The 56,877-nt window shown below is 57.4% G+C and carries 54 protein-coding genes and 1 other RNA gene (1 of these 55 only partly in view); 33 read left to right on the top strand and 22 right to left on the bottom strand.

Annotated features, from left to right (window positions below; genetic code table 11):
* On the bottom strand, positions 1–116 hold the 5' end (the start) of the coding sequence (locus RUM_RS11485) for a shikimate dehydrogenase family protein (RefSeq protein ID WP_015559258.1). 730 nt of this gene lie to the left of the window's left edge; 116 of the gene's 846 nt are visible here — the first part of the coding sequence; it begins with the start codon at positions 114–116; its stop codon lies beyond the left edge, outside the window.
* Positions 95–1,024 (bottom strand): ACP S-malonyltransferase, encoded by a 930-nt coding sequence (locus RUM_RS11480; RefSeq protein ID WP_015559257.1) that lies wholly within the window; start codon positions 1,022–1,024, stop codon positions 95–97. The genes RUM_RS11485 and RUM_RS11480 overlap by 22 nt, the downstream gene beginning before the upstream one ends.
* 252 nt (positions 1,025–1,276) lie before the next feature.
* On the opposite strand from RUM_RS11480, the gene RUM_RS11475 reads away from it, so the two are divergent.
* The 10 genes from RUM_RS11475 to acpP are packed head-to-tail and all read left to right on the top strand — an operon-like array spanning position 1,277 to position 9,439.
* Entirely contained in the window at positions 1,277–2,275 is a 999-nt protein-coding gene (locus RUM_RS11475) for a beta-ketoacyl-ACP synthase III (RefSeq protein ID WP_049775551.1), read from the top strand.
* A 13-nt stretch (positions 2,276–2,288) separates the two neighbouring features.
* Complete coding sequence (gene fabK / locus RUM_RS11470) at positions 2,289–3,239, top strand: enoyl-[acyl-carrier-protein] reductase FabK (protein ID WP_015559256.1); 951 nt, start codon at positions 2,289–2,291, stop codon at positions 3,237–3,239.
* A complete protein-coding gene (fabG, locus tag RUM_RS11465; RefSeq protein ID WP_015559255.1) occupies positions 3,236–3,973 on the top strand; it encodes a 3-oxoacyl-[acyl-carrier-protein] reductase in 738 nt (245 codons plus the stop codon). Before fabK ends, fabG begins: the two co-directional genes overlap by 4 nt.
* A gap of 13 nt (positions 3,974–3,986) precedes the next feature.
* Positions 3,987–5,216, top strand: a complete 1,230-nt coding sequence (gene fabF / locus RUM_RS11460; RefSeq protein WP_015559254.1) for a beta-ketoacyl-ACP synthase II — start codon at positions 3,987–3,989, stop codon at positions 5,214–5,216.
* 12 nt (positions 5,217–5,228) lie between these two features.
* Positions 5,229–5,684, top strand: a complete 456-nt coding sequence (accB, locus tag RUM_RS12930; RefSeq protein ID WP_015559253.1) for an acetyl-CoA carboxylase biotin carboxyl carrier protein — start codon at positions 5,229–5,231, stop codon at positions 5,682–5,684.
* 9 nt (positions 5,685–5,693) lie between these two features.
* Positions 5,694–6,143, top strand: coding sequence for a 3-hydroxyacyl-ACP dehydratase FabZ (gene fabZ / locus RUM_RS12925; RefSeq protein WP_015559252.1), 450 nt, complete (start codon positions 5,694–5,696; stop codon positions 6,141–6,143).
* A gap of 8 nt (positions 6,144–6,151) precedes the next feature.
* Positions 6,152–7,510 (top strand): acetyl-CoA carboxylase biotin carboxylase subunit, encoded by a 1,359-nt coding sequence (gene accC, locus RUM_RS11445; RefSeq protein WP_015559251.1) that lies wholly within the window; start codon positions 6,152–6,154, stop codon positions 7,508–7,510.
* Entirely contained in the window at positions 7,503–8,348 is an 846-nt protein-coding gene (gene accD, locus RUM_RS11440; RefSeq protein WP_015559250.1) for an acetyl-CoA carboxylase, carboxyltransferase subunit beta, read from the top strand. The genes accC and accD overlap by 8 nt, the downstream gene beginning before the upstream one ends.
* On the top strand, positions 8,345–9,148 hold the full coding sequence (locus RUM_RS11435; protein WP_015559249.1) for an acetyl-CoA carboxylase carboxyltransferase subunit alpha: 804 nt from the start codon (positions 8,345–8,347) through the stop codon (positions 9,146–9,148). Before accD ends, RUM_RS11435 begins: the two co-directional genes overlap by 4 nt.
* A gap of 57 nt (positions 9,149–9,205) precedes the next feature.
* Entirely contained in the window at positions 9,206–9,439 is a 234-nt protein-coding gene (gene acpP / locus RUM_RS11430) for an acyl carrier protein (protein WP_015559248.1), read from the top strand.
* Positions 9,440–9,534: 95 nt separating this feature from the next.
* Here the strand turns inward: acpP and argF are convergent, their stop codons facing one another.
* The 10 genes from argF to RUM_RS11380 form a co-directional block, all read right to left on the bottom strand.
* Entirely contained in the window at positions 9,535–10,440 is a 906-nt protein-coding gene (gene argF / locus RUM_RS11425) for an ornithine carbamoyltransferase (RefSeq protein ID WP_015559247.1), read from the bottom strand.
* Between the two features lie 13 nt (positions 10,441–10,453).
* Positions 10,454–10,915: an LURP-one-related family protein gene (locus RUM_RS11420; protein WP_015559246.1), complete on the bottom strand. Its 462-nt coding sequence runs from the start codon at positions 10,913–10,915 to the stop codon at positions 10,454–10,456.
* A 46-nt stretch (positions 10,916–10,961) separates the two neighbouring features.
* Positions 10,962–12,128 (bottom strand): acetylornithine/succinylornithine family transaminase, encoded by a 1,167-nt coding sequence (locus RUM_RS11415; RefSeq protein ID WP_015559245.1) that lies wholly within the window; start codon positions 12,126–12,128, stop codon positions 10,962–10,964.
* A gap of 122 nt (positions 12,129–12,250) precedes the next feature.
* Complete coding sequence (gene argB / locus RUM_RS11410) at positions 12,251–13,120, bottom strand: acetylglutamate kinase (protein WP_015559244.1); 870 nt, start codon at positions 13,118–13,120, stop codon at positions 12,251–12,253.
* Positions 13,121–13,161: 41 nt separating this feature from the next.
* Entirely contained in the window at positions 13,162–14,436 is a 1,275-nt protein-coding gene (argJ, locus tag RUM_RS11405) for a bifunctional glutamate N-acetyltransferase/amino-acid acetyltransferase ArgJ (RefSeq protein WP_015559243.1), read from the bottom strand.
* Positions 14,437–14,442: 6 nt separating this feature from the next.
* A complete protein-coding gene (argC, locus tag RUM_RS11400; protein ID WP_015559242.1) occupies positions 14,443–15,408 on the bottom strand; it encodes an N-acetyl-gamma-glutamyl-phosphate reductase in 966 nt (321 codons plus the stop codon).
* A gap of 3 nt (positions 15,409–15,411) precedes the next feature.
* Complete coding sequence (locus RUM_RS11395) at positions 15,412–15,618, bottom strand: hypothetical protein (protein WP_015559241.1); 207 nt, start codon at positions 15,616–15,618, stop codon at positions 15,412–15,414.
* Positions 15,615–17,000 carry an argininosuccinate lyase gene (argH, locus tag RUM_RS11390; protein ID WP_015559240.1) on the bottom strand — a complete coding sequence of 462 codons (1,386 nt, stop codon included), beginning with the start codon at positions 16,998–17,000 and terminating at the stop codon, positions 15,615–15,617. The genes RUM_RS11395 and argH overlap by 4 nt, the downstream gene beginning before the upstream one ends.
* 23 nt (positions 17,001–17,023) lie before the next feature.
* Positions 17,024–17,863, bottom strand: a complete 840-nt coding sequence (locus RUM_RS12250) for a hypothetical protein (protein ID WP_015559239.1) — start codon at positions 17,861–17,863, stop codon at positions 17,024–17,026.
* Positions 17,864–18,045: 182 nt separating this feature from the next.
* Positions 18,046–19,275 carry an argininosuccinate synthase gene (locus tag RUM_RS11380; protein ID WP_015559238.1) on the bottom strand — a complete coding sequence of 410 codons (1,230 nt, stop codon included), beginning with the start codon at positions 19,273–19,275 and terminating at the stop codon, positions 18,046–18,048.
* A gap of 315 nt (positions 19,276–19,590) precedes the next feature.
* Here RUM_RS11380 and RUM_RS11375 point away from each other — a divergent pair, with 315 nt between their 5' ends.
* Together RUM_RS11375 and fic are read left to right on the top strand one after the other, a co-directional pair.
* Positions 19,591–19,947: a nuclear transport factor 2 family protein gene (locus RUM_RS11375; RefSeq protein ID WP_015559237.1), complete on the top strand. Its 357-nt coding sequence runs from the start codon at positions 19,591–19,593 to the stop codon at positions 19,945–19,947.
* A gap of 32 nt (positions 19,948–19,979) precedes the next feature.
* Positions 19,980–20,585, top strand: coding sequence for a protein adenylyltransferase Fic (gene fic, locus RUM_RS11370; RefSeq protein WP_015559236.1), 606 nt, complete (start codon positions 19,980–19,982; stop codon positions 20,583–20,585).
* Between the two features lie 32 nt (positions 20,586–20,617).
* Here fic and spoVAC read toward each other — a convergent pair whose 3' ends face one another.
* Together spoVAC and gpr are read right to left on the bottom strand one after the other, a co-directional pair.
* On the bottom strand, positions 20,618–21,055 hold the full coding sequence (spoVAC, locus tag RUM_RS11365; RefSeq protein ID WP_015559235.1) for a stage V sporulation protein AC: 438 nt from the start codon (positions 21,053–21,055) through the stop codon (positions 20,618–20,620).
* 13 nt (positions 21,056–21,068) lie between these two features.
* The gene (gpr, locus tag RUM_RS11360; RefSeq protein ID WP_015559234.1) at positions 21,069–21,917 is read right to left on the bottom strand and encodes a GPR endopeptidase; all 849 of its coding nucleotides are present in this window, start codon (positions 21,915–21,917) and stop codon (positions 21,069–21,071) included.
* A 252-nt stretch (positions 21,918–22,169) separates the two neighbouring features.
* On the opposite strand from gpr, the gene rpsT reads away from it, so the two are divergent.
* From rpsT to RUM_RS11345, 3 genes are all read left to right on the top strand, one after another.
* Positions 22,170–22,421, top strand: coding sequence for a 30S ribosomal protein S20 (gene rpsT / locus RUM_RS11355; protein WP_015559233.1), 252 nt, complete (start codon positions 22,170–22,172; stop codon positions 22,419–22,421).
* A gap of 97 nt (positions 22,422–22,518) precedes the next feature.
* A complete protein-coding gene (locus RUM_RS11350) occupies positions 22,519–23,343 on the top strand; it encodes a putative ABC transporter permease (protein WP_015559232.1) in 825 nt (274 codons plus the stop codon).
* A 191-nt stretch (positions 23,344–23,534) separates the two neighbouring features.
* Entirely contained in the window at positions 23,535–26,018 is a 2,484-nt protein-coding gene (locus RUM_RS11345; protein ID WP_015559231.1) for a glycoside hydrolase family 94 protein, read from the top strand.
* 57 nt (positions 26,019–26,075) lie between these two features.
* On the opposite strand, the gene RUM_RS11340 is transcribed toward RUM_RS11345, so the two are convergent.
* The 6 genes from RUM_RS11340 to RUM_RS11315 all read right to left on the bottom strand — a co-directional run bounded on the left by RUM_RS11340 (position 26,076) and on the right by RUM_RS11315 (position 35,372).
* Positions 26,076–26,387 (bottom strand): hypothetical protein, encoded by a 312-nt coding sequence (locus tag RUM_RS11340; protein ID WP_015559230.1) that lies wholly within the window; start codon positions 26,385–26,387, stop codon positions 26,076–26,078.
* Positions 26,388–26,576: 189 nt separating this feature from the next.
* Positions 26,577–27,929, bottom strand: coding sequence for an AI-2E family transporter (locus tag RUM_RS11335; RefSeq protein ID WP_015559229.1), 1,353 nt, complete (start codon positions 27,927–27,929; stop codon positions 26,577–26,579).
* Between the two features lie 132 nt (positions 27,930–28,061).
* Complete coding sequence (locus tag RUM_RS11330; protein WP_015559228.1) at positions 28,062–29,501, bottom strand: leucine-rich repeat domain-containing protein; 1,440 nt, start codon at positions 29,499–29,501, stop codon at positions 28,062–28,064.
* A gap of 3 nt (positions 29,502–29,504) precedes the next feature.
* Positions 29,505–30,764 carry a leucine-rich repeat domain-containing protein gene (locus RUM_RS11325; protein WP_015559227.1) on the bottom strand — a complete coding sequence of 420 codons (1,260 nt, stop codon included), beginning with the start codon at positions 30,762–30,764 and terminating at the stop codon, positions 29,505–29,507.
* Positions 30,761–32,050, bottom strand: a complete 1,290-nt coding sequence (locus RUM_RS11320) for a leucine-rich repeat domain-containing protein (RefSeq protein ID WP_015559226.1) — start codon at positions 32,048–32,050, stop codon at positions 30,761–30,763. The genes RUM_RS11325 and RUM_RS11320 overlap by 4 nt, the downstream gene beginning before the upstream one ends.
* 925 nt (positions 32,051–32,975) lie before the next feature.
* A complete protein-coding gene (locus tag RUM_RS11315) occupies positions 32,976–35,372 on the bottom strand; it encodes a glycogen/starch/alpha-glucan phosphorylase (protein WP_015559225.1) in 2,397 nt (798 codons plus the stop codon).
* A 346-nt stretch (positions 35,373–35,718) separates the two neighbouring features.
* Between RUM_RS11315 and ylxM the strand changes: the two genes are divergently transcribed.
* The 7 genes from ylxM to RUM_RS11280 all read left to right on the top strand — a co-directional run bounded on the left by ylxM (position 35,719) and on the right by RUM_RS11280 (position 39,977).
* Positions 35,719–36,066 (top strand): YlxM family DNA-binding protein, encoded by a 348-nt coding sequence (gene ylxM, locus RUM_RS11310; protein WP_015559224.1) that lies wholly within the window; start codon positions 35,719–35,721, stop codon positions 36,064–36,066.
* A 37-nt stretch (positions 36,067–36,103) separates the two neighbouring features.
* Positions 36,104–37,486 carry a signal recognition particle protein gene (gene ffh / locus RUM_RS11305; protein WP_015559223.1) on the top strand — a complete coding sequence of 461 codons (1,383 nt, stop codon included), beginning with the start codon at positions 36,104–36,106 and terminating at the stop codon, positions 37,484–37,486.
* 64 nt (positions 37,487–37,550) lie between these two features.
* Positions 37,551–37,793 (top strand): 30S ribosomal protein S16, encoded by a 243-nt coding sequence (gene rpsP, locus RUM_RS11300; RefSeq protein ID WP_022357541.1) that lies wholly within the window; start codon positions 37,551–37,553, stop codon positions 37,791–37,793.
* Positions 37,794–37,896: 103 nt separating this feature from the next.
* Entirely contained in the window at positions 37,897–38,130 is a 234-nt protein-coding gene (locus RUM_RS11295) for a KH domain-containing protein (RefSeq protein ID WP_041326828.1), read from the top strand.
* An 82-nt stretch (positions 38,131–38,212) separates the two neighbouring features.
* Entirely contained in the window at positions 38,213–38,725 is a 513-nt protein-coding gene (gene rimM / locus RUM_RS11290; protein WP_015559220.1) for a ribosome maturation factor RimM, read from the top strand.
* Entirely contained in the window at positions 38,715–39,446 is a 732-nt protein-coding gene (gene trmD / locus RUM_RS11285; RefSeq protein WP_015559219.1) for a tRNA (guanosine(37)-N1)-methyltransferase TrmD, read from the top strand. The genes rimM and trmD overlap by 11 nt, the downstream gene beginning before the upstream one ends.
* A 258-nt stretch (positions 39,447–39,704) precedes the next feature.
* Positions 39,705–39,977: an HPr family phosphocarrier protein gene (locus tag RUM_RS11280; RefSeq protein ID WP_015559218.1), complete on the top strand. Its 273-nt coding sequence runs from the start codon at positions 39,705–39,707 to the stop codon at positions 39,975–39,977.
* A gap of 88 nt (positions 39,978–40,065) precedes the next feature.
* Here RUM_RS11280 and spoIVB read toward each other — a convergent pair whose 3' ends face one another.
* Complete coding sequence (gene spoIVB / locus RUM_RS11275; protein WP_015559217.1) at positions 40,066–41,268, bottom strand: SpoIVB peptidase; 1,203 nt, start codon at positions 41,266–41,268, stop codon at positions 40,066–40,068.
* A gap of 190 nt (positions 41,269–41,458) precedes the next feature.
* Between spoIVB and RUM_RS11270 the strand changes: the two genes are divergently transcribed.
* The 9 genes from RUM_RS11270 (at position 41,459) to gdhA (ending at position 52,504) form a co-directional block, all read left to right on the top strand.
* Positions 41,459–41,977 carry a hypothetical protein gene (locus tag RUM_RS11270; protein ID WP_015559216.1) on the top strand — a complete coding sequence of 173 codons (519 nt, stop codon included), beginning with the start codon at positions 41,459–41,461 and terminating at the stop codon, positions 41,975–41,977.
* A gap of 319 nt (positions 41,978–42,296) precedes the next feature.
* Positions 42,297–43,064, top strand: a complete 768-nt coding sequence (gene spo0A / locus RUM_RS11265) for a sporulation transcription factor Spo0A (RefSeq protein WP_015559215.1) — start codon at positions 42,297–42,299, stop codon at positions 43,062–43,064.
* 109 nt (positions 43,065–43,173) lie between these two features.
* The gene (locus tag RUM_RS11260) at positions 43,174–43,677 is read left to right on the top strand and encodes a flavin reductase (protein WP_015559214.1); all 504 of its coding nucleotides are present in this window, start codon (positions 43,174–43,176) and stop codon (positions 43,675–43,677) included.
* 146 nt (positions 43,678–43,823) lie between these two features.
* Entirely contained in the window at positions 43,824–45,767 is a 1,944-nt protein-coding gene (gene metG / locus RUM_RS11255) for a methionine--tRNA ligase (RefSeq protein ID WP_015559213.1), read from the top strand.
* Between the two features lie 13 nt (positions 45,768–45,780).
* Positions 45,781–46,668 carry a dockerin type I domain-containing protein gene (locus RUM_RS11250; RefSeq protein ID WP_015559212.1) on the top strand — a complete coding sequence of 296 codons (888 nt, stop codon included), beginning with the start codon at positions 45,781–45,783 and terminating at the stop codon, positions 46,666–46,668.
* A gap of 32 nt (positions 46,669–46,700) precedes the next feature.
* An RNA gene (gene rnpB, locus RUM_RS12280) (RNase P RNA component class A) lies at positions 46,701–47,045 on the top strand.
* Between the two features lie 242 nt (positions 47,046–47,287).
* Positions 47,288–49,939 carry a glycoside hydrolase family 11 protein gene (locus tag RUM_RS13300; RefSeq protein WP_015559211.1) on the top strand — a complete coding sequence of 884 codons (2,652 nt, stop codon included), beginning with the start codon at positions 47,288–47,290 and terminating at the stop codon, positions 49,937–49,939.
* A 146-nt stretch (positions 49,940–50,085) separates the two neighbouring features.
* Positions 50,086–50,946, top strand: coding sequence for a helix-turn-helix transcriptional regulator (locus RUM_RS11235; RefSeq protein WP_015559210.1), 861 nt, complete (start codon positions 50,086–50,088; stop codon positions 50,944–50,946).
* A gap of 205 nt (positions 50,947–51,151) precedes the next feature.
* Positions 51,152–52,504, top strand: a complete 1,353-nt coding sequence (gene gdhA / locus RUM_RS11230; protein WP_015559209.1) for an NADP-specific glutamate dehydrogenase — start codon at positions 51,152–51,154, stop codon at positions 52,502–52,504.
* Positions 52,505–52,558: 54 nt separating this feature from the next.
* Here the strand turns inward: gdhA and RUM_RS11225 are convergent, their stop codons facing one another.
* Positions 52,559–53,644 carry a M24 family metallopeptidase gene (locus tag RUM_RS11225; RefSeq protein ID WP_015559208.1) on the bottom strand — a complete coding sequence of 362 codons (1,086 nt, stop codon included), beginning with the start codon at positions 53,642–53,644 and terminating at the stop codon, positions 52,559–52,561.
* Between the two features lie 197 nt (positions 53,645–53,841).
* Between RUM_RS11225 and RUM_RS11220 the strand changes: the two genes are divergently transcribed.
* Both RUM_RS11220 and RUM_RS11215 read left to right on the top strand, forming a co-directional pair.
* Positions 53,842–55,950, top strand: a complete 2,109-nt coding sequence (locus RUM_RS11220; RefSeq protein ID WP_015559207.1) for a carbohydrate-binding domain-containing protein — start codon at positions 53,842–53,844, stop codon at positions 55,948–55,950.
* 84 nt (positions 55,951–56,034) lie between these two features.
* Complete coding sequence (locus RUM_RS11215) at positions 56,035–56,769, top strand: DUF8091 domain-containing protein (RefSeq protein ID WP_015559206.1); 735 nt, start codon at positions 56,035–56,037, stop codon at positions 56,767–56,769.
* The last annotated feature ends 108 nt before the right edge of the window (positions 56,770–56,877 follow it).

Below are 56,877 nucleotides of genomic sequence, written 5' to 3'. Positions count from 1 at the left end.
AGATCCAGCAGCCGGTAGGAGGCATCCTTCCCACCAAGGGCAAACAGCGCCTTGTGCAGGAAGGGGGACATGGAATGCCCCAGGGGATGCCCGATCAGTCCGTATGCTTCAGACATGTTACAGTTTCCTCCAGCGAATCCGGGTCGGTGACGGTGTGCATGTCCACGTCCTTCAGAGTCTGCTTCACAAAGGAGGTGAGCACCTTCTTGGGGCCAAGCTCAATGTAGGTATCAAACCCGGCGGCATGCAGGTTCTGCAATTCCTGGGCAAAGCGAACCGGGCTGACGCAGTGCTTTGCGCAGTACTGTGCCATATCCGTGCCCTCCGCCAGAGGTTCTCCGGTGAGATTGGTGTAGAAGGGGACGGTGGGAGGCGCAAAGGGGATGGCGGTAAAGGCTGCGGCAATGGCGTCCGCTGCCGGTTGCATCAGCTTGCTGTGGAAGGCAGCCGCCACCGCCAGGGGCACGGCTCTTGCCTTTTCCGCTGCGCATGCCTTTGCGGCAGCGTCCACTGCCTGCCGCTCGCCGGCGATGACGGTCTGTGCCGGGGAGTTGAAATTCACCGGTACCACATAGCCCGGGGTCTGGGCGCAGATTTCCCCGATGCGCTCCGCCGGCATCCGGAGAATGGCGTACATGCCGCTGTCCTGGGACTTTGCCGCTTCATCCATGGCTTGCGCCCGGATCTTCAGCGCCCGGAAACCGTTTTCCGCCGTCAGCATGCCGCAGGCGGTCATGGCAGCGTATTCCCCCAGAGAGTGGCCGCATACTCCTTCGCAGGCAATGCCCCGCGCCTTCAGCGCCTCCAGGCAGATCAGCTCCGTGGCGTAAATGGCAGGCTGTGCGTGGCAGGTTTCCGCCAGAACTGCATCCTCCCCCTCCAGGCACATTTTTTTCAGATCAAAGCCCAGAATGTCACTGCCCGCCTCGTAAATGGCGGACGCCTCCGGCAGCATGGCGGCAAGCGCCGCTCCCATGCCGGAAAACTGGCTGCCCTGGCCGGTGAAAAGTAATACGTTTTTCATAAGTAGATGCCTCCTGTGCATGCAGCGCATTGTAAAAACTGAACAATCATTCGCTTTATTTGGTGAGAAATCCCGTTGATTTTTACGAATTTGCATAAGCCAACTGAAATTTGCCCACCTGTCTTGCAATTGCGCTGAAAATGGATTAAAATAGTCTTGAAAATAGTTAATCAGGTAAAGTATTTTTGCTTGCCTGATGGAATTGCCTATAGTTACTATACCACAAACAGTAAGAAAACACAACAGGGAGGAGTGGTTTTTTTGACCGGAATCCGCATTGCCGGAACGGGACGGTATGTTCCCCCGCTGACTGTGGACAACAACGCATTTGCTGCATTTCTGGATACCAGCGACGAGTGGATCCGCAGCCGCACCGGCATCGTCACCCGGCACATTTCCGACGGGGAGCCAAGCTGGTACATGGGCTTGCAGGCTGCCCGGCAGGCACTGGAGGCAGCAGGGATCAGCGGCCAGCAGCTTGGACTGATCATCGACACCACCGTGACCCCGGATTATGTGACCCCTGCCACCGCCTGTGTGATCCAGCGGGAGCTGGGCGCCGTGAACGCCATGGCGTTTGATGTCAATTCCGCCTGCACCGGCTTTGTATGCGGGGTGGATATGGCGGCACGGTACCTTGCCACCGACCCGGAGCTGTCCTATGTGCTGGTGGTATCCAACGAGAACCTGTCCCGGATCACGGACTTTTCCGATCGCTCCTCCTGCATCCTCTTTGGAGACGGGGCAGGGGCATGTGTCCTGGAGAAAAAGCAGGGACTGTACAGCGCTTACATGATGGCGGACGGCACCGGAGTCACCAGTCTGTATGCCAACGCAAACCGACGGCTCAGCCTGTTCTCCAAGGGGGAGCATGCAGTGCCGGAGGAGACGGATCCCCAGGGGGATTTTCTGCGGCAGGAGGGCAGAGCCGTGTATCGCTTTGCCACGGAAGCCATGCCCCGGGCGGTACAGCAGGTGCTGGACAAGGCAGGCATGACGGCGGCGGAGATTGACCTGCTGATCCCACACCAGGCGAATCTGCGGATCATTGAAACCGCCGCAAAGAAGCTGCAATTTCCCATGGAGCGGATCATGGTGGATCTGGACAAATACGGCAACACCTCCAGCGCCTCCATCCCCATTGCTTTGGACGAGGCAGTCCGCAGCGGCAGGCTGAACCGGGGCGACCGGGTGTGCCTGGTAGGATTTGGCGCAGGACTCACCATGGGTGCGGTATTATTTGAGTATTAAGGAGGGTCAATCCATGAAAACCAGAATCACGGAGCTTTTGGGGGTACAGTATCCCCTGCTGCAGGGGGGCATGGCGTGGATCGCAGACAGTCAGCTGGCTGCGGCAGTGTCCAATGCCGGAGGCGTGGGTCTCATCGCCGGAGGAGCTGCCCCGGTGGATTATATCCGGGATCAGATCCGGAAGGCAAAGGAGCTGACGGATAAGCCCTTTGGCGTCAATATTATGCTTATGAGTCCCAATGCGGCAGACCTTGCCCAGATGGTCATTGACGAACAGGTGCCGCTGGTCACCACTGGTGCAGGCAGTCCCGGCAGATACATTCCCGCCTGGAAGGAAGCCGGTATCAAGGTGATCCCGGTGATCCCCACCGTGGCACTGGCAAAGCGTATGGAGCAGGCAGGAGCGGACGCAGTGATCGCAGAGGGCACCGAGTCCGGCGGTCACATCGGGGAGATCACCACCATGTGCCTGGTGCCCCAGGTGGTGGACGCTGTGCAGATCCCGGTGATCGCCGCCGGGGGTATTGCAGACGGCAGAGGCGTGGCAGCAGCCTTCATGCTGGGGGCGCAGGGGGTACAACTGGGGACCCGGTTCTTAGCGTCCACCGAGTGCAACATTCACGAAACCTATCAGAAGCTGGTGCTTTCCGCAAAGGATACGGACAGCATCGTCACCGGCAGATTCACCGGTCATCCCTGCCGGGGTATCAAGACCAAGTTCTCCCGGGGCCTGCTGAAATTTGAGCAGAACGGCGGCACCCCGGAGGAGTTCGAGCGCATGACCGTCGGGGCGCTGCGGAAGGCGGTGCAGGACGGCAACGTGGCGGAAGGCTCCTTCCTGTGCGGCGCCATTGCCGGCATGATCCATGAGGTCAAGCCCTGCAAGGAGATCGTAGAGGAGATTTTTGCACAGGCACAGCAACTGCTGGGGAGTACGGCAGTGGGCAGGGAGGTGGAAGCATGATCGCACTGGTAACAGGCGCATCCCAGGGCATCGGGGCAGCCATTGCCCTGCGGCTTGCAAAGGAAGGCTATACGGTGGCGGTGCATTCCTCCAACCGGCAGGAAAGCCGGCAGAAGGCGGAGCAGATCGCACAGCAGTGCCGGGAGCTGGGGGCGGAGGCTGCATGCTTTGCGGCGGACGTGTCCGACTATGCCCAGTGTGACGCGCTCATCAAGGATGTGAAGGCGGCATACGGCAGACTGGATGTGCTGGTGAACAACGCCGGTATCACCCGGGACAATCTGCTGCTGCGCATGAGCGAGGAGCAGTATGACGCAGTCATCGCCAGCAACCAGAAAAGCGTGTATATGCTGATGAAGCTGGCAGGGAGCATCATGCTCCGGCAGAAAAGCGGCAGGATCATCAACATGGCATCAGTAGCAGGGCTGTACGGAAATATGGGGCAGTGCAACTACAGCGCCTCCAAGGGGGCGGTGATCGCCATGACCAAGACGGCGGCAAAGGAGCTGGGAGCACGGGGCATTACGGTCAACGCCATTGCACCGGGCTTTATCGAGACACCCATGACCGACAGCATGACCGACCAGCAGAAGGAAGCCATTCTGTCCCGGATCACTCTGGGACGTGCCGGAACGCCGGAGGATGTGGCAGCGGCAGTGGCATTCCTTGCAGGAGAGGGCGGCAGCTATATCACCGGACAGGTGCTGGAAGTGTCCGGCGGCATTGTAATGTAAGAAAGGAGCAGCTATGCATAGAGTAGTGATTACCGGCATGGGGGCAGTGACTCCCTTTGGCACCGGGGTCAAGCCCCTGTGGGATGGGGTTGTGGAAAACCGGCTTGCCATTACCCCCATTGATACCTTTGACGCATCCCCCCTTAGTGTGCATTTCGCCGGACAGGTGCATGACTTTGACCCCGCCGGCTGTCTGGACAAGAAGGATGCCAGAACCATGGAGCGGTTTACCCAGTTTGCGGTGGTTTCCGCCCTGGAGGCGCTCCGGGACAGCGGCTATGACATTGCCGCCGCAGACCCCTACCGGGCAGGCTGCATTTTCGGCGTAGGCGTGGGGGGCATCGGTCTGACGGAGCAGGAATACAGCCACTTCCGGGACGGGGGCGTCAGCAAGATTTCCGCCCGGTATGTGCCCATGATGATCGCCAACATGGCGGCAGGCACCGTGGCTATGAAAACCGGCTTCAAAGGGGCGAATTTTGCCACCGTGACCGCCTGTGCATCCTCCACCCACGCCATCGGCGAGGCATTCCGGAAGATCAAGGACGGCTATCTGGACTGCTGTCTGTGCGGCGGCTCGGAAAGCGCACTGACTACCTTCACCCTGGCTGGCTTCCAGAATATGCGTGCTCTCACCAAGACAACGGAGCTGTCCAAGGCATCCATCCCCTTCGACAAGGAGCGCAGCGGCTTCGTCATCGGGGAGGGTGCCGGGGCGCTGATGCTGGAGTCCTACGAATCCGCCGTGGCACGGGGCGCAAAAATCTACGCAGAGGTATGCGGCTACGGGGCGACCTGTGATGCCTATCACCAGACCGCACCGGCACCGGACGGGGAAGCTGCCGCAGCAGCCATGCGGATGGCATATGAAGAAGGGGGACTGGGGGCAGAGGATATCGACTATATTAACGCCCACGGTACCTCCACCGGTCTGAACGATGCCAGCGAGACTGCCGCCATCAAGGCTGCCTTCGGGGAGCACGCATACAAGCTGAAGGTGAACTCCACCAAGTCCATGATCGGGCATCTTCTGGGAGGTGCCGGGGCGGTGGAAGCCATTGTGACCGCTAAATCCGTGGAAACCGGGCTGATCCACCGGACGGTGGGCTATACCACGCCGGATCCGGAATGCGACCTGGATTACTGCGGCAGCGGCAACGTGACCGGAACTGTCCGGGCGGCTCTGACCAACAATCTGGGCTTTGGCGGACACAACGCATGCCTGTGCATCCGGCAGGCGTAGGAGGATACAACTATGGAAAAACTATTCGGACAGTTTGATCCGGAGCTGCTGGAGCGGCTTGCCCGGATCCTGCGGGACAATGATCTGGGGGAGCTGACCCTGGAGGATGGGGACAAGAAGCTGACCATCAAGGGAAAAAAGCCTGCCCCCATGCCTGCCCCCATGGGTATGCCCCCGGTATACCCCCCGGCGGCTCCCCAGGAGGATGCCCCGACAGCACCGGCTGCGGTATCGGGCACCTGGGTGAAGGCACCCTTGGTGGGGACTTATTATGCAGCATCCTCTCCGGAAAGCGAGCCCTTTGTGACCGTTGGCAAGCGGGTGAAGAAGGGGGACGTGCTGATGATCATCGAGTCTATGAAGCTGATGAACGAGGTGCTCTGCGAGCAGGAGGGCACCGTGGCAGAGATTCTGGTACAGAACGGGGATGCGGTGGAATTTGACCAGCCCATCCTGCGGATAGAATAGGAGCGGCATATGGCAGTACTGATGGATCGGGCGCAGATCATGGAGCTGATCCCCCACCGGGATCCCTTCCTGCTGATCGATGAGATCAACGAAATGGAGCCGGGTGTGCGCTGTGTGGCAACCAAGCACATGACGCCGGAGGAATTCTGGTTCAAGGGGCATTTTCCCGGCATGCCGGTGACACCCGGCGTACTGCTGGTGGAAATGATGGCGCAGGCTGGTGCGGTTGCCATGCTGGCATTGCCCCGGAATAAGGGCAAGATCGGGATGTTCTCCGGCATCGACAAGGCGAAATTCCGCCGGCAGGTGGTGCCGGGGGATACCCTGCGGCTGGAGGTTTCCATTGTGAAGAATCTGGGGCGCATCGGCGTAGGCGAGGGTACGGCTTATGTGGGGGATGAGGTAGCAGCCTCCGCCCAGATCAAGTTCGTGCTGGTGCCCCCTGTGGAGCAGGAGTGAGGAGAGCCATGCTGAAAAAGGTTTTGATCGCCAACCGGGGCGAGATCGCAGTGCGGATCATCCGTGCCTGCCGGGAGCTGGGGATCCGCTGCGTGGCGGTGTATTCCACCGCCGACCGGCATGCGCTGCATGTGCAGCTGGCAGACCAGGCGGTGTGCATCGGCAAGCCTGCTGCCCGGGACAGCTACCTGAAGGCGGACGCTTTGCTGACTGCCGCCAGGATCACCGGCTGTGATGCGGTGCATCCGGGCTTCGGCTTTTTGTCCGAGGATGCGGATTTTGCCCGGCAGTGCCGGGAGGCAGGGCTGATTTTCGTGGGGCCCTCCCCGGAAGCCATTACCCTGCTGGGGGATAAGGCACGGGCAAAGCAGACCATGCAGGCGGCAGGGGTGCCGGTGATCCCCGGCTCTGACGGGATCGTGGCTGACCTGGCATCCGCCAAGGAGATTGCCGCAAAGATCGGCTATCCCCTGCTCATCAAGGCGTCCGCCGGAGGTGGTGGGCGGGGCATCCGTCCCGTGTACCGGGAGGAGGAGCTGGAAAGCCAGATGCGCACCGCCTCCGAGGAGGCAGCCTCCTGCTTTGGCTGTGCGGATGTGTACATGGAACGGCTGCTGCTGCATCCCAGACATGTGGAGGTGCAGATTCTGGCGGATTCCCAGGGCAATGTGGTGCATCTGGGGGAGCGGGACTGCAGTATGCAGCGGCGCAAGCAGAAGCTGATGGAGGAAAGCCCCTGTGCCATTCTTTCTCCCGCCCTGCGTCAGCAGATGGGGGATGCGGCAGTCCGGGCGGCAAAGCAGTGCGGCTTTACCAATGCGGGTACGGTGGAATTTCTCACCGACGGGAAGGAATTTTTCTTCATGGAGATGAATACCCGGATCCAGGTGGAGCATCCTGTAACCGAGGCGGTCACCGGCATTGACCTGGTGCAGGCACAGTTGCGGATCGCCGCCGGGGAGCCGCTGGGTTTTACCCAGTCCGACGTACAGATCCGGGGGCATGCCATTGAGTGCCGGATCCTGGCGGAAAATCCGGCGGAGAACTTCCGCCCCTGTCCCGGTGTGATCCAGGGGCTGTACATGCCGGGAGGGCCCGGCGTGCGGGTGGATTCCGCCATCTATCAGGGCTGTCAGATTCCGCCCTTTTACGATTCCATGCTGGCGAAGCTCATCGTCCATGCACCCACCCGTGCCCAGGCCATTGCCAAGATGAACTGGGCGCTGGCGGAATTTCTGGTGGACGGGGTGGATACCAACATCGACATGCAGTTGGAGCTGATCCGCAGTGATGCCTTCCGCAGCGGCACCTACGATACGGGCTATCTGGCAGAGCTGGAGAAGAAGGGTGGTGCAGGCAATGCTTGAGGAACTGTTTTCCCAGGTGCGGAGCCGCCTGTCCGATGAACCCAAGCGGCCGCCGGAGGAAACCTACAAGTGCCCCCGGTGCCGCACGGTAAGTCCCCTGTCCTCCTTTGAGGCTTCGGATCATGTATGCCCCCACTGCAGCTTCCATGACCGGCTCAATGCCCCGTCACGGATCATTCTCACGGCGGATCCCGGCTCCTTTGTCCAGGCGGATGCCCGTATGCGCAGCTGCAACCCCATCGGCTTTCCCGGCTATGAGAAAAAGCAGATGGTGCTTCGGGCGAATACCGGGCTGACGGACGCCATTATCACCGGAGACTGCCGGATCGGGGGAATCCCGGTGACGCTGGCGGTAATGGATCCCCGGTACATGATGGGCAGTATGGGCAGCGTGGTGGGGGAGAAGCTCACCCGTGCCTTTGAGCATGCCACCAAAGCGGGACTGCCCATCATCGTGTTCACCGCATCCGGCGGCGCACGGATGCAGGAGGGCATGGTGTCCCTGATGCAGATGGCGAAAACCTCCGGGGCAGTGGCACGGCACAGTGCCGCAGGGCTGCTGTACATCACCGTGCTGACGGATCCCACCACCGGCGGCGTGACCGCCTCCTTTGCCTCCCTGGGGGATATCATCCTGGCGGAGCCAAAGGTGCTTATCGGCTTTGCCGGCAGACGGGTCATTGAGAATACCATCCATCAGCGGCTGCCGGAGGGCTTTCAGCTGGCAGAGCATATGCTGGAACAGGGCTTTGTGGATGCTATTGTATCCCGGCGGAACATGCGCCAGACCCTGGAGCAGCTGCTGCGGCTTCACGGCTACGGGGAGGTGAAGGCATGAACGAACGGACAGCGTGGGAACGCTTACAGTTGATCCGCAACCCGGCACGGCCTACGGTGCGGGATTACATCCCCCGGATCTTCACGGAGTTTTTCGAGCTTCACGGAGATCGGCTTTTCGGGGACGACGGAGCGTTGCTGGGAGGCATCGGCAGGCTGGACGGCACGCCGGTGACGGTGCTGGCACAGGTGAAGGGCAGGAACCTTGCGGAAAACAAGGCAGCCAATTTCGCCATGCCCCACCCGGAGGGCTACCGGAAGGCGCTGCGGCTTGCCAAGCAGGCGGAGAAATTCCGCCGGCCGGTGATCTGCCTGATCGACACACCCGGCGCCTTCTGCGGCATCGATGCGGAAAACCGGGGACAGGGCGAGGCGATTGCCCGGAATCTGGCGGAATTTATGCAGCTTCGCACCCCGGTGGTTTCCGTGGTGCTGGGAGAAGGGGGCAGCGGTGGCGCCCTGGCGCTTGGGGTGTGCGATGCCCTTGGTATGCTGGAAAACGCCCTGTATTCCGTGATCTCCCCCCGTGGCTTTGCCAGCATCCTCTGGAAGGACGGCAGCCGGGAGAAGGAAGCCTGTGAGCTGCTGCACATGACAGCGGAGGATATGCTGACCCTGGGGGTGGCGGACGGGATCATTCCGGAGCCTGCCGGAGGGGCGCACAACGATATAGACAAAATATCGTCGGCGCTGCACGAATTTTTGTCCATAAAAATTCAAGAAAATTTGCGAAAAGATATTGACGTTTTGCTGGAAGAACGCTATACTAAGTTTAGAAAAATCGGCGCCTTCCGGGAATGACCGGAGCGTGGGTTCAATGCGCCCTGTGGCGTGAAATATATTTTTGGAGGAAATACTATGACATTCGATAAGCTGAAGGCGATTATTGTGGAGCAGTTTGACGTGGACGAGGCACTCGTTACACCGGAGGCTGACATGCAGGAGGATCTGGGCATCGATTCTCTGGACGTTGTGGATCTGATCGTAATCATTTCCGAGGAGTTCGACATTGAGATCCCGGACGAGGCTGTGGACAATATCAAGACCGTAGGCGACATCGTTGCTTACATCGACAGCCAGCAGGCTGAATAACGCCGCAAAGGGTACCGGATTTTCGGTACCCTTTCTGTTTCTGTACGCAAAAAGCCGCCCCGTATCAGCATACGGAGCGGCTTGCTTTGTTTGCTTTAGTCTGCCATCAGGCGAACCATGACCGCCTTCTGGGCGTGGAGCCGGTTTTCCGCCTCCTCAAAGATCTCCTTGGCGTGTTCCTCAAAGACCTTGGCAGTGATCTCCTCCTCCCGGTGTGCCGGCAGGCAGTGCATCACCATAGCGTCCGGCTTGGCAGCCGCCATGATCTCGTCGTTGATCTGGTACCCTGCAAAGGCAATGCGGCGCTTTGCGATCTCGCCCTCCTGCCCCATGGATGCCCACACATCCGTCAGCAGGATATCTGCGTCCTTGGCAGCCTCCAGGGGCACATCGGTAATGGAGAAGCCCGGATCCTTCTGTGCAAAGTCCATAACCATGGGATCCGGCCGGTAGCCCTCCGGGCAGGCAACGGAAACCTGCATACCAACCTTCAGACCCCCTACGATCAAGGAGTTTGCCATGTTGTTGCCGTCGCCGATGTAGCACATTTTCAAGCCGTCAAAGCTGCCCTTGAATTCCCGGATGGTCATCAGATCCGCCAGCACCTGGCAGGGGTGGGACAGGTCGGTGAGCCCGTTGATGATCGGGATGGAGCCGTACTCCGCCAGATCCTCCACCTCTTTCTGGGCGAAGGTGCGGATCATAATGCCGTCAATGTACCGGGACAGTACCCGTGCGGTATCCTCCACCGGCTCGCCTCTGCCGATCTGCAGATCGTCCGCCGACAGGAACAGAGCATGACCGCCCAGTTGGTACATACCGGTTTCAAAGGAAACTCTCGTCCGGGTGGATGCCTTCTGGAAGATCATACCCAGAGACTTGCCCTTGAGCATGGGGTGGGGAATGCCGTGCTTGAGCTCGTATTTCAGCTGATCCGCCAGGTTCAGAATGTCAATGATCTCCTCCTGGCTCATGTCCAGCATTTTCAGTAAGTGCTTCATAAGTAAACCTCCGTCATTTCTTGTACTTGTAAAAGGAAAAGTCGATGCACACCGCAAACAGTACCAGTGCGTCGTCAAATTCCTTGTCGTTGATCGTCATCTCAAACTGCACATCCCCCTTGGGCATGGGCTGGGAGAGGATGCTGCCAATGTTCACATCATCCTTTGTAAGCTCGAACCGCATCCGGTTCTGGCTCTTGAGCCAGTAGGTACCCATATTGCCCTGTCCTACGATGGAAGGATCCAGGAACCGGGACTTGCACTTGACCATAATATATGGCTTTCCGTCCAGCAATATGTCAAAGGAGGGATGCTTTTGAGAAAAATCGCTTGTCATGGTGTACATTTCGTAGCCGCTTGCGTCAAACAACTGCATTTTGCCGCCAAAGCCCTTTTTCTTAATGGTATAAATGATACGGCCCTTTTCGTCCTGTACGTTGTATTTGCTTCCCTTGGGTATGATGTAAAGAACCATATAAGCGTTTCCCTCCCCCGATGCAATGCATTGATGTTCGTCAGTCTTACTGGCTCAGGCACTCCTTGAGAATCGCAAGACCGCTGTCCAGCTCCCCGATGGTGATGTTCAGCGGCGGGAGCAGCCGCACCTTATCCTTCGCCGTCAGCACCAGCAGACCCCGCTGGAAGGCTGCCTGCTTCACGTCCGCCGCCTGTTTGGTTTTCAGCGTCAGCCCCAGCATCAGACCCAGACCGGTGATCTCCGTGACCTCCTGGCAGTCCCGGAGGGCGGCACGGATGTGAGCGCCCTTTGCCAGTACCTGTGCCAGGAAATCCGGCTTTGCCACCTGTTCCAGCACCGCAAGCCCGCCGGCGCAGACCACCGGATTGCCCCCGAAGGTGGAACCGTGCATGCCCTTGGTGAGCACGTCAGCGCATTTGCCGTTGGCAAGGCATGCACCGATGGGAAGACCGCCGCCCAACCCCTTGGCAAGCGTGGTGATGTCCGCCTTCTTGGCGTACTGCTCTCCTGCCAGGAAGGTGCCGGTTCTGCCCACGCCGGTCTGAACCTCGTCAGCGATCACCAGAATATCCCGCTTTGCGCAGAAATCGTAGAGCTGATCCACATACTTGCTGTCCAGGGGCACCACGCCCCCTTCGCCCTGGATGTATTCCAGCATCACGGCGCACACGTTGTTGTGCATCTTCTTGAGCAGATCGTCAATGTCGTTGGCTTCGGCGTACACAAAGCCCTCCGGGAAGGGGAAGAAGTAGTTGTGGAAGCAGTCCTGCCCGGTGGCGCTCAGGGTCGCCATGGTTCTGCCGTGGAAGGAGTTGCGCAGGGTGATGATCACATTTCTGCCTGCGCCGTATTTATCAAAGCTGTATTTTCTTGCCAGCTTAATGGCGCATTCGTTGGCTTCTGCGCCGGAATTGCCGAAGAACACCCGCTTATAGCCGGTGATCTGGCACAGCCGCTCTGCGAAATCCGCCTGTACTTTTGTGTAGTAGTAATTTGAAGTGTGCTGCATGCGGCGAACCTGGGCGCACACTGCGTCCGCCCAGGCAGGATCGCAGTACCCCAGGCTGTTGGTGCCGATGCCGCTGCCGAAATCCAGGTAGCGCTTGCCGTCCTCATCGGTACAGGTTCTGCCGCTGCCGGATTCCATCACCAGGGGCAGCCGGTCATAGGTCTGCATCACATGGCTGTCAAACTGTTCTATTGTATCCATTCGGATAATCTCCTTTGCTGTGGGGATTGCTTTTTGTGCAATTTACCCTGCATTCTTATTTTACCCCGACACAGGAAAAATTGCAATGCTTTAGTTTATGAACAAGTCAATACTTTTGCGTCTTATTTGAACTGGGTGCCGATGCCCTCGTTGGACAGCAGCTCAATGAGGATGGAGTGGGGGATCCGGCCGTCGATGATAACGGTCTTGTGTACGCCCCGGCGTACTGCCTCCACGCAGCAGTCGATCTTGGGGATCATGCCTCCGGAGATGATGCCCTGCCGCTTTAAGAAGGGCACCTCGCTGACGTTCACAAAGGGCATCAGCGTGGAGGGGTCGTCCTTGTCCCGCATCAGTCCTGCAATGTCCGTCATGAGGATCAGATTTTCCGCCTTCAGCTCTGCGGCGATCCGTGCTGCCGCCGTGTCCGCATTCACGTTGTAGGTCTGACCGGACTTGCTGCTTGCCACCGTGGCGATCACCGGCACATACCCACCGTTCAGCGCATCCAGAATGGGCTTGGTGTTCACGCTGACGATGTCACCCACATAGCCCAGATCCTGCTCGCTTTCTACCTTTTCCGCCATGAGCATCTGCCCGTCAATACCGCACAGACCCACTGCGCTGCCCTGATGCTCCGCCAGAAGGGCAACCAGCTCCTTGTTCACCTTGCCGGCAAGCACCATCTTCACCACGTCCACGGTTTCCTTGTCCGTGTACCGCAGCCCGCCGATGAACTTACTTTCAATGTTCAGCCGCCGGAGCATATCGTTGATTTCCGGGCCGCCCCCGTGTACCAGAACAACCTTGATGCCCACCAGGGACAACAGCACGATATCGCTCATGACCGCCTGCTTCAGCGCCTCGTTGGTCATGGCGTTGCCCCCGTACTTGACCACCACGATCTTGCCGTTGTATCGCTGGATATGGGGCAGGGCGTCGATCAGAATCTTTGACCGGACAGAATTCGGGATGTTTTCAGGAATTTCCATATGTATCACTCCAAGTTGTTTGATATTGCAGCCGTTCGGGCTTATGACCGATAGTCGCCGTTGATCTTTACATAGTCATAGGTCAGATCACAGCCCCAGCACACTGCACTGCACAGACCGCTGTTCAGATGGATGCAGATCCGGATCTCCTCCGGCTCCAGGATCCTTGCAGCCTCCTCCTCGGAGAAGTCCGGGATCACGCCCTTCCGGCATGCGGCGATTCTGCCGTTCTCGGATGCCACGTCAATGTCCAGCTTTTCCAGGTCAAAGTCCGCCTGGGCATACCCGGCGGCACAGGCGATTCTGCCCCAGTTGGCATCCCTGCCGAACATTGCGGTTTTCACCAGACTGGAGGTAATCACGCTCTTTGCCACGATCTCCGCCGTCTTTTCGTCCGGCGCACCCTCGCACAGGCAGGTGATGAGCTTGGTGGCGCCCTCTCCGTCCCGTGCCATCATCCGGGCAAGGTTCAGCAGGATCACATACAGCGCCTGCTTGAAGGTGTCGTAGTCTGCATTGGCGGTGCGGATGGGGGCATTGTCTGCCTTACCGTTTGCCAGCACGCAGACCATATCGTTGGTGGAGGTGTCCCCGTCCACGCTGACCCGGTTCAGCGTCAGCTTTACCACATCGGACAGAGCCTGCTGGAGCAGTGCCGGGGCAATGTCCGCATCCGTGGTCAGGAAGGTCAGGGTGGTTGCCATGTTGGGGTGGATCATGCCGCTGCCCTTGAGCATGCCCCCCAGCTTGCAGGGTTTTCCGCCCAGGGTGAAGGACACGGCGATCTCCTTGGGCATGGTGTCGGTGGTCATAATTGCCTCCACTGCGGCAGCATTTCCCTTGGGATTCAGCCCCTTGCACAGCTCCGGTACGGCTGCGGCAATGGGCTCGATGGGCAGCACCTGTCCGATGACCCCGGTGGATGCCACGATGATCTCGCTTTCCTCCAGCTTTAAGGCATCCGCCGCTAGCTGACACATTTTTGTTGCCTTCTCCACTCCGTCCGGGTTGCAGGTGTTGGCGTTGACGGAGTTGACGATCACCGCCTGGGCGGTGCCGTTTTTCAGATGCTCCCGGGTCACCAGAATGGGTGCGCCCTTGACCTTGTTGGTGGTGTAGACCGCTGCGGCAGCGCAGGGTACCTCTGCGTAGATCACTGCCAGGTCATGTTTCTTCTTCCCGGCGGTGGGGGAGGGAGCGTCCTCGCTGAGCGCCTTGTGGGCAAGACCGCACTGGATGCCGTTTGCCAGAAAGCCCTGTGCAGCGCAGACCCCTCCCTCCACAAATGTATAGCCGTCAAATTTCTGAAGCTTCATGGCTGCTTACTCCTTTTCATACACCGAGGTCAGACCGGTATCCTCCGGCGCCCCGATCATCAGATTCATACACTGGACTGCCGCACCGGATGCGCCCTTGCCCAGATTGTCCAGCCGTGCGCATAGCAGGATCCGGTCATGGTTGCCGCAGACGAATACCTCCAGGTCATTGGAGCCTGCAAGGGGATTTGCGGACATGAACCCATCCGGCAGCACGTCGCTGCCCTGGAGGGCGGTCACATGCACAAAGCGCTGGTTTGCATAGTGGGCGGCAAATGCGGCATGCACCTGCTCCGGGGTCACTGCCTTGGGCAGCAGCCGGGTCAGGATGGGCACGCACACGATCATGCCGTTGAAAAAGTCGCAGATGATGGGATTGAACATGGGGGGATAGGCAAGCCCGGAAATTTTCTGCATTTCCGGCATATGCTTGTGGGTCTGCCCCAGGGCATAGAGCCGGGGTGCGTCAAAGCAGTTGTCCCGGTTCGGATCCGTATACTGGGCAATTGCCTTTTTGCCGCCGCCGCTGTAGCCGGACAGGGCGTATGCGGTCACCGGGTAATCCGCCGGCAGGATCCCGGCCTGTACCAGGGGATACACCAGGGAAATGAAGCCGCTGGCATAGCAGCCGGGCACAGCCACTCTCTGGCTGGTGCGGATCCTTTCCCGGTGCGCTGGGCTCAGCTCCGGAAAGCCGTATGCCCAGTCCGGATTGGTCCGGTGGGCGGTGGATGCGTCAATGATCCGGGTATTGCTGCCCTCTGCCAGGGCTACCGCCTCCACAGCGGCAGCGTCCGGCAGGCACAGAAAGGTAATGTCCGACTGGTGGATCAGCCGCTTCCGCTCTGCGTTGTCCTTCCGCTTTTCCGGGTCGATCTTCAGCAGGGCAATGTCACTGCGGCCATCAAAGCGCTCCAGGATCTTCAGTCCCGTGGTGCCCTCCTGTCCGTCAATATAAACCTGAACCGGCATAAATCATTCTCCTTTGTGTTGATCCGGATCCCTGGGGCATTTCCATACGCTGATGGCAAGGGTTGCAACGAACACGGCGATCAGCCAGCCCCGGGATACCCAGATATTGTTGTTGTCAAACACGAACAGCAGCAGGATCTCTCCTGCCAGATATGCCAGTACCGCCAGGGTACACAGCAGCAGGATGAATTTCAGCTGTCTGCCCTTCATATGCCCCAAGCCTCCATCTGTGCCCGGGTCAGATCGATCTGCCGCCGGACGGATTCCGGTGCAGGACCGCCCTCGGAACGGCGCTCCCGGACGCAGGTGTCCAGACTGATGGCATGGTACACGTCCTCGCCGAACAGAGGGTGCATTTCCCGGTACTGCTCCAGGGGCAGGGTTTCCAGAGTCAGCCCCTGCCGGATGCATGCGGCAACCAGGGTGCCGGTAATCTTATAGGCATCCCGGAAGGGCAGCCCCTTCTTCACCAGATAGTCCGCACAATCGGTGGCGTTGATAAAGCCCCGGGCGGCGGCGGCACGCATATTGTCCTTCAGCACACGCATGGTGGCAAGCATGGGGGTAAAGGTTTTCAGGCACAGCTTCACGTTGTCGATGGCGTCGAAGATGGCCTCCTTGTCCTCCTGCATATCCTTGTTGTAGGCAAGGGGCAGCCCCTTCAGCATAGCCAGCAGGGTGGTCAGATCCCCCACCACTCTGCCGGTCTTGCCCCGGATCAGCTCGGTGATATCCGGATTCTTCTTCTGGGGCATGATGGAACTGCCGGTGGCGTAGGCATCGTCCAGCTCAATGAACTTGAATTCCCAGGAGCACCAGAGAATGATCTCCTCGGAGAACCGGGACAGGTGGGTCATCAGCAGCGCCAGGGCGTTTGCCAGCTCCACGCAACTGTCCCGGTCGGATACCCCGTCCAGACTGTTTGCCATGGGGGCGGTAAAGCCCAGCAGCTTTGCGGTCTGCTGCCGGTCGATGGGGTAGGTGGTGCCTGCCAGGGCGCAGCTGCCCAGGGGACAGTAGTTCATGCGCTTTTCCGTATCCAGCAGCCGGTCATAATCCCGCAGCAGCATCTGGGCATACGCCATCAGGTGATGCCCCAGGGTAATGGGCTGTGCCCGCTGCAGGTGGGTGTATCCGGGCATGATGGTGTCCAGGTGCTGCTGTGCCAGATCGCACAGGGTATGCAGCAGCTTTGCGGTCAGACTGCGGATCTCTCCCATTTCCTCCCGCAGATACAGCCGGATATCCAGTGCAACCTGGTCATTCCGGGAACGAGCGGTGTGGAGCCGCTTGCCCACATCCCCCAGCCGCTTGGTCAGCTCTGCCTCCACGAACATGTGGATATCCTCCGCCGTGGGATCCAGCTCCAGTTCCCCGGATTCCAGATCCGCCAGGATCCCCTGCAGCCCCTCTATGATCTGCCGGCTGTCCTCTTTAGAGATGATGCCGCAGTCCCCCAGCATGGTGGCGTGGGCGATGCTGCCGGTGATATCCTGCTTGTACATTCTGCCGTCAAAGGCGATGGAGGAATTGAAGGCGTTGACGGTTTCGTCAACCTCCTTGGAGAATCTTCCTGCCCATAATTTTGCCATAGCCCTCTTCCTTTCTCCGGGTATCAGTTTGCCAGGTCTGTATCGGATTTGGTGTAGCCGGTGAGATCCGGCATCACCAGCTTGCTTTCGTCACAGGTGCCGGTGAGGGTAGTGAATTCCATGCTGGAAATCTCCGTGCCTTCCATGCTGGTGCTGATGGACAGCAGATCCCCGGTGGCAAGGTCAAAAATATATGCCGCCTCGGATTGGTCAAGCTGATAGGTTTCCTTCACGCAGTCCTTGCCCTTTACGGTGACAAATTCCGCCTTGTCCAGGGTCAGATCCTCCGCATTGCCGGTAATCTGTCCCATGCCGCTTTCCTCCATGTACTCCTCCAGATCCAGTCCTTCGTCCTTGACGGAATACATCTTCTCCACCGGCAGCAGGGTGTAGCAGGCGTCCTTGTCCCAGTACATGATAATGGAATAGGTCTCGCCGCCCCCGGACATGGTGACCTCCGAGTACATGGCATTCTTTGCCTTGGAGTAGGTGGTGTAGATCTGATAGTCCAACTGGGTGCCCAGCATGGACATACGCATGGAGCAGTCCATGGTCAGAGCCTCGTCGGAATACCGCTCGGAAAATTTCTTGCAGTAGGAATCCCCATAGCTGGTGGGCAGCACTGCATCCTTGGGGTCTGCCTTTGCTTCGGTGGCAGCCTCTGTTGCCCCCTCTGTTGCAGCAGCCTCTGTAGTAGCCGCTGTTGACTCCGTTGCCCCCTGTGCGGATGCTTCTGTGGAAGCGGGGGTGGATGCTTCCGTGGTTGCAGCGGTGGAATCTGCGCTGCTGTCCTCGCCGCATGCGGTCATGCCCAGCGCCAGAGTCAGGGCAAGGATGCCGACAGCCAATCTGTTGTGTTTCATAAATAATATCCTCCTATATGTTTGTTAGGGCAGCACCCCACAAGCCCTGTGCGGTATTGCCTGTGGGTTCTGTTGCGGCAACATCCCACAGAAGCGTGTCTGTGGATTGTTGCCAAAACAGAAAAAACACAGGGGGCGACAGAGTCTGCCGCCCGTGCTGTGTATGTATCCTTCCGGGTAAATTACTTGTTGTTCCGCTTCTGATCCAGCTTTGCCTTGACCTTGATGGGCAGACCGAACAGGTTGATGAATCCGGCGCTGTCCTTCTGGTTGTATACATTGTCGGCGTCGAAGGTGGCAACCTCCTCATCGTACAGGGTGTAGGGAGAAGTAACGCCGGCGTTGATGATGTTGCCCTTGTACAGCTTCAGCTTTACGTCGCCGGTGACGGTTTCCTGGGTCTTGTCCACAAATGCGCTCAGCGCCTCACGCAGAGGTGTGAACCACTGACCGTTGTATACGATGTCAGCGAACTTGATGCCCAGGTACTGCTTCATCCGTGCGGTTTCCTTATCCAGGCAGATGGTCTCCAGCACCTCGTGTGCGTGGTAGAGGATGGCGCCGCCGGGGGTTTCGTACACGCCTCTGGACTTCATGCCCACCAGACGGTTCTCCACCAGGTCAGCCAGACCGATGCCGTTCTCGCCGCCCAGCTTGTTCAGTGCGGAGACCATACCCACACCGTCCAGCTCCTTGCCGTCCAGCATGGTGGGTACGCCCTTTTCAAAGTGGATGGTGATGTAGGTGGGCTTGTCGGGCGCCATTTCCGGAGAAACGCCCAGCTCCAGGAAGCCCGGCTTGTTGTACTGGGGCTCGTTTGCCGGATCCTCCAGATCCAGACCCTCGTGGGACAGATGCCACAGGTTCTTGTCCTTGGAGTAGTTGGTTTCCCGGTTGATCTTCAGGGGAATGTTGTGAGCCTCTGCGTAATCGATCTCCTCGTCCCGGGACTTGATGCTCCAGATTCTCCAGGGTGCGATGATCTCCATATCCGGTGCAAATGCCTTGATGGCAAGCTCAAACCGAACCTGGTCATTGCCCTTGCCGGTGCAGCCGTGGCAGATGGCGTCAGCCCCCTCCGCCAGTGCGATCTCAGCAATGCGCTTTGCGATAATGGGCCGTGCAAAGGAGGTGCCCAGCAGATAGCGGTTCTCGTAAACTGCCCCTGCCTTCACGGTGGGGTATACATAATCTTCGATGAATTCCTTCTTCAGATCTGCAACGATCAGCTTGGATGCGCCGGTCTTCTTTGCCTTTTCCTCCAGACCGTCCAGCTCGGTGCCCTGCCCTACGTCGCCGGATACTGCGATGACCTCGCAGTTGTTGTAGTTTTCCTTCAGCCACGGAATGATGATGGATGTGTCCAGACCGCCGGAGTATGCCAGTACGACCTTTTTGATTTCCTTTGCCATTGTTGAGAACCTCCTGTTTGATGTTCAATACTTGGTATAGCCTTATTATACACCCTTCTGTGGATTTGTCAAGGGGTTTCTGAATAATTATGCATATTTTCTCGTATAATTCTGGATATTATGCTGAATATACAGTATAATTATTCATTTCCGCCTTTGCACACATTCCACACAACATGCATATTACTATTATACACGCTTTTGGGGAAAAAGGCAATTGTTTTTTGTGCGGAGCGTGTGATATAATATAGCTTGTATAAAAGGACGGAACAAATACGGAACGGATATGGGAAATGGGATACAGGAGGAACAGGAATGGCGTATATTTATGAGCTTGAAGTGAGAATGTGGGAGGCGGCAAAGCACCGGGATCCGGAGGCGTTTCTGGAGGTGGTATCCCCGGATGCGGTGATGGTCTGTGGGGGACAGCGCTGCACTGGCGCAGAGTATGCCCGGATCATTCCGGAATTTGACTGCGCCTCCTTCATTCTGGAGCAGTTCGAGATCGTGAACCAGGACGTGGACAGTGTGCAGGTGCACTACGTTGTCCGCACCCAGGTCAGCGATCCGGCGAACCAGGAGCTTGCCGGGACGTTCCGGGTGACTACCACCTGGCGGAACATCGAGGGCAACTGGAAGGCTGTGTTCAATATGGATCATCGGATCGGATAAGGCAATGCCGTCGATCCGCAAGGGGGAATTATATGGCACTGGAAAATAAGCTGGGCATCACCGATTCTGCGGTGCTTGCCCGGGAAGAGGAACGGATCAGCAAGAAAAAAGCCGTGTGGCTGTTTGAAAGCGGTACTCTGGATGCCTTGCCGGTGGGTACCTTTGCGGCTTTGCAGGAGATTCATAGGCATCTGTTTGCGGATCTTTACCCCTTTGCAGGAAAGATCCGCACGGTCAATCTGGCAAAGGGAAACTTCCGCTTTGCACCTCTGCTGTATCTGGAAGCGGCACTGGACAGCATCGACAGGATGCCCCAGTCCACCTTTGACCAGATTGTCGAGAAGTATGTGGAGATGAACGTTGCCCACCCTTTTCGGGACGGAAACGGACGCAGCACCCGGATCTGGCTGGACTGGATGCTGAAACGGGGCATCGGTCAGGTGGTGGACTGGAGCCGGGTGGACAAGGAGGATTATCTGCTTGCCATGGAGCGCAGCCCCATTCGGGATACAGAGATCAAGGTGCTGCTGAAGGCTGCGCTGACGGCGGATGTATCCAGCCGTGAAGTCTACATGAAGGGCATTGACCACAGCTATTCCTATGAAGGATACACCACCTTCAAGACGGAGAATTTGTAAACCAAAGCAGCCGGGCAGATGCCCGGCTGCTTTTATCGGATGAAATAATAGAGGATGCCGTACAGCACCGAGGCGGTGCAGCCGTACAGGATCACCGGCCCGGCGATGGTGAACAGCTTTGCCCCCACCCCCAGCACGAAGCCCTCGGTTCTGGACTCCAGCGCCGGGGATACCATGGCGTTGGCGAAGCCCGTAATGGGCACCAGGGTGCCGGCACCGGCGAATTTTGCCAGCTTTTCGTACAAGCCCAGCCCGGTGAACAGGGCACTGAGGAAGATCAGGCAGATGGACGCCCAGGCGCTTGCCGCCTCCTTTTCTGCCCCCATGCGGGTGAACAGGTTCAGGAACACCTCTCCCAGGGTGCAGATGCCGCCCCCGATGAGAAAGGCGCTGGGAATGGTGATCCAGCTTTTGGTGGGGGGCGATGCCTGCTCCGCCATCTTCTGATAGGTCTGGGGTGTGAGTTTCATATGCATATCCTCCTTATGCCATCAGGCACTCCACATCCTCCATGCTCAGTTGGGGATGCAGCGCCAGATTGATGCCGCAGGCGATGAGCCCGGCGGCTCGCTGGGTCAGCTTGTCAATGTCCCGTGGGGTCACCATCATATTGGGGGCTTCCTGCTTCGGAGGCGCTCCGGTGAGGCTTTCCACAATGGTGCCCATATCCACCACCGTAGGAACCCCCACCGCCAGCACCGGGATCCCCAGGGTTCCGGCGGAAAGCTCTTTACGCTTATTCTGCACCCCGCTGCCGGGAGATATTCCTGCGTCGGAGATCTGGATGGTGGTGCCCAGCCGGTTCAGCTCGGAGCATGCAAGGGCGTCCACCGCAATGATGGCTGCCGGACACAGGCGCCCCTGCAGTGCTTGCACCAGCTCTGCGCTTTCGATGCCGGTCTGCCCCAGCACGCCCCCTGCCAGCACGCTGACCGGACGCAGCCCTGCCAGGAAGGGATCCTCCTCGCCCAGCTCGGTTTTCAGATGCCGGGTGGCAAGCACCTGGTTTGCCGCCTGTGGCCCCAGGGCATCCGGGGTGATCTGACTGTTTCCAAGCCCTACCACCAGCACATGCCCCGGTGGCAGGAACTGCCGCAGCTCCTTCGCAAGCTCCTGCGCCATATCCTCATACCGGTCGGAAAACCGGCTCAGCGCTCCTGCCTCCAGGGTGATGTATCTGCCCTTCTTTTTGCCGATGGGGGCGCCGTGCCTGTCCTCCTGGATGCGGATCTCGGTGATGGAAAAGGCGCTGCCCCGGGTGGTACGGGTGATGCCCTCCCGGATCTGTTCCGCATCCACCCCCTCCAGAGCAAGGTCTGTCCGGATGTTCATAAACGCTCCTTTCTCCGGGTTGTGCAGTTGCACAGAATTCAACACAAAAAATTGTGAGATTATTTTGAAATTGCCTATTGCAATTTGCGCCCCGGAATGATAAAATAAGATTTAGCTTATATGGCTGAGTCATTACAGCCATGCCAAAGACAGCGGCCGTGTCAACGCCGAAAGGTGGGTACTGTCTTTACTGTATGCGGTTTCCGTGTGGTTATACACAGCGTGAGCCGCAGGTTCAAGGAGGTGGAAAGAATGGCAAATATCAAGTCCGCAATGAAGAGAGTCAAGGTAAACAAGGTCAAGGCTGCTGCAAACAAGGCACGCAAGTCCGAGCTGAAGACAGTTCTGAAGAAGGCGAACCTGGCTGTTGAATCCGGTGCAAACAAGGAAGAGGCAATCAAGGCAGCAATCAAGCGGGTGGATCAGGCATGTGCAAAGGGTCTGCTGCACAAGAACAACGCAGCACGCAAGAAGGCACAGCTGGCAAAGAAGCTCAACGGCTGATCCCCGGCACCTTATGAGATATCCGGCGCAGAGTAATTAACCCATACTCTGCGCCCTTTCTTTTTCTGATGCTTGTCGAACTGGAGGAGATTTTGTCATGCTGACCATGTATGAGGCTGTACTTTGCTTTTTTATTTACGCCATCCTGGGCTGGTGCGTGGAGGTGATCTACGCCACCGTCAATTCCGGCAAATTCGTCAACCGGGGCTTTCTCAACGGTCCCTACTGCCCCATTTACGGCTTTGGGGTGCTGATCGTAGTGCTGTGCCTGTCCCCCGTGTCCGGCAGTCTGATCCCCCTGTTTTTCGGCTCCGTCGTGCTGACCACGATGCTGGAGCTGGTGACCGGCTTTCTGCTGGAAAAGATTTTCCACGCCCATTGGTGGGATTACTCCAATGAGCACTTTCAGCTTGGCGGCTATATCTGCGCCAAATTCTCCCTGCTGTGGGGCATTGCCTGCGTGCTTGTGATGCGGGTGGTGCATCCGGCGGTGATGGGTCTGGTACATTGGCTGCCCCACTGGCTGGGGCTGACCCTGCTGTGGGTCTTTTCCGGGGCATTTGCGGCGGATCTTGCCATTACCGTAGCCGGGATCCTGCACATCCGCAGCAACATGCGTGTCATGAGCCGGATCGCAAGAGAGCTGCACAATATTTCCGACGCAGTGGGGGAGAACCTGTCCGACGGAGTCATGGGTGCCATGGAGCGGACGGAAAAATCCAAGCAGGAGCTGGCGCTGCGCCGGGAGCTGACCGGGGTGGAGCTGGACGAGCTGAAGGAAAAGGCGGCACAGCTTACCGACCGGTACCGGACTATCATGGAGGAGCGCACATTCTGGACACGGCGTATGCGCCGGGCATTCCCCCAGTTGGGAGAGCAGCTGCGGGAGCGGATGAAGGAGCGGCTGCGTCGGGCAAAGTAAGGGCGACACGCAAAAGCCCTGTGGTATGCTGCCGAAGGCACTGGTGCTTTGTGGAACTTTCACGAGAGAACCGGGAAATTTTCTACGCGGATACCCTTGTGCTTTGTCCGGGTTTATGGTATACTAATGATATCTACCGTGCAGGAAATGTGCGGCTTTTGACAAAACTAGTACAGAAGGAGTATTGATCGATGAAATTTGGATTTTTTGACGATGCCAACAAAGAATACGTCATCACTTCCCCCAGAACCCCCTACCCCTGGATCAACTACCTGGGCACACAGGAGTTCTTCTCTCTGATCTCCAACACTGCCGGCGGCTACAGCTTCTACAAGGACGCCCGTCTGCGCCGGATCACCCGTTACCGCTACAACAATGTCCCCATCGATATGGGCGGCAGATATTTCTACATCAACGACAACGGCACCATCTGGAACCCGGGCTGGTCTCCGGCGAAGACCGAGCTGGACAGCTACGAGTGCCGCCACGGTATGGGCTACACCATCATCACCGGCAAGAAGAACGACCTGAAGGCACAGGCTACCTTCTTCGTTCCCCAGAACTATGCCGGCGAGGTGCAGCAACTGGTGCTGACCAATGAGGGCAGCGCATCCAAGACCTTCAAGCTGTTCTCCTTTGCAGAATGGTGCCTGTGGGATGCACAGGACGACTGCACCAATTTCCAGAGAAACTTCTCCACCGGCCGTGTAGAGGTAGTTGGCTCCACCATCTACCACAAGACCGAATACAGAGACAGACGTGACCACTTTGCATTCTACACCGTCAACGATACCATCGACGGCTACGATACCGACCGGGACGCATTCATCGGTCTGTACAACGGCTTCCACAATCCCCAGGCTGTCATTGACGGCAAGGCAACCGACTCCTTCGCAGACGGCTGGTCTCCCATCGCTTCCCACTACAAGGAGATCACCCTGGCACCCGGCGAAAGCAAGACCCTGGTATTCATCCTGGGCTATGTGGAAATGCCCGTTGACCAGAAGTTCGAGGCGGACGGCAAGACCATCAACAAGGTGAAGGCACTCCAGATGATGGAGCAGTACAACACCCCGGAGAAGGTTGCAGCAGGTCTGGCTGAGCTGAAGGCTGCCTGGGATTCTCTGCTGGGCATCCTGAACGTGGATACCCCCGACGACAAGGTAAACCGGATGGTGAACATCTGGAACCAGTATCAGTGCATGGTGACCTTTAACCTGTCCCGTTCCGCATCCTACTTTGAGAGCGGCATCGGCAGAGGCATGGGCTTCCGTGACTCCAACCAGGATATTCTGGGCTTTGTACACCAGATCCCGGATCGTGCAAGACAGAGAATCATTGACATCGCTTCCACCCAGCTGCCCGACGGCGGCTGCTACCACCAGTATCAGCCTCTGACCAAGAAGGGCAACTCCGACATCGGCGGCGACTTCTCTGACGATCCCCTGTGGATGATCCTGTCCGTTTCCGCATACATCAAGGAAACCGGCGACTGGGGCATTCTGGACGAAATGGTGCCCTATGACAATGACGACTCCAAGGCAAAGCCCATGCTGGATCACCTGAAGGTTTCCTTCTACAAGGTAGTCAACAACCTTGGCCCCCACGGTCTGCCTCTGGCAATGCGTGCGGACTGGAACGACTGCATCAACCTGTCCTGCTATTCCGACACACCGGGCGAGAGCTTCCAGACCTACACCAACCCCAAGTTTGCAGCAGAGGGCGGCTACTCCAAGGTGGCTGAGTCCGTGATGGTTGCCACCCTGTTCACCTACACCGGCCCCAACTACGTTGCCATTCTGAAGCATCTGGGCAAGGAGGACGAGGCTGCCGCTGCACAGGCTGAGATCGACAAGATGAAGCAGAACGTCATGGCGCATGCCTTTGACGGGGACTGGTTCCTGCGTGCATACGACTCCACCGGTGCCAAGATGGGCTCCAAGGAGTGCGAGGAGGGCAAGATCTTCATCGAGCCCCAGGGCTTCGCAGTCATGTCCGAGATCGGCAAGGATCAGGGTGCTGACATCAAGACCCTGGACGCCATCGACAAGTATCTGAACACCGACTTCGGTCTGGTGCTGAACAATCCGGCATACACCAGGTACTACATCCAGTACGGTGAGATTTCCACCTATCCGGGTGGCTACAAGGAGAACGCCGGCATCTTCACCCACAACAATGCATGGATCATCTGCGCAGAGGCTTACGCCGGCAGAGGGGACAAGGCATTTGAGTACTACAGCAAGATCGCTCCTGCATTCACCGAGGAGACCTCCGACATCCATAAGACCGAGCCCTACGTTTACGGTCAGATGATCGGCGGCAAGGATGCCGGTGCAGACATCGGCAAGCCCGGCAACCACTTCGGTCAGGGCAAGAACTCCTGGCTCACCGGTACTGCTGCATGGAACATGGTTGCCATCTCCCAGTACATCCTGGGCATCAGCCCGGATTGGGACGGTCTGAAGATCGATCCTTCCGTTCCCCATGCATGGGACGGCATGACCGCAACCCGTCAGTTCCGGGGCGCTACCTATGACATCACCGTCAAGAACCCGGATCATGTTTGCAAGGGCGTGAAGTCCGTCACCGTAGACGGCAATGCCATCGAAGGCAACGTGCTGCCCGCATTCGGCGACGGCAAGCACCACGCAGTAGAAGTCATCATGGGCTGATCCTGCACAGCGATAACATAGAAAAACGGTATCCGGTGTTCCGGATACCGTTTTTTGTTAGGGGTTTGTGATCATGTCCTTGGCGTCCTTGACCGCATCCCCGGCGCCGGTAACAATGTCCTTTCCGGTGCTTTCCAGATCGTCCACCACGCTGTCAAAGCCGTCCCCGGTGGAGGTGGCAGCAGGCTGGGTCTCGGTGGCGGTGGTAGCGGCTTCTGTGACAGCCTCCGTGGTGACCGTCTGGGTGGTTGCGGGCTGGGTTGTGCCCTCGGTGGCAGCGCCGGAGGACGACTTGTTGTCATTGCCGCAGCCGGTAAAGCCCACAGCAGTCAGAACCAGCGCCGCTGAAAGTGCAGCGATTTTTTTCATGGGTTCTCTCTCCTCATACAAGGGCAACACCGCACAAGGTCATGCGCCGCCGCCAGCCATGGCGCTGTGCGGTGTTGCCCGGACTCTATTGCAGAAGCTTCTACAATATGAGTTATTGTTGCACGGAGTGCGTGGAATATGTATGCATTGCAAAAAAAGCGTCCGCATATTGCATGCGGACGCAAATTTTTATTCTGTTTTTTGGGGAAGCTCCGTGGTTTCCGGCACCTCCGACAGGGGCATTTCCACCACCGCCTGTTCCTCGTCAAACTCATCCGGATCGAAAAAGCTGGGTGCATTGGGATCCAGCTCCGGCTTGATGCCCAGCTTGTCCAGGGTCTCCGGCGGCAGCTTGCTGAACCGGAGCCGCTCGTCGATCAGCTCCTTGCATAGGTTATACAGCACTGCAAAGGTGGGAACGCCCAGCAGCAATCCTACCAGACCGAACAGGCCGCCTCCCAGCAGGCAGGCGAACAGGGACCAGAAGGCAGGCAGCCCGATGGAGCCTCCCACGATCTTGGGATCCAGGATATTGCAGTCAAACTGCTGCAAAACCACGATGAAAATCACGAAATACAGTGCCTTGACCGGATCGTGCATCAGCACCAGCAGAGTGCTGGGAATGGCACCGATGAAGGGGCCGAAGAAGGGGATCACGTTGGTGACACCTACGATCACGGCGATCAGGGCAGGGTAGGGGGTGCGCAGGATCACCACGCCGATGAAGCACAGCATACCGATGATGATGGAGTCCAGGATCTTTCCCAGAATGGCACTGCTGAAGGTGCGGTTTGCGCCGTTGAGCCGGTGGAGGATCCAATCCGCCCGGTTGGGCTTCAGCAGCACATACAGTATTTTGCCCCCCTGGCGCATGAACCGCTCCTTGCCGATGAGCAGGTAAAAGCAGATAATCAGACCCACGCACAGGTTGTACACCAGGTTGAACGCCCCCATGATGCCGGAGGCAAGGTAGCCCACCCAGACGCTGGCGTTGTTGAGAATGCCGCTGTTTGCCCAGTTTTCCAGCGGCTCTGCCAGGTAGTTGGATACCAGGCTGTACAGGGCGCTGAGCCGGCTGTTGTTCTGTACCTTCTGGTTGACGGTATCGGTGAACTCCCCCAGATCGTTGGGAAGCTCCCCGGCGATGGCGGTGATACTGCCGGCAACCTCCGGCACCACCAGCACGAACAGCAGCACGATCAGGCATACCACGGCGATCACGGTCACAAAGGTGCTGATGATCCGGGCGGTTTTTTTCCCCTTGGAGGAATTTTTGAAGCGGCGGTTCAAGGGCTTTGCCAGATGCTTTTCCAGCATCACCACCGCCGGATTCAGCAGATAGGCGAAGAGCAGCCCGGTGAACACCGGGGCGATGGCTCTGAACACATCCTCAAAAAAACTCTGCACCTTGTCGAAATTCAGCAGCAGGAAGTAAAAGATAATGGCGCATGCCAGCACCAGAAAGGCTGCCAGTCCCCGGGGAAACAGGTCATAGCGAAGGGATGGCGTATTGGAACTGCGCCGCTTTTTCGTTGTTTTCATAATGCCCCCCAAATAGCAATGCCGCACAAAACAGGGGCAATACCGTACAAAGATTGTGCAGTAGATGCTGTGCAAAGCCACCAGGTAGGCTTTGTGCGGTGTTGCCCAGGGTATGTCTTGTGCGGTATTGGATCAATCGTCGTTTGAATTCTTCTCCAGGATGCTCTGATAGTTGGGATCGGTCTCCTGAGGCTCCGGCTGAGCTGCCTCCGGTGCGTCAGCCGTCTGTGCTGCGGCAAGCTGCTTTTTCTTGCGGATTCCAAGAATCATCAGCACCAGGGCGATCAGCAGAATGCCCCCGATGACGCAGCTGACCAGCACCCAGTTTACCACAAAGTCCGTGGTAGCCGCCTTGATGCCGTTTTCCGAGGCATAGGTGTACGCCGCAGACTTGGAGGAACAGGTCAGGGTGTAGCCGTTGAGCAGGATTTCGTTGCCCTGCTCGTCCGCCGTATAGCCAAAGGCCTTGTCGCCGATCTGTACCACCGTATCCGGCACGAACATGCCTGTCAGCTTATCGCAGCAGAAAAAGGCGTACTCCCCCACGGTGGTAACAGTTTTGGGGATCTCAAAGCTGGCCAGGGAGGTACAGTCGGAGAACATGCTGGCTGGAATGGAGGAGATCCGTTTTGGCAGCCGGATGCTGTTGAGGGAGGAGCAGCCGGAGAATGCGCCGTCCTGGATCTCCAGCACCGAGTCCGGGATCTCCACAGAGGTCAGATAGCCGTTGCCGGAAAAGGCATAATAGCAGATGGTGGTGATGGTATCCGGCACCGTAAAGGTATTTGCCTGGTTGGTCGTCAAATACAAATACAGCTGGGTCTTGGTGGAGGACAGGAGCATACCGTCCCGGAAGATGAATGCAGGGTTGTCCGCTGCGATCTCGATGTTCTCCAGGCTGCTGCATCCCACAAAGGACAGGTGCCCGATGGACATGGTAGCCGCCGGGATCCGCAGGGTTTTCAGATCGCTGCATGCCACAAACGCCAGATTTCCGATCTCCTTGGTCTGTGCCGGAATGGTCAGCTCCGTCAGCCGCATGCAGTACTGGAAGGCATAGCTGCCGATGTAGGTGATCCCATCCGGCAGCTCCAGGCTGGCAAGATCCGTGCAATAAGCAAAGGCGAAGTCCCCCACATCGGTGACGGTCTCCGGAATGCGCACCTGTTCCAGCTTGGAGCAGTTGCAGAACAGGGCGGTGGGCAGTGCCTCCAGCTCGGAGGGCAGAAGCACACTGGTCAGACTGGAGCAGTTGTAGAATGCCGCCTCCCCGATGGTTTCGATGGAATCCGGCAGCACGATCTCTGTCAGGGCGGTGCAGTTGCTGAACGCCTCGTTCCCGATTTCCGTTACCGCAAAGCCGTTGATCTCCGCCGGTACATGCAGGGTGGCGGTATTGATGTCGCAGGCGGTGACGGAAACCTTGCCGTCCCCCAGCTTGGTATAGGTCAGCACCTCGTCGCTAAAGCTGTCCTCTGCGGCATCCTCTGCCCAGGAACCCAGACCCGGCAGTGCACACAGGGTCAGCATTCCGGCGCAGGCAGCGGCAAGCAGTCGTTTGAATCGATTCATCTGTTACTCCTTCTCCGGTGCGTCCGGCGTTTCCTGTTCCTTGGGGGTATCCGTTGCGGCTTCCGGGGCATCGTTTTGTTTGTCGCCCCGCAGCCGGATCGCCAGGATCACAGCCCCTGCCAGTAGTAGCACGCCGCCGGCGATCACCAGAGCCAAGCCGGTTTTTGCGCCCTGCTTTTCATAGTGGATGTCGTTTTCCTTGGCATAGCTTGCAGCGGCGGTACCCACCCGGGTGTGGATGGTGAAGCCGTCAACCTTGGCAGTGGTTTTGGTTTCCGTATCCAGGGTAAAGCCCAGTGCGTAGTTCCCGATGGTGGATACAGAGCCGGGAATGGTAATATCCTTCAGCTCCGGGCAGTTCACAAAGCAGTAATCTCCCAGCTCCGTCAGAGAATCCGGCAACTGAACCTGTTTGAGGGCGGTGCAGCCTCCGAAGGTGGTTCCGGGCAGGGCGGTGACCCCCTCCGGGATGGTGATCTGCTCCAGGGCGGTGCAGATGTAGAAGGCATCCTTGCCGATCTCTGTCGCCTTGTTCAGATCCAGGCTTACCAGATTCTTGGCACCCGTAAACGCCCAATTGGCAATGGCGGTGGTGCTGTCCGGCAGGGTGTAGCTGTCCCCGGCGTGCTGATCCGGATATTTGATGAGCCGGGTCATATCCTCATTGAACAGGACGCCCTCCAGGTCGCAGTAGATCTGGTTTTCCGGATCCACCCGGATCTCCGTCAGCTCCTCACAGCCCTCAAACGCATACTCTCCCAGAGAGGTCAGAGAGGCGGGCAGGGTCACGGTGGTGAGCTTGAGACAGGCGAGAAACGCCTGGTCCCCGATGCTCTGCATGGATTCCGGCAGATTGATGGACTCCAGATCGGCACAGTAGTAGAATGCCTGGTAGCCGATCTTGGTCAGGCTCTTGGGCAGGGCAATGCTTTTCAGAGTGGTACAGCCGAAAAATGCCCCGTCCCCGATGAGGGTCACAGAATCCGGCAGGGTCACGGTTTCAATGGCACCGCAGCTATTGAATGCGCTCTCCTCCACGGAAGTGACCGGCTTGCCCCCTAAGGTATCGGGCACAGTCACGTTCACCGCATCCGAGGAGCATCCCACAACGGCGGCTCCTGCATCCTCCAGCTGGTAGGACAGGGTAAAGCCGTCCCCCTCATAGGTTTCGGCGGTGTGCGTTTCATCCGCACTGCACGGTACAGCCAGTGCAGCCAGCAGCATGCCGGACAGGGCGGCACAGATCAGCTTTGTTCCTTTCATGCCTGCTCCTCCTTGTCGTCGTCCTTTTCCGGTTCAGCCGGTGCAGATGCCCCGGGCAGGGAAGCATCCGAAGCGGCATGCTTTCTCTTGGAGAGCACCACGCCCACCACGGTCAGCGCCACGATGGCAACGCCGATGAGCGCCAGGATCACTGCCTTGATGACGGTGAAGACCCGGGCATCCTCCTGGCTGATGGTGTGATTGTTCACGGGCACCCCCTCGATATTGGGGCGGGTGGTGGCATCTCCAGTGGTCTGCTCCTTGGAGATCTGTACAAAGGTGAAATGGTTGTCATTTTCAGAGTCGATGCTGTACCGGGCAGCGGCGGAGCCTGCGGTGGAATAAATGGTGAAGTCCGGGTTGGCAACGAACTGGTTGTTTTCGTCCAGGTCATATCCAAGGGCGGAGAAGCCGATCTCCGTAACGGTTTCCGGTACGGTGATGCTCTCCAGGGAGGTGCCGGCGAACGCCGCCTGCTCGATGGTGGTGCATGCGGTGGGGATCTTGAAGGCGGTCATGCCCTTGCAGCCGGCAAAGGCGCCGGCACAGATGGTCTGAATGGTGTCGGGAATGTTGAACTCTGTAATGGCAGTGTCATAGGCAAAGCAGAAGTCCTCGATCTTGGTCATGGTGCTGGGCAGGGTCACGGAGGTCAGAGCGGTACAGCCTGCAAACGCCCACACGCCGATCTGCTTGACGCTGTCGGGAATGGTGACGGTTTTCAGGGATTTGCACTCGGCAAAGGCACTGTTGCCAATGTCGTATACCTTGTCCGGCACGGTGAATTCCGTGGGATTTTTGCCGATGGGATACTGAACCAGATAGGTCTGATCCTCCGCATAGAGGATCCCGTCCACTGCTTCGTAGTATTCATTGTCCGGATCTACGATATATTCGGTGACGCCGGTGCAGCCGAAGAAGGTGTACAGACCGGTGCCGATGACGGTCTTGGGAATGGTGATGGTTTTGGCGGTGGTGTTGTCCATGAAGGTATTGTCCCCCAGTGCCACCACCTCATAGCCGTCAATGGTTTCCGGGATCACCAGGTTCTCCTCCGTGGAGGTGCAGCTTTCCAGGCAGGCAGCCTGCTGGCTGGCATCCTCCTTCCCGGTCAGCAGACTGTAGGTATAGTCGCCGCTGGTGAAGGTCTCCACCTGACCGGAGGCATCCGAGCCGGTGTAAAAGGCATCCGTCTCTGCAAAGGCGGTGTATGTGTATGCGCTCATGGGCATGGCAGCCAGCAGCGCTGCGCCTGCCAGGGCGGCAATGGTTTGTTTGAGTTTCATAGTCCGTTCCTTTCTTTCGGCAGCACATGCAGCACTGCTTTTTATACAGCCGCAGACAGGAAAACCGGCGGTTTTTCCTGCTGTACAGCCAAATTTTCGTCCGAGCGGTATTGTCTATAGTATAGCACAAATCCCTGTTGAATGCAACAGCTTTTGTGTGCAGGGTGTGAAAGTTGCGGAAAAAACGGGCAAAAAAATGAGGACAGAAAATCTGTCCTCGAGCCGTATAAAAATGGAGTGTTATGATTGCCGCAGGCTTTGCCCGATCTGATCCCCTCTCAAAAAATCAAATCATCTCAAGCTCCGGCGCAACGAACAGGCGGCTGTTTCCAATGCAGCGCCTTATTGACAGCTTGCTGTGGTACGCATAGCCTCGGATTGCAGGATCAGAAAAATGCGGTGTAGTTCAAATATTACAGGCTTTTCATATTTGTCCGCATTTTTCGGGGAGTAATCCTGACGGTTCAGGCTCCACAGTCATTGCACTATGCAACACAAGCATGTAGAAAAACGTGATGTTGCGAAGACAATCAGGTTGTACTTCCGGGTACGGAAGACAGCACAATGAATACTGTACATTCTGCTGTTCGTCAGTTGCAGAATACAATAAGTATTATAACGGAATAATAGTACAATTTCAATTGAGAATATTGCATTGTTTTGGTAGTTTATTGCCCAGCTAAACAGGATTGAACTCTGTCAAAAAACGCCGTGCAGAGAGACACCCTGCACGACGTTTTGGGATTGTATGAAAGGCAACGCCGCACAAAGCCCGCCTGTCGGCTATGCGAAGCATCTGCTGACGAATTTTCCGTCATATCACACAGAAACTCCTTGCAATACACCAGTATTCCTGCGTCGTTTCTATGCAATCTGACGAAAAATCTGTTGGCACATCTACCACACATTCTTTGTGCGGTGTTGCTTAAAGTCCCCAGATTTCCTTTGCGTATTCGTTGACCGCCCGGTCTGCGGAGAATACGCCGGCATTGGCGATATTCGCCAGGGACATCTGGGTCCACTTCCGGGTATCCTGGTACAGCTGGGAGGAACGCTGCTGTGCGGCACGGTAGCTGTCGAAGTCCGCCAGTACCATATACGGATCCGAGTTTTTCAGGGAATCCGCCACGTCGTTGAATACGCAGCCGTTGATGCCCTTGTACATCCGGTTGATGCAGGCACGGATCACTTCATTGTTGTTGTAGTAATCCTCCGGCCGGTAGCCGGCTGCCTTCAGCGCATTGACCTCCTCGGTCTTCATGCCGAAGATGATGATGTTCTCGTCGCCCACCACATCCCGGATCTCCACGTTTGCTCCGTCCAGGGTGCCCATGGTAATGGCGCCGTTGAGCATCAGCTTCATGTTGCCGGTGCCGGATGCCTCCGTGCCTGCCAGGGAGATCTGCTCGGAAATATCGCTGGCGGGCATCAGCAGCTCGGACAGGGTCACCCGGTAATCCTCCAGGAAGTACACGGACAGCTTCTTGGAGATCTTGGGGTTCTTGCGGATCTCCTCGGAAATGGCCCAGATCATTTTGATGATCTGCTTTGCCAGGTAGTAGCCCGGTGCAGCCTTTGCCGCAAAGATATAGGTCTTGGGGGTAAAGTCCATATCCGGATTTTCCAGCAGCATATTGTAGTCCGCCAGAATGTTCATTACGTTCAGGTGCTGCCGCTTGTATTCGTGGAGCCGCTTTACCTGTACGTCAAAGATGGTGTCCGGATCGATGGCGAACTTGCTGTTCTGCATCACATACTTGCAGAACCGCTCCTTGTTCTCCCGCTTGATCTTCCGCAACTGCTCCAGAACAGCGTCATCGTTGGCGAACACGCTGAGCTTTTTCAGCTCGCTGCCGTCCTTCAGGAAGCCGGAGCCGATCTTTTCACGCAGCAGGGCGGTGAGTCCCGGGTTGGACTGGTACAGCCACCGGCGGTATGCGATGCCGTTGGTCACATTCTTGAACTTCATGGGAGAGTCAGCGTACTCATCCTTGAATACGGACTGCTTGATGATCTCGGAGTGGAGCTTGGAAACCCCGTTGACGCTGTGGGATGCTACCACGCACAGGGTCGCCATATGGATCTGATTGTCCTTGATGATGGACATGCTGGTGGTCTTGGCGCTGTCGCCGCCGTTCCGCTCCATCAACTGTGCGCAGTACCGGTTGTTGATCTCCACGATGATGGAGAAGATCCGGGGAATGATGCGGCGCACCAGGTTCACGTCCCACTTTTCCAGGGCTTCCGCCATGACGGTGTGGTTGGTGTAGGCGAAGGTGTTGGTAACAATGTGCCATGCCTTTTCCCAGGTATAGCCGCAGTCGTCCAGCAGGATCCGCATCAGCTCCGGGATCGCCAGGGTGGGGTGGGTGTCGTTGATGTGGATGGCAACCTTTTCGTGGAAGTTATCCAGGGTGCCGTATACGCTCATGTGGTTGTTGACGATATCCCCCACGGATGCAGCGCACAGGAAGTACTGCTGCCGCAGACGCAGGGACTTGCCCTCCAGATGGTTGTCGTTGGGGTACAGCACCTTGGAGATGGCGTTGGCAACGGAGTTGCCGGCAAGCGCCTTTTCGTAATCCCCCTTGTTGAAGCTTGCCATATCAAAGTTGGGCGCCTTTGCCGTCCAGAGCCGCAGCACGGAAACGCCCTCGCTGCCGTAGCCGGATACATACATATCATAGGGGATGGCACAGACGGTGCTGTAGTTCACATGGGAAATGTAGTGGTACTGCTTATCCCAGTATTCCTGTAAATCCCCCTCGAAGTGTACATCGATGGAAAGCTCCGGCCGGGGATCCAGCCATACGGAGCCGCCGGGCAGCCAGTTATCCGGCAGCTCGGTCTGCCAGCCGTTTTCCAGGTGCTGCTTGAAGATGCCGTACTCGTAGCAGATGGAGTAGCCCATTGCCGGGTACGCCTGGGTTGCCAGAGCGTCCATGTAGCAGGCAGCCAGTCTGCCCAGACCGCCGTTGCCAAGCCCTGCGTCCGGCTCGTATTCATAGATCTTGTCCAGGTTGATGTCGTACTCGCCCAGGATCTTGCTGATATCCTCCACCAGCTCCAGATTGTACAGGCTGGTCTTCAAGGATCTGCCCATCAGAAACTCCATGGACAGGTAGTAGATCTGCTTGCGGCCGTTGGAGTGACATTTATTAATAAAGGACTGGCGCTTTTCCCGCAGGATCTCCACGATCATGGCGGACAGCGCCTGATATACCTGCTTGTCGGATGCTTCGCTGGGTGTAACGTTGAACTGTGTCCGGAGCCGGCTCAGCAGCTCCTGCTTGAGATAGTTCGGGTCTTTGTAGTTGGTCATGTGTTGCTCCGTTCTCCGGCGCCTGAAATCAGATCATTGTGGGCAGCACACCCCCTGCGCCGGCAGTCGGGGCGGCTGTGGAATCCACGCTGTTCTTATTATACGCTTATCAGCATGGCTTTGCAATAGGATATTTATACAAAATTTGCAGCGTTAAAATGTGCGCACGGGCGTTTTCGACAGAAAATTATGTACATAATGCACAAACGAGGCAAAATTCAAACGATTCAGCTGTCTATTTCGACGGAGTTGCTTTGGCGGGATTGACAAAAGCCCGGAAATCCGGTATACTGTGTAAAGGAAAACAGCTTTACACCCATGTCACAGAAAGGGGGCGGCGCTGCACATGGCAAAGGATCTGCGGTTTGCGCTGCTGCTGGACTGCTACGGCTCCCTGCTGACGGAACGGCAGGCGGCATACATGGAGCTTTACTACTGTGAGGATCTTTCCCTGGGGGAGATCGCAGAGGACGCCGGGGTTTCCCGGCAGGCAGTGCGGGACGCTGTGAAGCGTGGCGAGGCGCTGCTGACGGAGTATGAAGCAAAGCTGGGCTTTGCCGCACAGCATACCGCCTGTGTGGAAAAGCTGGAGGAATTACAGCACCGGATCGGCACCCTGGGCGGACGCATCCCCCCGGAGCAGCTTTCGGCGCTTGCAGATTGTGCGGCACAGTGCCGGGCACTGATCGAATAAACGAATCAATACACTTAGAAAGAAATGAGGCGGGACTATGGCATTTGAAGGTCTGTCCGAAAAGCTCAACCACGTCTTTAAAAAGCTCAAATCCCGCGGCAAGCTGTCGGAGAGCGACGTCAAGGACGCCATGCGGGAGGTCCGGATGGCGCTGCTGGAGGCGGACGTCAGCTATAAGGTCGTCAAGGATTTTGTGGCAAAGGTATCCCAGCGCTGCGTGGGGGAGGAGGTTCTCTCCAGTCTGACCCCGGCACAGCAGGTGGTCAAGATCGTCAACGATGAGCTGATCGCTCTGATGGGCAACGACAATGCCCGGATCAATATGCCCTCCAAGCCTCCCTGCGTCATTATGATGTGCGGCTTGCAGGGCTCCGGTAAAACCACCCACGCTGCAAAGCTTGCAAAATATTTAAAGCGGGAAGGGCATCGCCCCCTGCTGGTTGCCTGCGATATCTACCGTCCGGCGGCGATCAACCAGTTGATGGTAGTGGGAGAAAAGGCTGGGGTCAAGGTCTTTGAAATGGGACAGATCGACCCGGTGGTGATCTCCACCCAGGCCATGCGCTATGCCAAGGATTACGGTCACGATGTGGTCATTCTCGATACCGCCGGCCGGCTCCACATTGACGAAAAGCTCATGGATGAGCTGAAGCAGATCAAGGCAAAGGTGGAACCCAACGAGATCATGCTCGTGGTGGACGCTATGACCGGTCAGGACGCAGTCAACGTGGCAAAGGCATTTGACGAGGCGCTGGGCATCGACAGCGTGCTCATGTCCAAGCTGGATTCCGATACAAGAGGCGGTGCGGCGCTGTCCGTGCTGGCTGTGACCGGCAAGCCCATCAAATTCGTGGGTATGGGCGAAAAGCTGGACGAGTTCGAGCGTTTCCATCCGGAGCGTATGGCTTCCCGGATCCTGGGCATGGGGGATGTGCTGACCCTGGTGGAAAAAGCGGAAGCGGTAATGAGCAAGAGCGATGCGGAGAAGCTGACCAAAAAGCTCCAGGAGCATTCCTTTGATATGAACGACCTGTTGGATCAGCTCAAGCAGATCCGGAAGATGGGCTCTCTCAAGAGCATTATTTCCATGCTCCCCGGCGTGGGGGATAAGGTCAAGGATATGGATGTGGACGAAAAGCAGTTCAGCCGCATCGAAGCCATGATCACCTCCATGACTAAGAAGGAGCGTGCAAAGCCCTCCATCATCAACCCCCAGCGCAAGCGGCGGATCGCCGCCGGCAGCGGCACCAAGGTGGAGGATGTGAACCGGCTGCTCAAGCAGTTTGAGCAGATGCAGCAGTTTATGAAGCAAATGGGGGGCGGCGGTAAGACCAAGATGTTTGCCCGCCGGGCAAGAAAGCAGCTTGCCGGCATGAATTTCGACAAGATGGGCAATCCGGGCGGAAAGCTGCCCTTTTAAGAACAGCTTCAAATGCGGTTCCCCGCTTTGATAGATAGTTCACGCAGACGGAGGTGAAATGAACATGGCAGTAAAGATCAGACTGAGAAGAATGGGCGCAAAGAAGGCTCCCTTCTACCGTGTGGTTGTTGCAGATTCCAGATACCCCAGAGACGGCAGATTCATCGAAGAGCTGGGCTATTATGATCCCACCAAGGAGCCGTCCGTTGTAAAGATCGACGGCGACAAGGCAAAGGAATGGATGGCAAACGGCGCACAGCCCACCGACACTGTAAAGGCACTCCTGAAGAAGGAAGGCATCCTTTAATTCCCGCTGGCAGCACGGGCAAGGGCTCTGGCTCTTGCTTGGGGTGTGCCGGTAATTGCTTTGAGTTAGGAGAGGGGGCGGCGTACCGCTCCCGATTATGTATATGAAAGAATTGCTTTACACGGTTGCAGCAGGACTGGTAGCAGATCCTGCTTCCATTTCCATTACCCAGGACGAGCCGGATGCAGAGGGCGTGATCGTACTGCACCTGCATGTGGCTGCGGAGGATATGGGCAGAGTCATCGGCAAGCAGGGCAGGATCGCCAAGGCGATCCGCACCATCATGCGTGCCGGCGCCGCAAGAGAAAACCTGAAGGTTGCGGTGGAAATCGACTGAGCAGATCAAATGCGGCGGCTTTGTGCCGCCGTTTGTATTATGGCAACGTCCGGCAGCGTGCTGTCGGTGTGGGGAGGAACCTATGCAGAAGAATTTATTGGAAATCGGCAAGGTGGTGAATATCCACGGACTCCGGGGGGATGTGAAGATCCAGCCCTGGTGCGACAGCGCCGGATTTCTGTGCGAATTTGATACCCTGTACCGGGCAGACGGCACCCCCATGTCCGTGGTATCCGCCCGGGCGCATAAGGGAATGGCGGTGGTGCGCTTTGCAGGCATCGATACCCCGGAGCAGGCGGAAGCCTTACGGAATACGGTGTTGTATATGAATCGGGCGGACGTGGAGCTGGATGCGGACACCTACTTCATCCGGGATCTGATCGGCTTGCAGGTGCTGGATGCGGACACCGGGGCTGTGTACGGAAGGCTGGAGGAGGTGCTGGAGACCGGCGCCAACGATGTGTATACCATTCGCACCCCGGAGGGAAAGCAGTTGCTGTTCCCTGCCATCGGGGACGTGGTGGTGGAAACGGATCTGGAGCAGGGGATCATGCGGATCCGGCCGCTGGAGGGGCTGTTTGACGATGCGGATTGATATTGCCACCCTGTTCCCGGAGCTGTGCGAGGCGGTGCTGTCCGAAAGCATCCTGGGCAGAGCCAGAGCATCCGGCGCCATTGAGATCCACTGTCACCAGATCCGGGACTTTGCCGGCAACAAGCACAACCGGGTGGACGATGTGCCCTACGGCGGCGGCATGGGCATGGTGATGCAGGCAAAGCCCATCTACGATTGCTACCAGGCAGTGTGCGCACAGCTACCCCGGAAGCCGCATACCATATATATGTCCCCCAAGGGTACAGTGTTCAGCCAGCAAAAAGCCATCTCTCTTTGCGAATATCCGTATATTTTCCTGCTGTGCGGGCATTATGAGGGTGTGGATCAGCGAGTGCTGGACAAGATCGTGGACGAGGAGATCTCCATCGGGGACTATGTGCTCACCGGTGGAGAGCTGCCTGCATTGGTGGTGGCGGACGCCATTGCCCGGATGTGTCCCGGCGTGCTGCCCAGCGAGGAGTGCTTCCAGGAGGAGAGCCACTACGGGGGACTGCTGGAATATCCCCACTACACCCGGCCCGAGGTCTGGGAGGGGGAGGCGGTGCCGCCGGTGCTCCTGTCCGGGCATCACAAGCACATTGCGGACTGGCGTTTTGCACAAAGTCTTGCAGTGACGGAGCAGCGGCGGCCGGATCTGTACCAGGCGTACATGGAGGCGCATCCCCCGGCACCCCCGAAGCAGAAACGGAAAAGGAAATAGGCTTTTGTGCGCATTGTATAGTTTCTGTTGTTGAAAACTATGCGAGGTGTTGAAAGTTTTCCACAGTGAAAACTTCGTGATAATGAACAAAATCCGCCCCTGCCACCTTCGGCGGCATTTGGCAAAGCGTAGAATTTTCGCTGAAAATGCATATTTCATGTATAATAGGCGTTGACTAAGGAATCCCTAGCCTGTATAATGGTAATCAGTGATCAAGAAATACATGCCATCCAAATAAGAGAATAGGAGAGTTTTGAGATGTACGTGAAAGATGTAATGGTGCAGAATCAGGTTGGTCTGCATGCAAGACCGGCTACCTTCTTCATTCAGAAGGCCAATGAATTCAAGTCCTCAATCTGGATCGAAAAGGAGGAGCGCCGTGTAAACGCAAAGAGCCTTCTCGGTATTCTTTCTTTGGGCATCGTCGGCGGTACTGCCATCCGTATCATTGCAGACGGCGCAGACGAGCAGGTTGCCGTTGATTCCCTGGTAGAGCTGGTTGAAAGCGGCTTCAGCGACGAGAACAGATAAGGTAACACCTGCACAGAGCTTGTAGGCGCTATCCGGACATGACACAACAGTAAGGGGCGTTACATTGGGTAACGCCCCTTTTGCTGCATCAGCCCCCGGTGTCCGCACTGTATTCGTACATATTTTCCGCAAAGATCCCGTAGCCCCGGGTGGGGTCGCTGACAAACACATGGGTCACCGCCCCGATGAGCCGTCCCTCCTGGAGGATGGGACTGCCGCTCATGCCCTGGACAATGCCCCCGGTGGCGTCCAGCAGCGCCGGATCCGTAATGTGGATCACCATATTTTTCGTGCCGGTACTGCCCCAGTCCGCCTTTTCGATTTCAATGGCATACTCCTTTGGCTCCCTGCCGCTGATAGTGGTGCGGATCACCGCTTCTCCCGTATGCACATCCTGCTTCAGTCCCAGAGGCACTGCCTCCGCCGGCTTCCGCTGCGTCTCCAGGGTGCCGAATACGCCGCATCGGTTGTTCAGATACAGACTCCCCATGGCTTTGCCCGGGGTGAAGCAGCCACGCAGCTCCCCGGCGGCTCCGGCACTGCCTTTGGTGACGCTCTGGATGTTGACACCCACCACCTCGCCGCTGGACAGGGGAATGATCTCCCCGGTATCCACGTCGCACACCGGATGTCCCAGACCGGCGAATCTGCCGCTGTTTGGCATATAATAGGTCACGGTGCCGATGCCGGCAGTGCTGTCCCGCACCCAAAGCCCTGCCTTGTAACAGGCATCTGCCTGGCTGTACAGGGGCGTCAGGGACAGGGTGCGGATGTCGCCTCCCCGGTTGATCCGGATCTGTACCGGCTCACCCTGTGCCTCCCCGATGGCTTGCTGGAGGGCAGCGTTGCCGTTGATGGGGGTATCGTTCACGGACAGCACCATATCCCCCACCTGGATCCCGGCACGTTCCGCCGGACATTCTCCCTCCGGGTTCACCTTACCCATGCCCACCACCATGACCCCGTCCATCAGCAGCTTGATGCCGAAGGGATCTCCCCCCGGCACCACCAGGGGCGTATCCACCGCTGTGACCTCCACGGTCTTGATGGGCAGGAACCCGAACAGCCGCAGGCTGACGCTGCCCCGCATGGGTACGGTTTCTGCCGCATAGGCAGGGGCGTCGCCCTCCGCTGCGGATTCAATGGGCAGGGCGGTATGGAGTGCAAGCTCCGTTCCTTTTGTCACATAAAAGCTGTCCGGCAGGGCATAGTGATAGTAGCCGGCGGTGCCTGCCAGCGCCAGCGTCGCAGCTGCTCCCAGGGAGAACAGGCGCGAAAATAATTTCAGCATTTGGCATCATCCTTTCTGACGGCGTCCGGCGGCGCTGTATCCCTTGCATGCAGAGCCGGCGGAATGCCACACTGCTACTATTGACCGTCTGCACGGGTTTATAAGCGTTGTTTTTACTGCATATTTTCTGACAAAGTTTGAATTGCTGCGCTGTTTCGGCGCTGCATCCCTCTGGGAGGAGAGTTCTGCTATGAAAAAAGACCGGATCTTACAGGTTTTACAGATTTTTTTGAAGCTCGCCCTGGTGGTGACCACTCTGATCTACCCCTTGTTTATGGATCTGCTGACTGCCCTGGGCTGGACGGTGAATGCCCATAGCTACGGGGCGAAATTCCGGATCCTGGCGGCGGTGGTGGCGGTTGGCGCATTGCTTATGACCGCCGGGGTGATCCTTGCCCTGTGCAAAAAGGACATTGCCGCCCTGGTGACCGGCTCCGTGGGCTTCTTCCCCCTGATGGGGGCGGTGAGCATTGCCACCTCCATTGCAGAAGCGGCCGGCTGGGCACCCCAGAGCGAGGCGCATCTGGGACGGTTCGCCTATCAGATCTGGGCGGATCGGATGCTCCCCACCATTGCCCCCTACTGCCTGCTGGTGGCAGTGGCTCTGCTGCACTACTTCTCCTATGAGGCATCCGCCGCACGCCGGGAGAAAAAGCGGCAGAAGGAGGAATTTGAAAACCGCCCTGCCCCGAAAATTGTAGAGGATTGAGGCGGCACCGCACAAGGATTGTGCAGCAGATGCTGTGCAAAGCCGACAGGCGGGCTTTGTGCGGTGTTGTCTGAAAAAATCCGGGCTTTCCCCGATATTCTGCGGCGTTGCCGCCGGGCTGTCGCAGAATATGTACTCCGTTTTTTCTGGAATCACCACGAGAAGTGTCGAAAACGTTTATATTTTAAGAAATAAACAGACTAGAAATAATCAATTCATGAAATGCTCTAAAATACTACATTTTTCGGCAATATAAACTCTTGCACCTTGTCAGCATGTGTGTTAATATATGTGAGTAGAAAAAATAGGAGGTAGAACAATGGTTAATAAGGTAAAGGTTTTGATTGGTGACGACAGTGTCGAATACGGCATTGCCTGCGCCAGTACCCTTCGGGGACAGGGCATGTACGTCATGACCCGACCCAAGGACGGAACCGCCCTGCTGGAGACGATCAAAAGCGATGCCCCCGACGTGGTTGTGATGGACGCCATCCTGCCCCACATGGACGCAATAGAACTCATGAAGAAGGTTCAGGCGTCCGGCGGCAAGCGCCCCCAATTCATCGTCACAAGCGCATACGACAATCCCTTCATCGAAAAGCAGGTGATGCAAGGCGGTGCGGCATATTTCATGCTCAAGCCCTTTGAGATCTCTGCACTGGGAGAGCGGATCACCTCTCTGACTCAGGGAGGCATGACGGGACGCAATGCGCCGGGGACGGAGAATATGGAGATCGTGGTGACGGACGTGATCCACCAGCTTGGCGTTCCCGCCCACATCAAAGGGTATCACTACCTGCGTGAGGCGATCCTGTCCTCGATTGAGGATCCGGAACTGCTGGAAAGCGTCACCAAGCTGCTGTATCCCACGGTGGCAAAGCGGTTTGACACCACCTCGTCCCGGGTGGAGCGTGCCATCCGCCACGCCATCGAGATTGCCTGGGACCGGGGCAACCTGGACACGCTGAATGCGTTCTTCGGCTACACGGTGAACACCTGTAAGGGCAAGCCGACCAATTCGGAGTTTATCGCTCTGATCACCGATAAGCTGCGGCTGCAGCACCGGGTCGCCATGCGTCAGTCCTGATGCGGATTGCATCTTAGCCTTGCAATCATGCATCTTTTATGATATGATGAATACAATAGATTATGCATGCACAGTCTCGCAGCTGTGAATTTACAAGGGAGAGATGAAAATGGCATTTGTCAAAACCGAAGTGGAGAAGCTGACGCTGAACCCCTTTACCAAAATTGGAAAGGAATGGTTTTTGCTCACAAGCGGCACACCGGATTGCTACAATACGATGACCGCTTCCTGGGGACAGATGGGTGTCCTCTGGGGAAAAAACGTGCTGACCGCATACGTCCGTACATCCCGGAAAACCTTTGAGCTGGTGGAGCAGAACAATCTGTTCACCGTGTCCTTCCTGCCCCAGGCGGATCGTCCGATCCTCCAGTTCTGCGGCTCGCACAGCGGCAGAGACTGCGACAAGGCAAAGGAGACCGGACTGATCCCGGTGGGGTTGGATGGTTCCACCGCCTTTGAACAGGCATCCCTGGTGCTGGTGTGCAGAAAGCTGTACGCAGCGCCCCTGGACATGAAGCAGGCAGTGGACCCCGCCATCGCTTCTTTCTACGAGAAGGATGCGATGCACCACATGTACATTGCAGAGATCCTCTCTGCATACGAAAACAAGTAAACACACAGGTTCTTTTCCCGCAGTCACCATACTGCGGGATTTTTTCGTCAATTCGCAAAAAGGGGGTGACAAATCCGGCAAAATCGGCTATAATAAAAATAGCATGCAGTTTTGCATGCGTCACAACACACAATGGAGGAATGATTATGTCAAAGAAGCCTTATTACATCACCACGGCCATTGCCTATGCGTCCAGAAAGCCGCACATTGGCAATACCTACGAAGTGGTGTTCACCGATGCCGTAGCGAGATATAAGCGAATGCAGGGCTATGATGTATTCTTCCTGACCGGTACGGACGAGCATGGCGTCAAGATCGAGGAGCTTGCCAAGTCCGAGGGGATCACCCCGAAGGAGCATGTGGACAAGGTAGTCGGCGAGATCCAGGACATCTGCAAGCTGATGCATATATCATACGACGGATTCATCCGCACAACGGATCCCCGGCACGAGGAAGTGGTACAGAAGATCTTCAAGAAGCTGTACGACCAGGGGGATATCTACAAGAGCGAGTATGAGGGCATGTACTGTACTCCCTGCGAGAGCTTCTGGACGCCCTCCCAGTTGGTGGACGGCAAGTGTCCGGACTGTGGCAGAGAGGTGCAGCCCGCCAAGGAGGAGGCATACTTCCTGCGGCTGTCCAAGTATCAGCAGTGGCTGGAGGAGTACATTGAAACCCATCCGGACTTCATCGTCCCCGAGGGCAAGAAGAAGGAAATGATGAACAACTTCATCAAGCCCGGCCTGCAGGATCTGTGCGTATCCCGCACCACCTTCCAGTGGGGCATCCCGGTGACCTTCGATCCCAAGCATGTGATCTATGTGTGGGTCGACGCCCTGTCCAACTATATCACCGCCATGGGCTACGATCCGGACGGCTCCAGCGACCAGTTCAAAAAGTACTGGCCCTGTGACTGCCATGTGATCGGCAAGGACATTATGCGGTTCCATTCCATTTACTGGCCCGTTATGCTCCATGCGCTGGGTCTGGAGCTGCCCCGGCAGCTGTTTGGTCATAACTGGATCCTGTTCGGAGAGGACAAAATGAGCAAGTCCAGGGGCAACGTGATCTACGCCAGCGATGTGGTGGACGCATTCGGGGTGGATGCTGCCAGATACTACCTGCTCAGCGAGATGCCCTACGGCTCCGACGGCTCCATTACCTACGAATCCCTCATCGAGCGGTTCAATACGGATCTGGCAAACACCCTGGGGAATCTGGTGAACCGGACCATCGCCATGGCGCAGAAGTACTTCGGCGGCGTGATCCAGCCGGCGGATGCCGCCGAGCCGGTGGATGCAGATCTCCGGGCAACGGCACTGAAAACCGTGGAGGAAGTAGACCGGCTCATGAACCAGTACCGGATGGCGGATACCCTGGACGCTGTCATCTCCCTGGCAAGACGGAGCAACAAGTACATTGACGAGACCATGCCCTGGGTGCTGGCAAAGGACGAGGCACAGAAGCCCCGGCTGGGTGCGGTGCTGTATAATCTGCTGGAAAGCATCCGCTTCCTGGCGGTTCTGCTCCAGCCCTTTATGCCGGAAACCGCAGAGAAGATCTTTGCCCAGCTGAACACGGACTGCAAGGACTATGCAAGCCTGTCGGCGTTCGGCGGTCTGCATGCAGGGGACAAGGTGGGCGAGCCGGTGCCCCTGTTCGGCAGAATCGATGCGGAGCAGATGATCCAGCAGTTGAAGGCAAAGCAGGAGGCTGCCGCCGCACCGGCACAGGAGCCGGCGCAGGAAGCCATTCAGCTTGCACCGGAGATCTCCATCGAGGACTTTGCCAAGGTGGAGCTGCGGGTGGCAAAGGTGCTTTCCGCAGAGAAGGTGAAAAAATCCTCCAAGCTGCTGTGCATCCAACTGGATGACGGCATGGGAGGCAGGCAGGTAGTGTCCGGCATTGCCAAGTGGTACAAGCCGGAGGAGCTGGTGGGCAAAAAAGTCATCGTGGTTGCCAACCTGAAGCCTGTGAAGCTGTGCGGCGTAGAGAGCAACGGCATGATCTGTGCGGCAGACCTGCCGGACGGCAGCGTCAGGGTGCTGTTTGCGGATGATTCCATGGCCTGCGGCGCCAAGATCCGATGAAAGGAAGAATTGTATGAAAACACTCTTTTGCAGAAAGCTGCGGCGGGGACTGGCAGCGGCGGTATGCTGCGCTGTGAGCCTTTGCGCAGCGGTTACTCCGGTGCAGGCACAGACCATGCAGCCGGCGGCAGAAACGGCAGCAAAGGAAGTGACATACCGGCTGATCCCGGAGGAGAACCGGATCAGCTCTGCGCAGATCCGTTCCGGGTCTGTGGACGTGAAGATCCGCATGTACATTGAAAATGACCCGGGCACCTCTGCCATTGCCCTCCAGTTCGGCATGCCGGAGGGAGTTGCTCTGAAGGAGGGGGGCTTTGCATCCCCCTATTGCTACGGGGACGGCACAGCGGATTCCGCCAGGTTCCACTCTTTCAACGTGGAAAAGCGCCGGGTCACCTGGATGTCCGGCACCATGATCAGCTTTCTGGTGCCCACCAATTCCGAGATCTATGATCTGAGCCTGCCCTTTGTGGAGTTTACCGTGACGCTGCCCCAGGGGGCGGCAGAGGGGGTCTATGAGGTGTACTTTGACCCTACTCCGGAGCAGGACGGGACAGCTACCGTGTCCCTGCTGTACAGCTCCCGTACCATCAATGACCAGGGGGATACGGAGCGGCTGAAGGTGCATTACAACAGTGCCCTGATCGGCGTGGGGGATTCCCTGCTGCGTGGGGACGTGGATCTGGACGGGGATGTAGATGTGGCAGATGCGGTTGCGGTGCTCCAGGCAAGCGCAGAGCAGATGGTCACCGGGGAAAATCCCCTGAGTAAGGATGCCCGGTTCGGGGCGGACGTCAACGACGACAGCCGGGTGGATGTCAGCGATGCGGTGCTGATCTTACAGTATTCCAGCATGAAGATCGCCAATCCGGATGCGGACTGGGATGACCTGCTCGGTTGACAAGCTCCCGAAAATAGGGTATACTGAACAGGTGAGCAGGCTATGCGATAGCGGGGGAGGCAACTCCCGTGAGGAAAGTCCGGGCATCACAGAGCAGGGTAGCTGCTAACGGCAGCCGGGGGCGACCCTAGGGCTAGTGCAACAGAGAGATACTGCCGCAGCAATGCGGTGATGGTGGAAAGGCGGGGTAAGAGCCCACCAGAGTGCGTGAGAGCGTACTGCTATGTAAACCCTACCCGATGCAACGTCTATTGGTACCGTCTTTCAACATCTGCTCGGTGGAAAGGCGTGTAATGGCGGCTTGAGCGTTCCGGCGACGGATCGCCTAGATAAATTATCGCACACGACAGAACTCGGCTTATCGGCCTGGTCATGGCATGGGCGTTCCCTTCGGGGGGCGCCTTTTTGCATGCCCGGTAAATTATGAACATTTTAAGAGCAAAAAATGACCGGGCGAAAAATTTCTCCGCAATAAACGACTTGAAAACTTTGTGCAGATGCAATAAAATAAAGACAACGACGGAAAAACTGTTGGGCACATCATCAGCGGATCCGTTTGGCGCAGACAAAGAGAGGGACTGCGCAAAAAATATCATACGAAAGCGGGGAATTTGTCAACATGAGAAAACACACCATCAGCAGATTTTTTCACGGTCTGCTGGCGGCGGCGGTGTGCCTGACCTTTACGCCGCTGCCTACCGCTTCCGCAGCCACGGTCATTACCGAAAACAAGACCGGTACCGAGGACGGCTATGCCTATGAGCTGTGGAAGGACAACGGCAACACCAGCATGACCCTGACCGGAGGGGGCACCTTCAGCTGCGAGTGGAGCAACATCAACAACTGTCTGTTCCGCAAGGGCAAGAAGTATGACTGCACCCAGACCTACGAGGAACTGGGCAATATCACCATCGAATACGGTGTGGATTATCAGCCCAACGGAAACTCCTACATGTGCGTGTACGGCTGGACCCGGAATCCCCTGGTCGAATACTACATCGTTGAAACCTGGGGCAGCTGGAGACCGCCGGGGGCAACCTCCGCACTGGGTACGGTGTACGCAGACGGGGGCACCTATGACATTTACAAGACGGTCAGAGAGAATCAGCCCTCCATTGACGGAAATACCACCTTTGATCAGTACTGGAGCGTGCGGCAGTCCAAGCCCTCTGCAAACGGTACCAAGATCGAGGGCACGATCTCCGTTTCCCAGCATTTCAAGGCGTGGGAGCAGGTGGGCTTGAAGATGGGTAAAATGTATGAAGTGGCTCTGAATATTGAGGGGTATCAGAGCAGCGGCAAGGCTACGGTATATAAAAATAATCTGTCCGTAGGCGGCGAGATTCCCGACCCGGTCGAGCCGGATCCTGTAGAGCCGGACGAGAACGGCTATTACTTCCACAGTACCTTTGAGAAGAATACCGACAACTGGTCCTCCAGAGGGGATTCCACCGTTACGGATTCCTCCTCTGCAGCGGCAGCCGGCAGCAAGTCCCTGGCAGTCACCGGCAGAACCGATACCTGGAACGGTGCGGGCTATACCCTGGACACTGCCACCTTCCAGCCCGGCAGCGCCTACAGCTTCAGCGTGCTTGCCATGCAGGACGCAGTAGCTTCCGACGACTTCAAGCTGTCCCTCCAGTATGATCTGGATGGGGAGACCAACTACGACACCATTGCAACCGCAACCGGCGCCAAGGGCGAGTGGGTACAACTGGCAAACACCGCTTACACCATTCCTGCCGGGGCAACCGGATTGCTGCTGTATGTGGAAACCGCAGACAGCACCAACAGCTTCTACATGGACGAGGCCATCGGTGCAGTGAAGGGCACAAAGATCGATGCAGGTCTGCCGGATCAGCCGGATCAGCCGGATACTCCCACCATGGGTGACGTGGACGGCAGCGGCACGGTGGATGCAAAGGATGTGAAGGCACTGCAGAATTATCTGACCCGGAAGGCCAGCACCCTTGCCAATGCAGAGGCAGCGGATCTGGACGGCAACGGGGTCATCAACGCCATGGATCTGGCGCTGCTCAAGCGGAGCCTGCTGGGCAATCAGGGCGGCACAACGCCTGTGACGCCTTCTGAGTCCGGCTACTTCAAAAGTACGTTTGAAACAGGGAAGGACGGATGGGTTTCCAGAGGGGACACCACCCTGTCCACCGATTCCGAATCCTATTATTCCGGCAGCAAGTCCCTGCGCATCAGCGGCAGAACAGATACCTGGCAGGGAGCGGCTTATACACTGGATACCAAGACATTTCTTCCGGGCAGCAGCTACAGCTTCAGTGCCGCTGTTATGCAGGCAAGCGGTTCTTCTGAGGAGCTGCGGCTGACGCTGCAATACACGGACGCTGACGGCGAAACCGCATATGACACAGTGGCTTCTGCTACCGCAGCCAGCAAGACCTGGACCAAGCTGGAGAACAAATCCTACAAGATCCCGGCAGGGGCGTCCGATCTGCTGCTGTATGTAGAATCCGTAGACAGCACCACGGATCTGTACCTGGATGAGGCAGTGGCTGCTGCCTCCGGTACTGCGTCCTCCGTGGTAACCGGCGGCGGCAAGGTGGGAAATATCACAACACCTACCCCGGCGGCAGGCACTGTAGATATTTCCTGGATCGACAAATCCAAGCCCATGGTTGCCATTGCCTTTGACGACGGCGCAGTGGGCACTGCTTCCACCGATTATTCCATCCGGATTCAGGACGCCATTGCAAACAGCGGCTTCCACGCCACCTTCTTCTACGTTGGCAACTGGATCAACGGCAGCAACCAGGGCGAGATCAAGCGTGCCTATGAGCTGGGCATGGAGATCGCAAACCACTTCACCTCCCACACGGATCTGACCAAGCTGTCCGCAGCGGAGATCCGCAAGGAGTACGATACCACCTCCGACAAGATCAAGGCCATCACCGGGCAGGGCACCTCTCCGGTTATGCGTCCGCCGTATCTGAGCGTGAACGATACCGTAAAGTCCGCACTGAGCGATGTGGCACTGGTTAATTGCAGCATCGACACCGGGGACTGGAACGGGGCAACCAGCGACCAGATCATCAGCAAGATCAAGACAGCCATGAGCAACGGCACGCTGGACAACGCCATCGTGCTGTGCCATGAGACCTATGATTCCACTGCCACCGCAATGGAATATCTGGCGCCCTATCTGAAATCCCAGGGCTGGCAGATCGTAACGGTTTCCGAGCTGTTTGCGGCAAACGGCAAGGAGCTGAAGGGCGGTACCCTGTACAACGCCTGCAACTAATCCGACATCTACTACAATCTGATATATCCCCCTGTGGCGGCTGCGTTTGCGGTCGCCATTTCCCTTTTACGGGAAACCCCATTGTGCAGTATTTACAAAAAGCATTTCATATGGTATACTGAATTATGCAAAGGAGTGAGGGGCATATGATCAAGCATCTGTCCGGCGACTATGAAACCGTGGAATATGAAGAAAAACGGTGTATCATGCTCTACCACAATACCCAGTATGAAGAATATCCGGTACACTGGCACCAGGAGATCGAGATCATCATGCCGCTGCGCAAGTGCTACCGGCTGGAGATCGGGGATCGGGAATATGTGATCCGGGAAAACGAGGTGTTCCTCATCCCCCCCGGGGAGCTGCACCATCTGTTTGCCTGTGAGGGGGAGCGGCTGATCCTCCAGTGTGACAACAGCCTGCTGGGGGCGCAGCCCGTGTTCGACTCCATTATGCGGGGGCTAAAGGCACCAGTGCTGATCGATGAAAGCTACGGCAGCGAGCTGCAGGCTGTTGCCAAAAAAACCATGCTGGAAATTTTTTCTCTATACTTCTCCGGCTCGGAGCTGGCGGAGGTGCGGATCTACAGCCTGCTGGTGCGGCTGCTGATTGCTTTGCGAACCCGGCAGCTGACCGAAAAAACGGCGCAGCTGGACTGCAGCAGCGACAAGGTGGAGGAATACAACGAAAAGTTCAGTCTGGTGCTGAAATACATCGACAGCAACTACATGAACAACATTTCCCTGGACACCCTTGCCGGTATCGCCGGCTACAGCAAGTATCACTTCTCCCGGATTTTCAAGCAGTACAACACCATATCTTATTTGCAGTACATCAACGAGCGCCGGATCCGGGCGGCGGAGCTGATGCTCCAGGATCCGGCACTGCCGGTGACGGAGGTTGCCATGCAGGTAGGGTTCAAAAGCCTGACCACCTTCAACCGGTGCTTCAAGGAGATCAAGCACTGCACCCCCACGGACTTTAAAAAGCTGTGTCAGAAACGATGAACATTTCCTTGCATTTTCCACACATGATTCAACCTTCCTTTGTGCAATCTGTAGAATTGATGTCCTTTGGTGGACAGCTGTTCTGTGGGTGAATACATTTTTCACGACAACTGCAAAAAAATTCTTGCTATTTGCCTAGTAAAGTAGTATAATAGAAACTATCAGAGCAGGGATGCGCTGAAAAATATTTAGGAGGTTTTAAACAATGGCGTTTAAAAGTTCATATGTGCAGGGTGTCTATGACAAGGTCTGCGAAAGAAACAAGGGAGAAAGCGAATTTCTTCAGGCAGTAAGAGAAGTCCTCGAGAGCCTTGAGCCCGTTCTCGAAAAGAGACCCGACCTGGTTGAGGCTGGCATCCTTGAGAGAATCGTGGAGCCGGAGCGTCAGATCATGTTCCGTGTATCCTGGGTTGACGACAACGGCAAGGTTCAGGTCAACAGAGGTTATCGTATACAGTTCAACTCCGCAATCGGTCCGTACAAGGGCGGTCTGAGACTGCACCCCTCCGTTAACGCATCCGTAATCAAGTTCCTGGGCTTTGAGCAGATCTTCAAGAACAGCCTGACCACACTGCCCATGGGCGGCGGCAAGGGCGGTTCCGACTTCGACCCCAAGGGCAAGTCCGACGGGGAAGTTATGCGTTTCTGCCAGGCTTTCATGACCGAGCTGGCAAAGCACATTGGTGCTGACACCGACGTTCCTGCCGGCGATATCGGCACCGGCGCAAGAGAGATCGGCTTCATGTTCGGTCAGTACAAGAGACTGCGCAACGAGTTCACCGGCGTGCTCACCGGCAAGGGTCTGTCCTACGGCGGCTCCCTGGCAAGAACTGAGGCTACCGGCTACGGTCTGTGCTACTTCACCGAGGAAATGCTGGGCTGCATGAAGAACGACAGCTTCAAGGGCAAGACCGTTGTTGTTTCCGGTTCCGGCAACGTAGCAATCTACGCAACCCAGAAGGCAACCGAGTTCGGCGCAAAGGTCGTTGCAATGTCCGACTCCAACGGCTACATCTACGATCCAAACGGCATCAACCTGGATGTTGTAAAGCAGATCAAGGAAGTTGAGCGGGGCAGAATCAAGGAATACTGCAACCGTGTACAGGGCGCTACCTACACCGAAGGCTGCAAGGGCATCTGGGGCATCAAGTGTGACATCGCGCTGCCCTGCGCTACCCAGAATGAGCTGGACGGCGAGGCTGCTGACAAGCTGATCGCAAACGGCGTCATGGCAGTTGCAGAGGGCGCAAACATGCCCAGCACACCGGAAGCCATCGAAAAGTTCCTGGCAAAGGGCATCCTCTTTGGACCTGCAAAGGCTGCAAACGCAGGCGGCGTAGCAACCTCCGGTCTGGAAATGGCGCAGAACTCCGCTCGTTACAGCTGGACCTTTGAGGAAGTTGACGCAAAGCTCCACAGCATCATGAAGACCATCTTCCACAACAGCTTCAACGCTGCAAAGGAATACGGCATGGAAGGCAACCTGGTTGCAGGTGCAAACATTGCCGGCTTCCTGAAGGTTGCAGACGCTATGAAGTGGCAGGGTGTTGCATACTAATCCGGATGATCCGAAACAAAAGCGGAATGCTTCGTGCATTCCGCTTTTTTGCGTTTACAGGATCAATAATTTCTTTGGCGTGTGGGTCAGATCCTCCGCCCCGTCCGGTTGGATCAGCAGCAGATCCTCGATCCGCACCCCGAATTCTCCCGGCAGGTAGATCCCCGGCTCTACGGTGATGACCATGCCCGGCTCCAGGTGCTGCTTGGCTCTGGGACTCAATGCCGGAGACTCGTGGATCTCCAGTCCCACGCAGTGCCCCAGGGCGTGACCGAAGCAGTCCCCGAAGCCTGCGTCCCGGATCACCTGGTGGGCGGCCAGGTGGGGCTGATCGCAGGATACCCCTGCCCGGAGCATGCGGATCCCGGTTTCCTGGGCGGCAAGCACGGTGCTGTACACGGTGCGCATCCGCTCCGTGGCACTGCCCAGGGCAAAGGTACGGGTCATGTCCGAGTGATAGCCGTTGACCACGGCGCCGAAATCCACCAGGATGAACTCCCCGGCGGCAACCGGCTTTGTATCCGGCATTCCGTGGGGCATACTGGTCTTGGCGCCGGAGATCAGGATGGTATCAAAGGAGGGACGCTCCGACCCACGCTTTGCCATTTCATACTCCAGTAGGGCGGCAAGCTCCTTCTCCTGCATGCCGGGCTTGATCTGCCCCAGCAGGGCGTCAAATGCCTCCTCCGCAATGCGCTGCGCCTGCCGCAGGCAAGCGATCTCGTCCTGATCCTTAATCTGCCGCAGCCGGGTCAGCCCCTCTCCCAAAGGCTCCAGGGTGCAGTCCGGCAGGGCGGCGGTGAGCCGCTGATGGGTCTGGACGGACATGCACTGGGCAAGGAACGCCAGCCGGGTGATCTGTTCCCCCTCCAGCAGCGCCCGGAGCGCCGGGGCGGAGGGACCTCCCTGGGGGGGCACGGAAACCGCAAAGCCCAGGGGCGTGAGCCGTGCCCGGGCAGCTTCGATATACCGGGAATCCGTCAGCACAAAGCCCTTGCCGGCGGCGGTGATGAGCACCATGCCCTCCAGACCCCCGAATCCGGTGGCGTACTGGATGCTTTCCGGGGCATCGTTGGTCAGCAGCAGCGCCTGTACCTGCTGTGCCCGGAGCATGGCGGCAATGTTCGGTAACTGATTCATATGATCCATCCTCTTTTCTGTGGGGTTGCCTTTAGTATACCCGCATCCATCCGGAATGTCAAGGCGGGTTTTCGGGTACTTTCCCGGATTTTATCACCAAATGCCCACAAAGAAGGGGTACACTGAATACAACACAAACAGAGAGAACAGCCTTTCGGGGGGATATGCATCAAGGTGATGCCGAAAGGATGAGTTGTATGAAACATAAAGCTTATTTTGCATTTCTGACTGCCCTGATCCTGTGCGCCGGGCTTGTGTCCGGATGCAGCAAGGCGGATTCCGGGGACAGCAGTACCCGGACCGCTGCCGGATCCTCCGCTGGGGATTCCACGGATCCAGTACAGGCGGAGCAGCCGGGGGCTTTGCAGGCGACATCCCTGCTGCCCCTGACCCTGGATCCGGAGGATCTGGATGATAGCTGGGAGGATTCCGCCGTACAGGTCACCCTGTCCGGAGATACGGTACAGGCATCCGGCGAAGGCGTGACCATCGAGGGCAACACTGTCACCATCACCCAGGCAGGCACCTATGTGGTCAGCGGCACCCTGGATGGGGTGCTGCGGGTGGATGCTCCCAAGGATACGGTGCATCTGGTGCTGAATGGTGTGACCCTGTCCAATGATGCCACCGCTCCGGTGCAGGTGATGGACGCCAAAAAGGTGGTGCTGACCCTGGCAGAGGGCAGCAGCAATCAGATTACGGACGGCAAGACCTATACCAGCTTTACGGATGAAGAAAACACCGAGCCAAATGCCGCCTTGTTTGCCAAATCCGATCTGACCATCAACGGGAAGGGCAGCTTGCAGGTTACCGGGCAGTATGCCAACGGGATCCAGAGCAAGGATACCCTGTGCATTGTGAGCGGCAGCATCCGGGTGATGGCGGCAAATCACGGGCTCAAGGGCAAGGATGCGGTGCTCATCGCCGGAGGTACCCTGACGGTGGATGCCCGGGGAGACGGGATCCGGGCAAGCAATGACACGGACAGCCGGAAGGGCAATGTGGTGATCTCTGACGGACAGATCACCGTGGATGCCGGGCAGGACGGGATCCAGGCGGAAACCTGTCTGGCAGTCACCGGAGGGGATCTGACCATCACCGCCGGAGGGGGCAGTGCCAATGCAGAGCCTCACCAGGAAAGCATGCCGGGCTTCGGACAGCAGACCCAGACGGATACCGGTACGGAAACCGTCAGCACCAAGGGCATGAAGGCAGGCACGGAGCTGTACATCGCCGGCGGAACCATTTCCATCGATGCGCAGGATGACGGGCTGCACAGCAACGGCTCCATGACCCTTGCGGGAGGAGAGATCACCATTCGCACCGGGGGTGACGGTGTCCATGCGGACAGCAGCCTTACCGTGCAGAACGGGGACATCCGCATCGAGGAAAGCTATGAAGGCCTGGAGGCGGTGGAGCTGTACATCCAGGGCGGCACAGTGCATATCACTGCCAGCGATGACGGTCTGAATGCCGCAGGCAGCCTGTCGGCGGATACCTCCGCACAGGGGGAGACCACCGGCTATGTGCAGACCGCATTCGGCGGCTTCGGCGGCATGGGTATGGTGGATCAGGACGCCAAGCTGGAGATCAGCGGCGGCTATGTGTACATCAACGCCGGCGGCGATGGCATTGACTCCAACAACGGGGTCATCATCAGCGGCGGCACGGTGCTGGTGTGCGGCCCGACGGATTCCGCCAACGGTGCCCTGGACAGCGAAACCGGTATTGTGGTGAATGGAGGCTTCCTGCTGGCAGTGGGCAGCAGCGGCATGGCGGAGATCCCGGAGGATACCTCCGGTCAGTATGCGGCAGCCATCGGCACGGGCACCCGGCAGGCAGGCACTCTGCTGACCATTACGGACTCGGATGGGCAGGTGCTGTGCGCCTTTGCTCCGGAAAAGCAGTACCAGCATGTGGTATTCAGTGCTCCTGCCCTGCAGGAGGGAGAAACCTATACGGTGACCCTGGGGGGCAGCTGCTCCGGCACGGAAACCGATGGCTTGTATACGGGAGGGGACTGCACCGGCGGCACGGAGCTGACCAGCTTTACTGTATCTGACAGGATCACCACCGCAGGCAGCAATGCGGGCGGCATGAATCCCCGGGGAGGCGGTTTCCCCGGCGGACAGGATGGCATGATGCCTCCGGATAGACAGGAACAGGGCACCCGTCCCTCCTTTGACGGGCAGGAGCCGCCGGAGGATATGACACCTCCGGATGGGTTTGATCCCACACAGGAGGGAAAAACACCCCCCGGCGGCTTCGGGGGATTTGATCCCAAAGCAAATACGGGAAATGCATAAACCAGGGCGGAATCGGCTTGCTGTCGGTTCCGCTTTGACTTTGTTCCGGCGGCATGCTATAGTGGGGATACAAGGAGGGATGGTATGGATCAGGAGGCATTTGCCAGTGCCTGCGCCTGGGCGGCGGCACGGCTTGGACAGGGGGGCATCGGCACCCTGGGGGAAAAGTCCCTGCATGCGGCACTGAAGTATTATTTTGAACCCTGCCCGGAAAACCATGAGCAGCCCCTTGGGGGCTTTGTGGCGGATGCGGTGGGGGAGCACGGGGTCATCGAGATCCAGTCCCGGAGCCTGTTCAAGCTGATCCCCAAGCTGGACGCATTTCTGGAGGCATGCCCGGTGACGGTGGTGCATCCCCTCATCGGGAAAAAGTGGGTGGCATGGTACACGCCGGAGGGCGTACCCGTATCCCGCACCCGTGCCCCGGGGAAGCTCCGGCTGACCGATGCGGTGCCGGAGCTGTACGCCTTGAAGTATATGCTAGACAATCCCCGGTTTCACTTTTGCATCTGCGTGGTGGAGGCGGAGGAGCAGCGGCTGCTGGACGGAGTGGGAAAGGATCGGAAACGCCGCAGCACCCGGTTGGACCGGATTCCTCTTGCCCTGATGCAGGAGGTGCATTTTGACTGCCCGGCGGATTACATGCAGCTTTTTCCGGCGGATGTGCCGGAGGTGTTCGGCAGCCGGGAGATTGCACAGGCGGGACATATGCGCCGGGACACTGCCCGGATGCTGTTGAATCTGCTGTGCTATCTGGAGCTGATCCAGCCGGCGGAACAGCGGGGGAATGCCAAGTATTACCGCAGAGGGGCGGGATGAGGGGGTGCGCCCCCCCTTTTCTTTTTTGGGTCTCTTTATGCTCTGCCGTTCTGCTTTTTGGATGACCATTTTCTATTCTGCGTTCTATGATACTCTGCGTGCTGTTTT

The sequence above is a fragment of the Ruminococcus champanellensis 18P13 = JCM 17042 genome (assembly GCF_000210095.1).
GTDB lineage: Bacteria > Bacillota > Clostridia > Oscillospirales > Ruminococcaceae > Ruminococcus_F > Ruminococcus_F champanellensis.
The sequence above is the reverse complement of the archived record's forward strand: the minus strand, read 5'-3'. Positions and strand labels throughout refer to the sequence as shown.

Bases quoted from the DNA above. Each gene is read 5' to 3' on its own strand.
- RUM_RS11480 (WP_015559257.1), bottom strand. From the start codon at position 1,024: ATGAAAAACGTATTACTTTTCACCGGCCAGGGCAGCCAGTTTTCCGGC.
- fabK (WP_015559256.1), top strand. From the start codon at position 2,289: ATGAAAACCAGAATCACGGAGCTTTTGGGGGTACAGTATCCCCTGCTG.
- fabG (WP_015559255.1), top strand. From the start codon at position 3,236: ATGATCGCACTGGTAACAGGCGCATCCCAGGGCATCGGGGCAGCCATT.
- fabF (WP_015559254.1), top strand. From the start codon at position 3,987: ATGCATAGAGTAGTGATTACCGGCATGGGGGCAGTGACTCCCTTTGGC.
- accB (WP_015559253.1), top strand. From the start codon at position 5,229: ATGGAAAAACTATTCGGACAGTTTGATCCGGAGCTGCTGGAGCGGCTT.
- fabZ (WP_015559252.1), top strand. From the start codon at position 5,694: ATGGCAGTACTGATGGATCGGGCGCAGATCATGGAGCTGATCCCCCAC.
- accC (WP_015559251.1), top strand. From the start codon at position 6,152: ATGCTGAAAAAGGTTTTGATCGCCAACCGGGGCGAGATCGCAGTGCGG.
- accD (WP_015559250.1), top strand. From the start codon at position 7,503: ATGCTTGAGGAACTGTTTTCCCAGGTGCGGAGCCGCCTGTCCGATGAA.
- RUM_RS11435 (WP_015559249.1), top strand. From the start codon at position 8,345: ATGAACGAACGGACAGCGTGGGAACGCTTACAGTTGATCCGCAACCCG.
- acpP (WP_015559248.1), top strand. From the start codon at position 9,206: ATGACATTCGATAAGCTGAAGGCGATTATTGTGGAGCAGTTTGACGTG.
- argF (WP_015559247.1), bottom strand. From the start codon at position 10,440: ATGAAGCACTTACTGAAAATGCTGGACATGAGCCAGGAGGAGATCATT.
- RUM_RS11420 (WP_015559246.1), bottom strand. From the start codon at position 10,915: ATGGTTCTTTACATCATACCCAAGGGAAGCAAATACAACGTACAGGAC.
- RUM_RS11415 (WP_015559245.1), bottom strand. From the start codon at position 12,128: ATGGATACAATAGAACAGTTTGACAGCCATGTGATGCAGACCTATGAC.
- argB (WP_015559244.1), bottom strand. From the start codon at position 13,120: ATGGAAATTCCTGAAAACATCCCGAATTCTGTCCGGTCAAAGATTCTG.
- argJ (WP_015559243.1), bottom strand. From the start codon at position 14,436: ATGAAGCTTCAGAAATTTGACGGCTATACATTTGTGGAGGGAGGGGTC.
- argC (WP_015559242.1), bottom strand. From the start codon at position 15,408: ATGCCGGTTCAGGTTTATATTGACGGACAGGAGGGCACCACGGGACTG.
- RUM_RS11395 (WP_015559241.1), bottom strand. From the start codon at position 15,618: ATGAAGGGCAGACAGCTGAAATTCATCCTGCTGCTGTGTACCCTGGCG.
- argH (WP_015559240.1), bottom strand. From the start codon at position 17,000: ATGGCAAAATTATGGGCAGGAAGATTCTCCAAGGAGGTTGACGAAACC.
- RUM_RS12250 (WP_015559239.1), bottom strand. From the start codon at position 17,863: ATGAAACACAACAGATTGGCTGTCGGCATCCTTGCCCTGACTCTGGCG.
- RUM_RS11380 (WP_015559238.1), bottom strand. From the start codon at position 19,275: ATGGCAAAGGAAATCAAAAAGGTCGTACTGGCATACTCCGGCGGTCTG.
- RUM_RS11375 (WP_015559237.1), top strand. From the start codon at position 19,591: ATGGCGTATATTTATGAGCTTGAAGTGAGAATGTGGGAGGCGGCAAAG.
- fic (WP_015559236.1), top strand. From the start codon at position 19,980: ATGGCACTGGAAAATAAGCTGGGCATCACCGATTCTGCGGTGCTTGCC.
- spoVAC (WP_015559235.1), bottom strand. From the start codon at position 21,055: ATGAAACTCACACCCCAGACCTATCAGAAGATGGCGGAGCAGGCATCG.
- gpr (WP_015559234.1), bottom strand. From the start codon at position 21,917: ATGAACATCCGGACAGACCTTGCTCTGGAGGGGGTGGATGCGGAACAG.
- rpsT (WP_015559233.1), top strand. From the start codon at position 22,170: ATGGCAAATATCAAGTCCGCAATGAAGAGAGTCAAGGTAAACAAGGTC.
- RUM_RS11350 (WP_015559232.1), top strand. From the start codon at position 22,519: ATGCTGACCATGTATGAGGCTGTACTTTGCTTTTTTATTTACGCCATC.
- RUM_RS11345 (WP_015559231.1), top strand. From the start codon at position 23,535: ATGAAATTTGGATTTTTTGACGATGCCAACAAAGAATACGTCATCACT.
- RUM_RS11340 (WP_015559230.1), bottom strand. From the start codon at position 26,387: ATGAAAAAAATCGCTGCACTTTCAGCGGCGCTGGTTCTGACTGCTGTG.
- RUM_RS11335 (WP_015559229.1), bottom strand. From the start codon at position 27,929: ATGAAAACAACGAAAAAGCGGCGCAGTTCCAATACGCCATCCCTTCGC.
- RUM_RS11330 (WP_015559228.1), bottom strand. From the start codon at position 29,501: ATGAATCGATTCAAACGACTGCTTGCCGCTGCCTGCGCCGGAATGCTG.
- RUM_RS11325 (WP_015559227.1), bottom strand. From the start codon at position 30,764: ATGAAAGGAACAAAGCTGATCTGTGCCGCCCTGTCCGGCATGCTGCTG.
- RUM_RS11320 (WP_015559226.1), bottom strand. From the start codon at position 32,050: ATGAAACTCAAACAAACCATTGCCGCCCTGGCAGGCGCAGCGCTGCTG.
- RUM_RS11315 (WP_015559225.1), bottom strand. From the start codon at position 35,372: ATGACCAACTACAAAGACCCGAACTATCTCAAGCAGGAGCTGCTGAGC.
- ylxM (WP_015559224.1), top strand. From the start codon at position 35,719: ATGGCAAAGGATCTGCGGTTTGCGCTGCTGCTGGACTGCTACGGCTCC.
- ffh (WP_015559223.1), top strand. From the start codon at position 36,104: ATGGCATTTGAAGGTCTGTCCGAAAAGCTCAACCACGTCTTTAAAAAG.
- rpsP (WP_022357541.1), top strand. From the start codon at position 37,551: ATGGCAGTAAAGATCAGACTGAGAAGAATGGGCGCAAAGAAGGCTCCC.
- RUM_RS11295 (WP_041326828.1), top strand. From the start codon at position 37,897: ATGAAAGAATTGCTTTACACGGTTGCAGCAGGACTGGTAGCAGATCCT.
- rimM (WP_015559220.1), top strand. From the start codon at position 38,213: ATGCAGAAGAATTTATTGGAAATCGGCAAGGTGGTGAATATCCACGGA.
- trmD (WP_015559219.1), top strand. From the start codon at position 38,715: ATGCGGATTGATATTGCCACCCTGTTCCCGGAGCTGTGCGAGGCGGTG.
- RUM_RS11280 (WP_015559218.1), top strand. From the start codon at position 39,705: ATGTACGTGAAAGATGTAATGGTGCAGAATCAGGTTGGTCTGCATGCA.
- spoIVB (WP_015559217.1), bottom strand. From the start codon at position 41,268: ATGCTGAAATTATTTTCGCGCCTGTTCTCCCTGGGAGCAGCTGCGACG.
- RUM_RS11270 (WP_015559216.1), top strand. From the start codon at position 41,459: ATGAAAAAAGACCGGATCTTACAGGTTTTACAGATTTTTTTGAAGCTC.
- spo0A (WP_015559215.1), top strand. From the start codon at position 42,297: ATGGTTAATAAGGTAAAGGTTTTGATTGGTGACGACAGTGTCGAATAC.
- RUM_RS11260 (WP_015559214.1), top strand. From the start codon at position 43,174: ATGGCATTTGTCAAAACCGAAGTGGAGAAGCTGACGCTGAACCCCTTT.
- metG (WP_015559213.1), top strand. From the start codon at position 43,824: ATGTCAAAGAAGCCTTATTACATCACCACGGCCATTGCCTATGCGTCC.
- RUM_RS11250 (WP_015559212.1), top strand. From the start codon at position 45,781: ATGAAAACACTCTTTTGCAGAAAGCTGCGGCGGGGACTGGCAGCGGCG.
- RUM_RS13300 (WP_015559211.1), top strand. From the start codon at position 47,288: ATGAGAAAACACACCATCAGCAGATTTTTTCACGGTCTGCTGGCGGCG.
- RUM_RS11235 (WP_015559210.1), top strand. From the start codon at position 50,086: ATGATCAAGCATCTGTCCGGCGACTATGAAACCGTGGAATATGAAGAA.
- gdhA (WP_015559209.1), top strand. From the start codon at position 51,152: ATGGCGTTTAAAAGTTCATATGTGCAGGGTGTCTATGACAAGGTCTGC.
- RUM_RS11225 (WP_015559208.1), bottom strand. From the start codon at position 53,644: ATGAATCAGTTACCGAACATTGCCGCCATGCTCCGGGCACAGCAGGTA.
- RUM_RS11220 (WP_015559207.1), top strand. From the start codon at position 53,842: ATGAAACATAAAGCTTATTTTGCATTTCTGACTGCCCTGATCCTGTGC.
- RUM_RS11215 (WP_015559206.1), top strand. From the start codon at position 56,035: ATGGATCAGGAGGCATTTGCCAGTGCCTGCGCCTGGGCGGCGGCACGG.